The organism is uncultured Shimia sp. (assembly GCF_947498095.1).
In the GTDB taxonomy this organism is placed as follows: domain Bacteria; phylum Pseudomonadota; class Alphaproteobacteria; order Rhodobacterales; family Rhodobacteraceae; genus Shimia.
In genome coordinates, this window is record NZ_CANMJE010000017.1 from 1 (window position 1) to 52,464 (window position 52,464).

Below are 52,464 nucleotides of genomic sequence, written 5' to 3' on the forward strand. Positions count from 1 at the left end.
CTAGTTAGAGATTGGTTAGCCTTCCAACATCTGTTTTGCGAAATTCAATTGAGGTTACAGCACGGGCTATTCCTCAGTTCCGACAAAGGTCCTGCATTTCTCGCCTTCACTGCAAAGCATTTAGCGCCGACTATGTCTGCTGTGGGCTGATTGTGTTGAAAAACTCGAATATTTGGTTGCCCCATATTCCGTCAATTTCCATTCCGCCCTCAAAGTCGGTACCAATTGCCTATATTCGAAAGACGGTTGTCACGAGGGAAATCATCGCTGCCGATGAAATGGGCAAGCCTTGTGACCAGATCACGCGCGTCGCTGCGATGGCAATCATGAGAAACCCCTATGCTGGCATCGATCAACAGGACCTTTCGCAGCTTTTCGACGCCGGAGCCAAACTTGGTCAATCTTTGGCAGCAGAGCTTGTGAAAATGCTTGATGGGTCGCCCATATGCTACGGAAAGGCCGCGCTTGTCGGCTCTTCAGGCGCGATGGAGCATGGTGCGGCCGTGCTGCACCCTTCACTTGGTAAACCGGTGCGGGCAGCCATCGGCGGCGGCAAGGCGCTGATGCCGTCCAACCACAAGGTCGGGGCGTTGGGAAGCAGCATTGACCTGCCTTTGGGCCACAAGGATGAACCCTGGTCGTTTGACCACATCGACACGATAACCTTGTGGGTGCCCGATGCACCCCGAATGGACGAAATCGTTCTTTGTATCGGAATGTCGGATGGGACACGTGCCAATCCAAGGGTCGGGAAAGGCCCAAGTACTTCATAAGAATTTGGTTTCCAATGAAGCAGGCACAGCATTTAGCAGAAAGGAATCACCTGCCATTCTTAACGCTCGCACCCAGGGCCGTTAACGGAAAAATGCAAGTTGCGGTATAGATAAGCCCGCGGCGTTCCAGGTACTTACTAAGAATTCTGCATCCACGGACAATGGTGCTACGCAGCTCTCATCGTTCAGCATGGCGCCCCTAGTGGTCACTCGCTGACACCAAGGCATCGATGAATTTAGAGAATAACTCGCCTTGGGATCTGATCTGAAGTTTGGAGTACACGTTTCGGCGATGAATTCGAACAGTACCAGGTGAAATCTCCAGTATCCGGCCAACGGCATCGGCCGAATGGCCCTTGAGTGTAAACTCAACTACCTGGCGCTCTCTCGGGGTCAGGACACCTTGGCCGAAGTTTATAAAGGCCAATTCTATGCTTTGGTGTATGCTGGCGTCGGATTTGGCCTGAGCGTCGGCTCCGAAACTCACGGCGAGCTCGTCCCAATGCCGTTGACAAACCGCGCGCACCACTGGCCAAAAGTCACCTAGCTGCCTGAAATCTTTCGCTGAAAAGGCCTTTTCAGCCCGCATTAGAGACACAACAACCGTGGCATTCCCCGGCATTTCAATGAAGTATCCGATTTCCTCGGCAAGCCCCGTGCGAGCATAGTAACTGCGAAAATACTCGCCTTGGAAAAACCTGTCTGGTGCCAAGTCTTTGATCCGGTACAGCCCTGGATCGATCTTGTTTCCGCAAGCCAAATAGAAAGGGTCAAGAAGGTAGGGACCTTCCTGATAATCCTCGACGAAGACCTTACGTTTGCCTTTTGGAAAATCGTCAAACAGGTCCATTGGACGTGCGGCTCCGAGATAACCAAAAATCACGGTGTAATCAAAAGGGACAATCCCTTGGAGCGTCTCCGATAGAGTTAGGGCAAAATTTTCGGTCCCTATGGCATCAATCAATGCCCCTGTTGCATCGATTAGTTTCCGCACGGCAGCTCCCTACCCAGATTGATATACTAAAATCATGGTATATACAGTGGATTTAAATTTTCTTACAGTTTTTCTAATATAGATAGTAGTCACCAAATCGGAAAAAGATAGCGATAAATGGAGATTGAGGCATATACAGAGGCCACTTTTCCGGCGGATCGGAAAGTAGTCGCCGAGTTGCGCGGTGTGTCAAAAAGATTTGGCGATGTGCTTGCGGCAAGTGACTTAAACCTGTCGATCGGAGAAGGCGAGTTCCTTTCTTTTCTTGGGCCATCAGGCTGTGGCAAGACCACTGCATTACGAATGCTGGCCGGTTTTGAAACTCCCAGTGAGGGACAGGTTCTTCTCGATGGCGAAGTTGTCAACGATTTGGATGCGCACAACCGTCCGGTCAACATGGTATTCCAGCAGTATGCGCTGTTTCCGCATATGACCGTGGCCCAAAACATTGGGTACGGGCTGCGTCAGGTTCGTCCACGCATCCCCAAGCCCCAGATTGCAGAACGCGTCCAAAAGGCGCTGGAAGTGGTTCGGCTAGGTGGCTTCGAAGATCGCAAGATCTGGGAAATGTCGGGGGGGCAGCAACAGCGTGTTGCATTGGCCCGCGCCATTATCAATGAACCCAAACTGCTGTTGCTGGATGAACCCATGGCAGCGTTGGACCGTAAGCTGCGCAAGGAAATGCAGATCGAACTGCAAGACCTGCAACGTCAGTTGGGGATCACCTTTGTACTGGTCACGCACGATCAGGAAGAAGCCCTGTCGATGAGCGACCGCATCTGCATCATGCGCGATGGGCGGATTGTTCAAATCGGCAGCCCACAAGAGCTGTATGACCGTCCAAATTCGCGATATGTCGCTGATTTCGTGGGAACTTCCAACTTTTTCAATGGCACTCTGCAGGGCTCGACTGAGGGGATGTCTACGGTGCTTCTAGACAATGGGATGCAGGTGCAGGGGATGGCTGGCGACGGTTTTTCCGATCACCAGGATGTTTGCATCAGCGTACGTCCCGAACAGATGAAGCTGCGACATCAAGGGGATGGTGTTGAGGTTAAAGTTCACAACCGGATTTTCCTGGGTGAGCACACCGAATATCTGGTCAGCCACCAAACGCTTGGAGATTTTCTGGTGCTTGCTCCGCGTCAGGCAGACCTGACCGAGGGTGCCTTTGCCGTTGGAGAAACTGCCATGGTGTCTTGGGAGGCGACTGCGGCGCTCGTTCTCGACCGAAATTAACAAAGACCAATATAACAGGGAGGAAAGACAATGACTAAGAAAACCATCGACCATATCTCCAAAAAGGAGTTCATGGAAAAGCTTGAGAGCTACAGAAAGGGCTCGATCACTCGACGTCATTTCCTGAATGTGACTGGCCTTGGTGCCGCAGCGGCCGTGATGGGGGCTTCGGTGCCCGGTCTGCGCCCGCAGCCCGCATTTGCTGGCGATATTGGTGATCGCGTGGTTTTGGCCACTTGGCCGAACTATCACGATCCAGCCAACTTTGACGCCTTTACCGAGGCGACTGGTGCGCATGTACAGGTCAACGTGTTCGGCTCAAACGAAGAGATGCTGGCCAAGCTTCAGGCCGGTGCCACCGGTTGGGATGTTTATGTACCGACCAACTACACCTTCGAGGATTACGTCAAAGAGGACCTGATCGAACCCCTGGATACCTCGTTGTTGCCGAACTTTGACGCGTCGGCCTTTGATGCACGTTACGCCGAGGCGGGCTCGGTCAACGGCACGCTCTACGGCGTTCCCAAGAACTGGGGATCGACCGGCATGGCCGTGAACACCAAACACAACGGCGGAAATGCGATCTCGTCGTGGAGAGAGTTCTTTGACATCACCATGGACCAGTTCTCGGGTCGTACCATCGTGCATGACTATCAGCTGACCACCATTGGCAGCGCGCTGAACGCATTTGGGTACTCGTTCAACTCGGTTGACGAAAAAGAGCTCGCGGATGCCGAGAAACTGCTGATCGACGTGAAACCGCATCTTTTCGCGATCACATCGGATTATCAGCCGGGTATGCGCAATGGCGACGCATGGCTGACCATCTGCTGGTCTGGTGACGGCAAACAGCTCAATACCGATATGCCCGAGATCGCCTATGCTCTTGGCAAAGAGGGTGGCGAAATCTGGAGTGACTACTGGGCCATTCCGAAAAGCTCCGAGCGCAAGGCTGCGGCCTATGCTTTGATCAACTTCATGTTGGATCCGAGTGTGAACGCGAAAGAAGTGTTGGCGCATGGTTATCCGACGGCGGATTCCCGAACCTATGACCAACTGCCAGATGACCTGAAATCTGATCCGATCATCTTCCCAGCCCAAGAACTGCTTAGCCCACTCGAGTTTGGCGCGGCAGTGACACTGACTGATCCAAACCGTGCCGAACTGATGGCACGTTTCAAATCGGCCTGATCCGAACCAAGGTGAAAACAACATGACGCAACGCACACACAATTGGCTGTTATTGGCACCAGCAGGAACCTGGTTCCTGGTGATGCTTATTATTCCGCTGATTGTTGTTTTCATCTTTAGCTTTGGAGAGCGAGCACCGTCCGGAGGCGTTGTGCTCGCTTTCTCTTTCGAGCAATATGCCAATCTCCCGGCGCGGTGGGCCGCGTTCAAAAACACGATGACCCTAGCGCCTATTGGCACCTTGTCGGCGCTGCTTATTGCCTATCCTCTGGCCTATTTTCTGGCTGTGAAGGCGAACCCCAGGTGGAAAACCATCCTGCTGGTGCTGGTGATCGTGCCATTCTGGACCTCGATCCTGATCCGCAGCTATGCTTGGATTTTCCTGCTCGGCGGGCGTGGTATTCCTGCCCTTCTTGAATGGGTTGGTATTGAAGGCCTGCGCCTAATCAACACGCCGTTTGCGGTGCTGGTGGGGATTATCTACGGCTACTTGCCGCTGATGGTGTTTCCGATCTTTGTCAGCCTCGACAAGCTGGATAAACGGTTGCTCGAGGCCTCGTCGGATCTCGGCGCGAAGCCGTGGAAAACATTCCTGCAAGTAACGCTGCCTCTATCGATCCCCGGTATTGCAACCGGATGTATGCTCGTCTTTATCCTATTGATGGGCGAATACCTGATCCCCGCGCTCTTGGGTGGCGGCAAAGTGTTCTTTGTCGGTAATGCGCTGGTTGATCTGTTCCTGCAATCCCGAAACTGGGCCTATGGCTCGGCGGTGGCTGTTACCCTCGTGGTGGTCATGCTTATCACTGTCACGATTTACATGCGGCTGATCAGCCGCCTCGGCGCAAGCCGAGAAGACGTGTCGATAATGTGAGGTGGGCCGATGAGATTTTATGCAATCTGCGTTTACCTGTTTCTATACATCCCGATTGGCGTGATCGCGCTGTTCAGCTTCAATGCCGGGCGACATGCCAGTCAGCTTCAGGGGTTTTCGACCAAATGGTATGGAAAAGCGTTGTCAAATCCGTTCGTGATGGATGCGCTAGAGACCAGCCTGATCGTGGCCTTTTGTTCAGCGCTGTTTGCCAGTGTCTTTGGAACCATGGCGGCGGTGGCGCTGCAAGGCATTCGTGGCCCGGTAAGAGTAGCTTTTGATATGCTGATCTATGTCGCGGTGATGATCCCAGGTATTGTGATCGGTATTGCCACACTGATCGGGCTGGTGACGGTGTTTGACCAATTGAACCCGCTGATTGCAGCGATCTGGCCCGACGGCTTCAAACCGCCGAAACTGCGCATGGGCATTGGATCTCTGATTGCGGCCCACACGATGTTCCTGATGGCGCTGGTGGTGATTATCGTACGTGCCCGGCTTGCAGGCATGGACCGCGCGCTGACCGAGGCGTCTTCGGATCTCTATGCCACACCATTGGGCACGTTCCGGCAGGTGACCCTGCCGATGATCTTTCCGGCGATCTTGGCAGGCTTTCTGCTCAGTTTCACTTTCAGCTTTGATGACTTCATCATCGCGTTTTTTGTGGCCGGCTCTGAAACCACTTTGCCGATCTATGTGTTCTCATCCATCCGTCGCGGCGTGACGCCTGAAATCAACGCGATTGGGACAATGGTGATGGGCGTTTCTCTGCTCCTGCTGATTTCGGCACAGTTGTTACTTCAACGTGGAAGGCAGAAATCCAGATGAATTTTGTCGCAAAACCTCACGAGGCCAGAATGTTCCCAGTGCTCGAGGGCAAAGTTGTCCTGGTCACAGGCGCCGGATCAGGCATCGGTAGGGCAGGAGCCATGGCTATGGCCCGCCACGGTGCGCGCGTGGTTGTGACCGACCTAGATGCTGACAAGGCCGCCTCGGTCGTGGCGGAACTGGAAACCGAGGGTGTCAAAGCAACCGCGGCCAGTCTTGACGTTACGGATGATGAGGCGGTCTTTGCAGAAGTAAACCGGGTCGTGAAGACGTATGGACGCCTTGATGTGCTGCATTCGCACGCCGGATATCAAATTGAAGGCAGCCTTGAGGACGTGCCTGTCGATGGAATGGATATGTCCTGGCGGCTGAATGTTCGCTCGCATTTTGTCGCGGCACGGTCTGCGATTGGTCATATGCGCAATCAAGGTGGCGGCAGCATCATCATCACATCGTCAAATTCAGGTGTTCAATATGATCGCGAGATGATCGCCTATGCAACCACCAAGCACGCGGTTGTGGCGATGACACGCCAGATGGCGGCCGACTACGCCAAGCACAACGTGCGTTTCAACGCGCTTTGCCCAGGCTTTATCGACACGCCTTTCAATGCTGGGTTCGAAAAGCAGATGGGCGGCCGGGAAAAGCTTGAGGGATACGTGTCACAAACCATTCCAATGGGGCGATGGGGCACGACTGAAGAAATGGCCGATGCAATCCTGTTCCTTGCCTCTGACATGTCGACGTTCATGACCGGACACGCGCTGGTCATCGATGGTGGGGAATGCATCTGAAATCCAGTCCGGAGACACCACAATGACCAAGAGTTTGAAATCACCAAATGGCCGGCTGGCCGAAAAAATCGCTGTCATTACTGGCGGTGCCACGGGAATGGGGCGGGCCACCGCGCTGATGTTCGCCGAGGAAGGCGCCAAGGTCAGCATCTTTGATATCCAGGACGAAGAGGGTCAAAAGACAGTCGATATGATCCGCGAAAATGGCGGGGAAGCGGCTTTCTTTCATGCCGATGTGACCAAGGACGTCGAAATCAACGCAGCCTTTGATGCAGCCCTTGAAACATTTGGTCCCTACAATGTGCTGTTCAATCATGCAGGGACCATCATCGTCAAAGCGATGCATGAAACCAGCGAGGAAGAATATGACTGGTTGATGGATGTAAACGTAAAGTCCGCCTTTCTGACTTGTCGCCGTGCGGTTCAGGACATGAGTGCAAATGGCGGTGGATCAATCGTCATCACCTCGTCCATTGCGGCTGAACTGGGCTATGCGCTGGAATCTGTTTACTGCATGTCCAAAGGCGCAGTTCTGCAACTCGCTCGCACGATTTCAACCGAATATCGCGATGCTGGCATCCGTTGTAACGCGATCTGCCCGGGCTTTGTCGAAACTGCCCATGGCCTGAAAGAAATAGCGGAACTGGATGCGGCTGGGCAAGAGTGGGAAGACTCGGGGATGGCCGCTACACAAGGGCGTATCTGCTATCCTGAGGAAGTAGCCGCAGCGGTTGTTTTCCTCGCCTCTGATGAGGCAAGCTTCGTCAATGGCAACGCGACTTATGTCGACAACGGTTGGTTCGCCAAAGGATAAGTCCAACAGTTACTATACTGGCCTCTTTAAATGATGCTGAGATCCGGAAGGGAACGGATCGGCCACATGATTGTTTTCGAACGCGTCGCCGAAATGCAAGGGTTTGGTTGGTTATTCAGGTTGGGAGTAGAGCCTATTGATGCTCACCTGCCTATAGGGTTCCTCACTTCGCCGAGCATACCAGGCTCGTTTCGGCATAGGATGGCATGGCGGTGTCAGAGGAAACTCGGTTGTGAAGGGCAGGGTGCCGATCTAGCCTTCGCTCGTGACAAAACGCTCACCATTTCGCTACTTCAAAACCAGCACAGAAATCATTCGCCTAGCGGTGATGATGTATGTTCGATTTCCGCTGTCACTTCGGAATGTCGAAGACCTGCTGCATGAACGAGGCATCGCCGTGAGCCACGAAACCATCCGTTTCTGGTGGAACAGATTTGGTCCGTTGTTTGCTTCAGAAATCCGCAAACGACGGGTTCAGCAACTCCGCTCTTATTCAAATTGGCGATGGCACCTGGACGAAATTTTTGTGAAAATCAATGGCGTCCAGCATTACCTTTGGCGGGCGGTTGACCACGAAGGCGAGGTGCTGGAAAGCTACGTCACGAAACGACGAGACCGCGCCGCAGCCCTTAAATTCTTGAAGATAACGATGAAACGCTATGGTCAACCTGCGGCCATTGTTACCGATAAACTACGGTCTTATGGCACCGCGATGAAAGTCATTGGGAATGCTGCGAAGCAGGAAACCGGGCGTTGGAAAAACAATCGAGCTGAGAATTCTCATTTGCCATTTCGACGAAGGGAAAGGGCCATGCTGCGCTTCCGTCGATTGCGAAGTTTGCAAAAATTCGTATCCGTCCACGCCTCTATTCTTAACCTCTTCAATTCGGAACGCAGCCTCTACTCTCGAACAAATTTCAAGCTGAACCGTGCCGCTGCTCTCGCTGAGTGGCGCGGTCTTTGCGCGGAATAAAGGACAGCATCACGGACCTGGCTGAGACTAGTTCGAATCCGTCTGACAGCACCGCAACCCATGTAATGCGTTGTTATTGTTGGGTAATTTTATATATTTCCACCCCAAATTCCCGAGACTTGGCAGTCTCAGATTTCCCCTCAGACACAATTCTCAGGTCATTTTGGCCTCAATTTCCCGTTGGTCTCCGTTTGTAGATTTGCGCGGTGAGGTTTGGGCCTGAATTTCCCTGTTAACAGGGAATTTACAGGGAAATATTGCGATTTCGGCCGGTTTGACGAGATTCTATCCATATTTAATGCAGCAACTACAGGCGGTTAGAAGGTGAAGTCCCTACTCAACGGAACAGGGAATTTCAAAGCATGTAACAGGGAATTCATTTCGGGTATCAGGGAATTACTCAGGCGGATCAGGGATTAGGATTTTGAGCCAATTCCATAGAGCTCTTCCTGATCCGGCCAATGCCTGGGAATGGACCGTCTCACCAGGGTTTCCACCGTCAGGTCAACGGGTTGTGTTCCAGCCAAAATGGCGCGCTGAATACGTGGAGACAAAAAGGCCAGTGTGATGACGCGGGTGATGTAACTTTCAGAAACAGATGTGGTGGCCGCGATCTGCTTGATGGTGGTTCCGGTCTTCATCTGTTGGACCCAAATGTGGGCATTGTTGAGTGCGCGAATGAGAGGCTTGTTGGGGCGAGGTTGCAGGCCACCGGCAATGATCTTCATCTCGACGCCGCGACGTCGGCAGTGAAGCGGGGCCTCGATGTGCTGCAAGGACGGGTGCAGATCTGGTACGGGCGGGCCAAGTGCTTCGGACAAAGATGAAAGGTTGAGAGTGACCGAGAGAGTGCCTTTGCGGGCGATGTCAGAGGAAACTCGGTTGCGAAGGGCTGGGTGGCGATCTAGCGTTGAAACAAGACAAAACGTTCGCCTTTCCGCTATTTCAAAACGAGCCCCGAAATCATCCGCTTAGCGGTGATGCTCTACATCAGGTTTCCGCTCTCGCTTAGAAACGTGGAAGATCTGCTGCACGAGCGTGGCGTCGACGTGAGCCATGAAACCATCCGTTTTTGGTGGAACAGATTTGGCCCACTGTTTGCATCTGAAATTCGCCGAAAGCGTGTAAATCGGATGCGGTGCCACTCGAATTGGCGTTGGCATCTCGATGAGGTTTTCGTGAAGGTAAACGGTGAGCGACACTACCTTTGGCGGGCCGTGGATCACGAAGGCGAGGTGTTGGAAAGCTTTGTCACGAAGCGTCGAGATCGCACTGCGGCCCTTAAATTCTTGAAGAAAGCGATGAAACGATACGGCCAACCAGAAGTCGTCGTCACTGACAAACTACGCTCTTATGGCGCGGCGATGAAAGTCATTGGGAATGCCAACAGACAGGAAACGGGGCGCTGGAGAAACAATCGAGCCGAGAATTCTCACCTCCCTTTTCGACGACGAGAACGTGCCATGCACCGCTTTCGTCGTATGCGCAGTTTGCAGAAATTCGTTTCCGTCCATGCATCCGTTTTCAATCACTTTAAGCAGGAACGCGGCCTTTCCCAAAGAGACCATTTCAAGCAGAATCGAACCGCCGCTCTTGCCGAGTGGCGTGGTCTTTGCGTGGCATAAAGAGCAGCCTCACTGGCCTAGTAGAGACGAGTTCGAATTTGTCTGACACCACCTCTCAAACCTTACGCTGCATCACGCAGACACAGCAGCGCCCTAGCTAATCAGCGCAAGGAACACTCCATCCTCTGAGACACAATGGTGCCGGCTTTAGGTGATTAAGGGCTACACCGTTTTCAACGTTGAACAAGTAGAGGGAATACCTGAGCAGTACAACACATTAGCCGCGCGCGATGCCGGTTGCGAGAAAGAACGCCTTAGGGGGAAATACAGTGGCTGCCGATGTTGTATTGCGTTAAAGCGTGCTCCCCATGTAGCCAACGAAATAGACAATCTTCCATTGTTCGCAAATTTTTCGCAACGTAAAAACTGACTGCCATCCATAAGGTTCTTGCGTCCCGTCGCGAAGTGGCAGTTGCCCATCAAAGCGTTTATGTAACAAAACTGTTTCGTTTTCAAAAAAATCAATCCGGACGATGTTGGCACCCTGGAACATTGCTTGGCGCAATTTGTCCGGGTCGGCCTTAGCCAGCGTTTCTGCTGACATTTTCAACCAAGTGTCTCGATAGGATGACAGCGATGGAAACCCGATGGTCCATTTCTGCGGGTCAGAATCAAATGCAGCATCGATCGCCATGAACGTGTCAGCATCAAAGTCTTTCGCCACAGCATCCCAGTCAGATCTCAGAAACGCGTCGATGTCGTTTCGCATGTGAGCTTCCCACAATGCATGGCGTTCTGGATCCTCGTGGGAAAACGGGTTGTCGTCGTAAGACATCTACTTCTCCAAGAGAATAGGTGAGACGGGTTCAAGGTGATCTAAAGGGCCTTCAAAATGGCGTTGACGGCCTTTTGGGTGCCCGGGTCAGATTGCATTTTCCGAGACACATCCTTCAGGTGAACTTGCATCTTCTGATCATCCAAGAGTGACAGTATTTCCGCCCTAAGAGATTTGGCTGTCCAACTGGCACGATCAACACGCCGTCCAACGCCCGAGGCTTCGGCTCTCTGGGCATTATCGTGACCGTCCCAGCAATAGGGAATAATCAAAGATGGCACACCATGATAGAGCGCTTCGCAGAAGCTGTTGTTGCCACCGTGATGAATAAAGAGCGTGGATTCAGAAACAACAGACGGTTGCGGAAACCAGTTGCCCAGGTGAACATTATCCGGAATGTGGTCATAGGCTTCGTCAAAGCCACCGACATTTACTATAAAGCGCGCCGGAATTGTCGCGAAGACATCAATCATTCGCCTAATGAGGTCAGTGTCAATTGCGCCAAGCGATCCAAAACTCGTGTAAATCAACGGGCCTTCGGCGACCGGGAAGTTGGGCAGTTCAAAATGAGCTTCCTGGCGAACACAGCCTTCCAGAAACGTGAACTTATCATCCGGCAGGTTCACCGCACGATCATAACGAACCACGCTGGGCGCAAGCAGAAGGTTCAGGGTCGGGGATGGTTCAAGAAACACTCCGGGTGCAAGCGCAGGAAGCCCGCGCTTTTGCCGAAAATCGTTGTAGCGATCATGCGAAGCACGGGTGTTCTTTTCATAAGCTGCAATATAGTTGGACCATTCCTCGATGTTTTCCACCGCAAGCCCAGAGAGATAAGGCGGCACTTGTGGGTCGGGTATCTCAGTTTCAGCGCAAGAGACGATACGTACCCATGGACATCCTGCCTTTGCAATCGCTGGAAACATGATGACATTATCAAGAAGGATCGCATCGGGCTTGATCCGGTCCAGTAGTGCAATCAGATCATCCTCGACAGTGATGGCTGTGTCGACAATAGCCTCCCAGGTCGGGGCGACATATGCCGGCAATTGTTCAATTGGGTTCAAGTTAAAATGCGGCAGGTGTGTATTAATGAAACTCTGCCAATAGTCCTCGACCGCCTCTTCACTGCTTTTGAGCGACTGCGGCAGGTGGTATTCCTTGAAACCATATTCGGAAAAAACGCCCGTGAAACCCGGATGGCAAATGAAAACTGGGTTCGCGCCTTGCCGGCGCAGTTCCTGTGCAATCCCAACGCAATTGAGGCCGGCACCGAAACCAGCTTCGGGAAACAGGGCTATTGTTGGTTTGAGACTCACGCGCGTGGACCTCTCATGAGCGGTGGAATGCCGCGGTTTGCGGCTTCGGGCCGACGAATGCGAGAGCGGCGTAAATGTACAACCATTTGGTCAGCCGCCAGATCAAACTGGTTGCGCTCGAGGCTATCAAGAATTTCCAGATGCTCGATCATAGCCTGCCTCAGGCGGAAATTTGGCATCGAACTACCCCTTCGCGACGCTTTGCGCAATCGATGATGTGCAAGCAAGCTTCCCCGAACAAAACGATTTCCTGAACACTGGGCAATGAGATTGTGAAACTCTGTGTCGATCCTGCGAAATCCACCGACTGTGATGCGGTCTTCTTCAATATTCAGGAAATCATCGATCTGACCGCGCAGCAGGCTCGCGCGCTTAGCGTCCAGCAAGAAACCGGGGGCCAGAATGGCCTGAGGCTCCGCTGTTAGGCGGAAATCAAAACTCTCGTTAATTGACTTTGGCGAATCAATCATCGGCTGAAATGCCCAGGCTCGGCCGGGTAGTTGAGTAGCAATTCCGTCTTGGGACAGTATTTTTAGAGCAAGTAGTACTGTATTTCGAGTGGCGCCGTAGCGGCGAACAAGCGCGCTCACCGACTGGATTTCATCAATCCGCCGCTCTGCCCTGTCTGACAAGATTCGGCGAGCCAGTGAGTTCTCAGCGTCCTCCAATGCCTGGAGTGCTTTTGTTGCTTGGTCCGCCACGGCCACAGATAGAAAGAACCCCTCTTCTTGGCGCCACTCCAATATTTCGTTTTCTTCCAATATTTTAAAGGCTGAACGAATGGGGGTTCTGGACACGCCGCAGGCCTCGGAGAAGGTTTGTTCAGGCAGGTGATCTCCGCGTCGCATTCCGCGCTCCAGAGCGACGCTCAGCACTTGCTTGGCAAGCGCCAAGTGGCTTTGCCTGGTATTGCGTCGTGTTTCGCTCATTTCTTTGCGTCTCCAGGTTTGTCGGGCAGTGATTTTTCGGTCAGGCGAAAAAAGAACAGTGAATACAGTTTGACGTATTTTTTATAACATTAATACTGGATCCTAGAGCGACCGACAATAACTGCTCGTCAAAAATGTAAAACCGCCTGCGCCAACTGCAGGTGATGACCAACGGGAAACAAGGAGAACTGGAATGTTTCGACATCTCCCTAAGACGCCTACGGCAATCAGCCTTGGACTGGCATTAAGTGCAGGTGCACTGTCAGCGGAAGGGCTGGTGATATCCAATTGGGACGGCTACATGGCGCCTGACGCGGTTGATAGCTTCAATGCCGCAAGTGGCGGCAATGCAGAGCTTGTCCTGCATGGCACCAACGAAGAAATCATGGGCAAGCTGATCGCCTCAAAAGGCAAAGGATATGACGTTGTCTTCGTTTCTTCGCCCTTTGCCGAAGTACTGAACAATCTCGGGTTGGCCGAAACGATCGATCACGCCAAAATCCCGAATATTTCGAACCTATATGAGCAAGCCACCAAGCTTGAGCATGATCCAGGGAATACATTCTCGGTGCCCTATGCATGGGGCACAACGGGCCTTTGCTACCGCTCGGATCTCTTAGCTGAAGATCCTGACAGCTGGATGGACTTGTTGGCTCCGGACGCGAGCGTCAGCGGGAAAACCACAATGCTGGCCACCGATCGCTGGCTGTTGGCTGCTGGCTTCCTCGCAAAAGGTTATTCTGTCAATGAAACGGACGAAGCCAAGCTGGGCGAAGTACGCGACCTGCTGATCGACGCCAAGAAAACCCTGCTGGCCTATGACGATGCGACCTTCTACGCCAAGCTGGTTTCCGGCGAGGCCGAGCTGGTGCACGCCTGGGACGGTTGGTGCAACTACGGCATCGCGGAAAACGCCGAGATCAAATACACCATTCCTTCTGAGGGATCGGACTTGTGGGTCGACACGATGGTCATTCTGAAGGGGTCTGAGAACAAAGACGCCGCTTATGCCTTTGTGGATTTCATCCTGGACCCCCAAAACCATGGCTGGGCCGCCGAGAACATTCTCTACAAGGTCCCCAACGAGCCTGCGATGGCGGCACTCTCTGCGGATTTCATTGCATCGTTCCCGAACATGGGAATGGGGCCCGACCAGTTGCTTGGTTACGAACAGCTGCGTGATGTTGGCGAAGCACAGCGCGCCTATTCCCGCACCGTGTCCGAGATCAAGGCGGCGAACTAACCGCATTATTCTCCCCGAACTGGCCCGGCGCACCAATGGCGCCGGGCCCCTTTTTCCCAAACTTCGTAACACGGCGACCGGATAGGCTCCGCGTTTTCGACAGGATCACGTAATGAACGACCGCAAGCCGATCTATCTGATGTCGCCGGCCCTTGCCTGGTTGACCGCTTTCATGGTCATCCCTTGCCTGCTGATCCTGGCATTGGCGTTCTTTCGCCGTGGGATTTACGGCGGCGTCGAGTACACCTTTACGATGGAAAACCTCGCATTGGTTTTCGACCCTCTGTATGCCAGCATTTTCTTGAAATCAGCTTGGATTGCGGGCCTGTCAGGGGTGATCGCAGTTGTCGTTGGGTATGCCGCAGCCTTTGCTATCGCTGCTGCTCCTGCGCGCCGCCAACCAATGCTCTTGTTCTTTGCTGTCTTGCCGTTCTGGTCGAACTATCTGGTGCGCACTTATGCTTGGATCGTCCTTCTGAACCGCGAGGGGCTGATTGTTTCGGTCGTTCAGGCACTGGGCTACGACGGCGAACTACCCAAGCTACTATATACGGAAAGCGCGGTTGTTGTGGGGCTTGTCTACAATTACCTGCCCTTCGTCATCTTGGCTTGTTACGCGCCGCTCTCGCGGCTCAATCCCGAGATTGCAGAGGCTTCGCGTGATCTGGGCGGCTCAGGTTGGACAACTTTTCGCCGGGTGATCCTGCCGATGACCGTTCCAGGAATTGCCACCGGGTTTGTCTTTGTCTTCGTGCTGTCGATCGGCAACTTCGTGACGCCAGCACTTCTGGGAGGCGGCCAGTTTCAGATGATTGGTAACCTCATTTACGCGCAGTTCCTGACGGCGAATGACTGGCCCTTTGGCGCAGCTCTCTCAATGTTCCTGATCGCGATCATGATGGGGCTGCTAACACTCCAAACGTTTGCGACAGAGCGTGCCTCAGGTGCGCGCAGAGAGGAGAGCTGACATGCGTTCCCAAGCTAATCCTCGCCTGATGCTGATGATCCTTTCTGCGGTCTTTGCCTTTCTCTACATCCCGATCTCAGTGTTGTTTGCGCTGTCGTTCAACGAAGGTGGATTACCCACCGCATGGACTGGTTTTTCTGTGAAATGGTACGGTGAGCTGGTACGAAATGACGAAATTATCGGCGCGGCTTTCAACACGTTGATGGTTGCTATCGTCTCAACCTTCCTTGCGACGATTCTGGGAACTTTGCTGGCTGTCGGTGTCGAAATCCGTCGTCGCAAGGGCCGTTTTCTGGAAACAATTATCTTTGCGCCGATGATCATTCCCGACATCGTGCTGGCCATTGCCCTGCTCAGCTTCTTTTCGATGCTGAATGTCACCATGGGACTGCACACTGTGATCGTCAGCCATGTGGTGTTCAACCTCGCTTTTGTCTGCTCGGTTGTCCGGGCGCGCCTCAAGACTTTTGACTGGTCGATTGTCGAGGCCTCAACAGATCTTGGTGCTTCGACTCCAATCACCCTATGGCGTGTGGTCCTTCCAGTAATGTTGCCTGCAGTCATAGCCGGCGCGCTTCTCGCTTTCACCCTGTCGGTCGATGAATTCATCATCGCTTTCTTTACCGCCGGCGCAGGGCGTGACTCGATTACGTTGCCAATGCAGATCTTTGCCATGATCCGCTTTGGTATAACCCCCGAAATCAACGCGCTGGCAACCATCGTCATGACCGTCTCGGTCGTCGCGCTGGCGCTGTCTCAACGCCTCAACCGCGGAGGGCTTCCGGGACAATGACCCAGCCTTTGCTATCACTTCGCAATGTCGAAAAGTCCTTTGGCACAGTACGTGCCGTGGATGGCATCGATCTCGACATTCAGGAAAACGAGTTCTTTGCCCTTTTGGGGGCTTCGGGCAGTGGCAAGACGACCCTTCTACGGATGCTTGCCGGGTTCGAGATACCAACCGCGGGCGAAATCATGCTCGACGGCAAAGACATCTCAAACGTTCAGCCGAATCACCGGCCCGTGAACCTGATGTTTCAGTCCTATGCGCTGTTCCCGCATATGACGATTGCTCAGAACATCGCTTACGGCTTGGAAATGGAAAAACTTCCCAGACCCGAGATCAATCAGCGGGTCGAGGAAATGCTCGGGGTCATCCAGCTTTCGCATCTGGCAAAACGCAAACCCGACCAGCTATCCGGTGGCCAACGTCAAAGGGTTGCGCTGGGTCGTGCGCTTGTAAAGCGGCCACGCCTCTTGTTACTGGATGAGCCGCTCGGCGCTCTCGACAAGAAGCTGCGCGGCGAAATGCAGCTGGAGCTCAAACGCATTCAGGATGAGTTCCGCATCACCTTTATCGTCGTGACTCACGATCAAGAAGAAGCGTTGGTCATGGCGGATCGGATTGCCATTCTGCAAGACGGGCAATTGCTGCAGTGCGGTAGCCCGCATGAAATCTACGAACACCCGCAAAACCGCTTTGCCGCCGACTTTATCGGCGTCATGAACTTTTTGCCGGTCAGTAAATCCGGGGGGGCACTGGTTGCGCTGGATGGAAGTACGATCATGGCAGGTCAAAATGAAAACCTACCCAGCGGAGAGGCCGTAGCAGCGGTGCGTCCCGAACGCCTGCACCTTGGCGCGGCGGATGGAGACAACAGCCTGTCCGGCAAGGTCAGCGCGACGGCCTATCACGGTCTTGACCTGCAACTGCATCTGGAAACCCCCCTGTCACCGACACCCATAATGGTGCGTCTCACCGCTGACGCTGCCGAAGGGCGACCCCTTGCGATAGGGGACGATGTGACGGTTGGCTGGGCCGCAAAAGACACCCGCATATTCGCCGCTTGAGCGACCCTGCAACGAATGCCGGACAACCGGCGCAAATACCAACAGGAGATTGAAATGGAACAGAAAACTTTCGCTTTTTTCCCAGAGGCCGCTTTTGGCCCGGCACTGAATTCGGTTGGCATTGCCCAAGCGGTAGAACGTATGGGTCACAAGGCAGTGTTCCTATCGGATCCGGGCTTTGTCGATGTTTACAAAGGGTATGGTTTTGAAGCACACCCCGTAAACCTGTCGGAACCGATGCCAGCCGAGCAAATGGCCAAGTTCTGGGAAGATTTCATCAATGGCCACATCCCCAACTTTCGCAAGGCCCCGATCGACCAGATCGACAACTATGTAAAGGAATGCTGGGAAGCGATCGTAGACAGTGCGAAATGGGCGCAAAAGGACCTGCCGCAAATTCTAGCCGACATCAAACCAGACGTAATTTCTGTCGACAACGTGATCCTGTTCCCGGCGATCAAACAGCATGGTGTGCCCTGGGTCCGGATCATTTCATGCTCGGAGAATGAAATCGAGGACGATGCGATCCCACCGCATTTGTCGGGCATGTCCGAGAATGACACCGAAGGCCACGCTGCGTTCCGTGCGAAGTTCAACGAGGTGATCAAGCCGATCCACGATGATTTCAACGCCTTTCTGGCTGAGTGCAACGAAGACCCTTACCCGATTCCTCAGTTCTTTGAGGCCTCGCCGCATATGAACCTGCTGCTATACCCTGAGCAGGCGAAATACGATCGTCCAGTGCCTCTTGATCCGGCCAAGTTTCAGTATCTCGAGGGCTGTGTGCGTCAGGATGATCCATATGAGGTCCCGACCTTCAAGAAGAACAACGACGGGCCGCTGCTGTATGTGTCTTTCGGATCTCTTGGGGCAGGGGACACTGATCTTCTCAAACGCTTGATCGACCTGATCGGGAACAGTCGCTATCGGGCGTTGGTCAATGTGGGGGACTACAAGGACGAGTATTCCGATGTTCCTGATAACGTGATTCTCGACAGCTGGTTCCCTCAGCCTTCGGTGATCCCGCAGATGGATGCCGTTATCCACCACGGTGGCAACAACTCGTTCACTGAATGCCTGTACTTCGGCAAGCCCGCGATCATCATGTCCTATGTCTGGGACGGCCACGACAACGCGATGCGCGTACAGGAAACCGGTCATGGCTTCCGTTCAGACCGTTATGATTGGTCCGAAGAAGAAATGATCGAAAAGATCGAAGCCTGCCTGAACGATGAAGCCATGGCCACAAAACTGGCGGCCACATCGGCTCACATGCAGTCGCAAAACGGCCAGGAGAAAGCCGCCAAACTTCTGGTTCAACTGGCGGAGAACAACGCGTGACCAATCTGAACTCATCGGCGCCCCATATTCATGGGGCGACCACCTATGACGATCTTGCCGACTGGGGGCCTCAGCCCGACATGATTGATGGGCAATCGCATTCCACGGGGCGGCTTTTGCACAAGGGGCCGAACAATTCGCCCGAGACCGGCGTTTGGGTCTGTACCCGCGGCACCTGGCGTATTTCGGTGCCGCGTGACGAGTTTTGCCACTTTGTCGAGGGGCGCGTGATCTATCGCCGTGACGGCACGGACGAGGTGATCGAGGCCACTGCCGGAACCTGCGTTCTGTTTCCCGCCGGATGGGAAGGCACCGCCGAAATCACCGAGACACTTCGCAATATCTACATGCTTGTTTGAACTGGAACTGGGACTATGAAAGCACCCGTAATGCGCAAACCGCTCGAAGTCACCGATACGGTGGACTGGGGCTTAATCCCGACCATGATCGAGGGCGAAAGCCGCACCTCGGGTCAGGTTCTTCATAAAGGCCCAAACGGCGAAAGTGAGTGCGGTCTTTGGATTTGCACGCCTGGAAAATGGGAATGTCACGTCACCAAGGACGAGTTTTGTCACTTTCTTGAGGGGCGCTGCACTTATGTTCACGAAAGCGGTGACGTGATTGAAGTGACTCCCGATACAGCGGCCTTTTTTCCACAAGATTGGAAGGGTATCTGCACCGTCCATGAAACGGTCAAAAAGGTCTATATGATCCGATGAACCCCTCTTTGCCCCAAAACGCGTCCATGAATGCAAGGTGCCTTTCAGCACCGGCCAGAACCTTTATGTCCCGTCACGGGCTCGAGCGTTCTGTGTTGAAACAATTCGAAGCGGACGCCTCTCCGCGCCGGTATTATCGCGTTCAGGGCGAAGGAATTCTGCTGATGGAGGATCGACAGGATCAGGTGGGATTTGCAGCCTATCTTCGCCTGTCGCACCATCTGAATGTGCTGGGCTTGTCTGCACCACGTGTGTTTGGTGCAGATCCGTCGCATGGGCTGGCTCTTGTCGAGGATTTTGGTGATAGCACCTATGCAGCTTGTCTGGCTTCGGGCCATGACGAAGCCGCTCTTTATAAGCTGGCTGTTGAGGGTTTGTTGCATCTGCATCGCGACCCGAAGGGCCGCGAAGTGGATCAACCAAAGTATGATATGTCGGTGTATCTGGACGAACTCAGAATATTTACCGACTGGTTCGTCCCCGCGATTGCGCCGGAAATCGACAAACAGACCTTCACCCAAAGCTTTCTAGCCCTCTGGCGGGATGCTCTCACTCCTGTCGCCAATAGCTTCGACACACTGGTTCTGCGGGATTTCCACGTCGACAATCTGATGCTTTTGGAGGATCGAACAGGCGTTGCCCGATGCGGCTTGCTGGATTTTCAGGACGGTATTCTGGGGCCCTGCGAATACGATCTGGTGTCATTGCTGCAAGATGCAAGGCGGGATCTGGGTGCGGGTCTCGAAGGGCAGCTTCTGGACTATTACGTGGAAAATGCGCCCTCTCATATCGGTGCGGAAAATGACATTCGACACCGTTATGCCCTGCTGGGCGCACAGCGTCACGCGCGCATTCTTGGCGTGTTTGTGCGCCTGTTCCAACGGGACGCCAAGCCGCGCTATCTGAAATTCATCCCGCGTGTGCTGGCCCAGTTCCAGACTGCGCTTGTGGATGCCGACCTGACCGCGATCACATCTTTTCTTGATGCCGAGTTACCCGGTTGGGCTGACAAGGCGTTGATGCTCGACCGTGACCTTACAACCCTTCAAGGAGAGCCAGATGTCTGATGTTCTCGCGCCCTGCTACTATCTTGCCCCCGACTATCACCCCACCGAGGGCTCTGAGCAAATGGCGGTTGATCCAGCCACGCTCGAAAACATCGGACCCGTTGGTGCCCCTTCCGAGGCGCAGCTGGATCGCATTCTGGAGCGGGTGAACGCCGCCCAGAAAACATGGGCCAAAATGGACTGCAAAACGCGGGCTGGATTGCTGCACGGCATCGCGGACGCGATGGAGCGGGCAGACATGACCGATATTGCGATCACCATGACGCGCGAGATCGGGAAGCCCTACCCTGAAGCTATCGGTGAAATTGCCAATATCGCGCCGGTGTTTCGGTATTTCGCGGAAATGGCCCGCGATGATGCGGGGAAAATCGCGGGAACGATGCAGCCCGGATCGTTCCAGTACCAGACCTATGCGCCCTATGGCGTGTCGGTCCATATTGTACCCTATAACTTTCCGTTAATCCTTGGGTGCTGGACCATCGCGGCATCCCTGGCGGCGGGGAATGGCATTGTGCTCAAGGCGGCACCTGCCGGATCACTTTGCACTCTGGCTTTTATGAAATTCTTCGACGGTTTGCCCGCAGACCTGGTGGCTTGTGTGGCAGGCGGCCCGGAAGTGGGAAAACACCTGGTTTCCTGCGATAAAACCCATGCCATTGCCTTTACCGGCTCAGCTGAAGTCGGCCGTCTGGTGGCAATCGAGGCCGCGAGCCGGATGAAGCCATTTGTCATCGAAGGTGGCGGCAACGATCCAATGATCGTGACCAGCAATGCTGATATCGCCGTGGCTGCGGCGGGTGCTGTGACAGCGGTTTATTTGCAATCCGGCCAGGTTTGCACCTCGACCGAGCGGATTTATGTCGATGATGCAGTGCACGATGAATTCGTCGCGGCCTTTATTGAACGCACGCGCCAGTTGCGTGTCGGCAATGGTCTGGGCGTGGCCGAGATTGGCCCGCTCGTGTCAGAAGCGGCCCGCGCCAAAGTTCTGGACTGGATTGATCGCGCCAAGTCCAAAGATGCCACCATCGCGCTGGGGGGCGGTATTCCCGCTGCGCATCCAACGGGCTGGTTTCTGGAACCAACAGTTGTCACCGACGTGACCCCCGATATGGGAATCCTGAACGAAGAGATCTTCGGCCCAGTGGTGTCGATTGTCCGCACGTCCTCGTTTGAAGAGGCCCTGACCCTGGCCAATGACTCGGTCTATGGGCTAGGCGCGTGCATCTTCACCAATGATCTGGCCGAGGCCCATGAAGCGGTTGACCGGCTCGAAGCGGGCATGGTCTGGGTCAACAATCCTTTGGTCGACAATGATGCGCTGCCCTTTGGTGGCATAAAAAGTTCGGGCATGGGGCGTGCTTTGGGGCGCACGGGATTGGAAGCCTTTCGTCAGCCCAAAATGGTCATCCTTGATCCCGTCGCGAAAGAAGCTGACTGGTGGTATCCTTATCCAGACGATTGGTTTCTGAATGCTGGCGGCCGCAAGCACGTCTGATTGGCTAGCTCAGGAAATACTTTCATGAAAACAGAATCTTATACTGATGGCACATTCTGTGCCCCGGCACAGGGCGGCGCGTTCGCAGCCATTGATCCTGCTACCGAGCGCACGATCGTACTGAAACCATCCGAAATGTGTTCGATGATCCGTTTCGACCACCAAAATGACTGGGGCTGGTATCTGAACAAGGAAATTGGGCTATGACTGTGGGAAACAAGGTTGCTGCTGTTGTCCTGGCCGCGGGCAAGGGCACACGGATGGGATCCGAAAAGCACAAGGTTCTTCACGAACTGCAGGGCAAACCGCTTCTGGGGCATGTGCTGGACACACTCGCCTTGCTCGAGGTCACCGAGACTGTTGTGGTCGTCGGAGCCGGGCGCGAACAAATCACCACGGCGTTTCCTGATCTCACAACGACAATTCAGGAACAGCAACTGGGCACCGGCCACGCCGTACTCATGGCGGCCGATATGCTCGACGGCTTTGAGGGAGTGGTTCTGGTGCTCTACGGTGATGTTCCGCTGGTCTCGCATCAGACGATGCAAGCCTTGACCCGCAAAGTGGACGCGGACACCGCGCTGGCTGTACTGGGGTTCACCCCAGATGATCCGCGTGCCTATGGGCGGCTGGTCACTGATGCGGCCGGCACGCTCGAGCGGATTGTGGAATTTGCCGATGCGGACGAGACCGAGCAGGCCATCGGGTTCTGCAACTCGGGCATCATGGCGATACGTGCAGATGCGATGTTCAACCTTTTGCCACGGATCACTAACGACAACGCGAAGGGCGAATATTATCTGACGGATATCGTCGCGCTGGCCCGCGACGCCGGGCTGCGGGTCGCCACCGCTCAGGCTGATGAGTGGGAGGTGACTGGCGTTAATTCGCAGTTCGAACTTGCGGCTTTGGAGAAACTCCTCAAGGCCCGAGAGTATCAGGAAGCCTGACCATGCCCGAGCTATCACACCGATTTGAACAGACCCGGTTTTCGCCTTTCTGGGCTGAAACCGTTGCCGATAAACCTGTTTTGCCAGTCCTGTCGGAAAGCATCGACTGTGATCTGGCGATCATCGGAGCGGGGTTCACAGGGCTATGGTCGGCATTAAAGGCACGGGAACGCCATCCTGATGCCCGCATTGTTGTGCTCGAGGCGCGTCACCTTGCCGATGCCGCCAGCGGGCGCAATGGCGGGTTCTGTGCCCCGTCAATTTCGCATGGCGTGGGCAATGCACTCAACCGCTGGCCCGATGAGGCGGAGAAACTGGTGCGTCTGGGTCGTGAAAACCTCGACGCAATGGAAGCAGACATTGCGACCTATGGTATTGATGCCGAGTTCGAGCGCACCGGCAAGCTAAACGTCGCCCGTACAGCATGGGAAGCCGATGGTCTTGGCGTGATGCAGTCAGGGTATGCGAATTTCGGGATTGAGACTGCCATCCTGACACCGAGCGAACTGGCATCGCATCTCGAAAGCCCGCGTTATCCGACAGGGTTGTTTGAGGCCAATTATGCCTATGTGAATCCGGCTAAGTTGGTTCATGGTCTGGCGCAGGCCTGCCTGTCACGGGGCGTGGCCATCTTTCAAGACAGCAGGGTCACCGGTTTGCAGGACATGGGTGAGATCCTTTCCCTTGCCACCGACGGCGGCGAAGTCCTGGCGAGACAGGTGGTCATGGCCACCAATGCCGACGTGCCGCTGCTAAGTCATCTGCGCCGCGCGATTATTCCGGTCTATGACTATACCATCATGTCAGAGCCACTTACCGATACGCAACTACAAGAAATCGGCTGGCAGGGGCGCCACGGCATCGCGGATTCCGGCAACCAGTTTCACTATTCCCGCAAAACTGCCGACAACCGTATACTCTGGGGGGGCTATGACGCCATATATCACTATGGTTCGCGCCGCGATCCGGACTTGCTGCACCGAAATGAAACCTATGCCGGGCTTGAAGCAACTTTCCTCGACACGTTTCCGAGTCTGAAGGATGTGCGTTTCAGCCACGCGTGGGGAGGTATCATCGATACTTCTGCACGGCTGACCTTTTTCACTGGTACCGCCTATGGCGGACGGTTGACTTATGCGATGGGGTTCACGGGGCAAGGGGTGACGGCCTCGCGATTTGCAGCCCTTTCCATGCTGGACCACTTGAAGGACCTTCGCACTGAACGCACCGAATTGAGAATGACACAAAGCCAACCAGTTGCGTTCCCGCCGGAACCATTGCGCAGCTTGGGAATTCGTTGGGCCCAGGCCGATTTGGCGCGCGAAGATCGCACGGGCCATCGGTCTCTGATGCTGTGCGCGATGGACAAGATCGGGATCGGCTTCGGGTCCTGACCTCTTTTTTCACCATTCAACAGACAGGAGGTCCCAATGACAGCGTATCCCAAACATGTCATCGCCTTTGACGATGCTGCCACGACCCCGACCGAGACGCAGATTGACGACCCCGCTGCAGTCGACACGCCCTATACCAGCAAAAGCTGGCGGCATTTCACCAATCCTACCAAAGGCGCTATCGCCGGAGTTTGGGAGGCCGAGTCACATCTGGAACGCTGCCAATGCGATTATGATGAGCTGTGCCACATTCTGGAAGGTCGCGTTCGGTTAACCGATGCCGATGGCGTCTGCCAGGAATTCGGCCCCGGCGACAGCTTTGTCATCGCCGCTGGGTTTTCCGGAACCTGGGAAAACCTGACACCGGTGCGGAAGGTCTTTTTTGTCCTGTCCTGAACCGGCGTTGCCATGGGCAGGCGATGTCAGAAGAAACTCGGTTGTGAAGGGCAGGGCGGCGATTTAGCTTCTGTTCATGACAAAACGCTCTCCTTTTCGCTACTTCAAAACCAGCCCAGAAATCATCCGTCTTGCAGTGATGATGTATGTCAGGTTTCCTCTTTCCCTCAGGAATGTAGAGGACCTTCTGCACGAACGAGGCATCGAAGTGAGTCACGAAACTATCCGTTTTTGGTGGAACAGATTTGGCCCACTGTTCGCGTCAGAGATCCGCAGAAAACGGATTTGCCGGATGCGATGTTACTCGAACTGGCCTTGGCACCTCGAAGAGGTTTTTGTGAAGATCAACGGCGAACGACACTACCTTTGGCGTGCGGTGGATCACGAAGGTGAGGTGCTAGAAAGCTTCGTCACTAAGCGCCGGGATCGCACTGCGGCCCTTAAATTTATGAAGAAAACGATGAAGCGATATGGACAACCGGAAGTCATCGTGACCGACAAATTGCGTTCATATGGTGCTGCGATGAAGGTTATTGGCAACGCCTGGAAGCAAGAATCCGGGCGCTGGAAAAACAATCGCGCAGAGAACTCTCACCTCCCTTTTCGAAGGCGAGAGCGAGCCATGCACCGCCTTCGCTGTATGCGAAGTTTGCAGAAATTTGTTTCCTTTCATGCTTCCGTTTCCAACCATTTCAAAAAGGAGCGTAGCCTGTCCCAAAGAGATCATTTCAAGATGAACCGCACCGCTGCTCTTGCCGAGTGGCGCGGTCTTTGCGCGACTTAAAGGGCACCGATGCTGGCCTAGTAGAGACGAGTTCGAATTCGTCTGACAGCACAGTCGCTTGGGTAGTTGCTCTTGGACTTCGCTTGGCCCCTGAAGGCTTTGGAGCGCTGTTGGAAGCCCCTGTAATTGCGGCCGTCGCGGTGTCAATGGCCTACTTGCGGGTCTTCTCCTCGACAAAAGACTGGAGAACGCCCGCGCGACATCTCAATGGTTGATGTTTGCATTGGTCGTGTTTGCGTTTCTTCTCCGCGCGTTCGGCCCGTTTGGGACAATGCTGATGTAAGAGATATCGGGACTATGGTCGACACTGGGCTGCCAAGGCCAAACAGGCGCCCGAAGTTCTCTTTCATGAGATCCAGCAAAATGGCCGGTGTGTCCGCATGGCAGACCTTGGTGCAGAGCGCGGCGAATGTCTGGTTTGAGCCCAAATACGACTTTAGAAACCGGCGCGACATCCTTCGCAATGGGCGGACAGAGGTTGTTCGCTGCGTCTGACGCAAATGTCTATATGCGTTGATCTGGGTCCCAAGTTTCCTCCACCTCGCGGAGAGTCCTTGGGTTTCGGTTCTTTGTTGCAGTTAAGCTCGGACCAGAATACCGACCGTATCACCTGCTACTTTTGACTCACAATCGACAGATTTTTTAAGTGTCAGCTGCATATCTACCATCGACGACTTAGCGAGGGGCGCGCTGATTGTAGGCTTGTCGTCATTTTGGGGCTGATCAAATGTTTGTGGCGCTATCACATTCCAAACCAGAGACGGTGAGAATATTACATGCAAGAATTCTGGTCATTTTGCTAGATCACAATCCCGTCGGTGATCCTTTCGTCTAATAGTCAACTGCGGTATCACGAGACATGCCCCATTATGTTGGATCCCATTGCATTCCGACTTAGATGATTGGCGTTGGATACTTAGGAGATAGACATGAGTTTTTGTCGCCGAGCTCTGTTTGCAGTGCTCTTGAGCACAGCGCCGGCATTATTGGGCGCGCAATCGGCAGAGGAAGCTGACGCATCTCTGTTTCTCGAATTGAACAATGCTCAGAATGACGGGGATGCGTGCCGCCTGACGTTCCTGGTGAGAAATGAAACGGGGATCTCGATCGACCAAGCGGTCTTTGAAACTGTCATCTTCGATACTGCGGGAGGTGTCGTGAACCTTTCCCTGTTTGATTTTCGTGATCTTCCCGCGCAAAGGCCGCGGGTACGGCAGTTCCAGTTACCAAAAGTGACGTGTGAAGCCGTTGGAAGGATGCTGATCAATGGCGCAAATACATGCGTTGTGAACGGATCCGAAAACACCATATGTGATGAGGGCCTCTCACTTAGCAGCAGACTTTCGGTGGAGTTACTCGGATGAGCATATTGGATACGCTGCGCGGAATCCTCGATCTTGGCGGCCCGGTGATTTCGGTCTTGCTTGTCATGTCAGTGCTGGCATTGGGAGTTATTCTTTACAAAATCTGGCAGTTCTCGGCCTCGGGGGTCGGACGCCACCGCGCGCTTTCCGAAGCTCTGGCGGCTTGGGATTCAGGGGATCATGCAATGGCCATGGCGTCTCTGTCCAAAAGTAGCAGCTATCTCGCCCCTCTCTTGGACTTGGCCATGAAGGCGCCGAACGTACCGGGACTTGATGGGCGGCTCGATGCGGAAGCGGGTGTGGCGCTCGCGGGGCTTGAGCGAGGTTTTCGCTTTCTCGACACCGTGGCGCAACTCGCGCCCTTACTGGGGCTCTTCGGGACTGTCCTTGGCATGATTGAAGCCTTCCAAAGCTTGCAGGCCGCCGGATCTTCCGTGGATCCGTCTTTGCTGGCCGGTGGGATTTGGGTGGCGCTGCTGACCACAGCAGCCGGGCTCGCCGTCGCAATGCCAACCTCGATGTTTCTTGCCTGGTTTGAAAGCAGAACTGCACAAGAAAGAGTCTTTGCGGACAAAGCGCTTCAAACGGTTCTGGTGCCAAACCAAGCAGCGCTCAACAATGCGTAACAAGGCTCCATTCGTTCGTCGGGTCGTTTCCTTAACGCCGCTGATCGATGTTATCTTTTTGTTATTGCTGTTCTTTATGTTGACGTCGACCTTTTCGACTTTCGGTGAGATAGAACTTCACCAAACGGCTCGAGGGACAAGTGCATCGAGTGAGCCTACGGAAAGAGCCTTTGTTCAAATTGGTGCTGAGCGGCTGGTTCTCAATGGTACCGAGGTTTCTCTGGACGAACTGGTCGATCAGGTCGAAACCGGGCAGGTTTTGGTCAGCCTCGATGTTGAGACGTCGGCGCAGCGGATGGTTGACCTTTTGGTTCGCCTGCGGGGGCGTGACGGCCTGACTGTCACTTTTCTGGAGTGAGCGCATGATCCGTCCTGCCCTGCCGCGCAAAGCCCGAGACTCGACGATTGCAATGATCAACGTCGTCTTTCTAATGCTGATTTTCTTCCTGATCGCAGGCACCATTGCACCACCGATCAACCCTGATCTCGAACTCGTGGACACATCTGGCCTCGAGGGTCGCGAGCCACCAGATGCCCTTGTTCTTCTCAAAGACGGCACGCTCACTTTTCGCGGTGAAACAACAGATCCAGAGACGTATATTGCCACACATGGCACAGAGCCCGTGCGCATTGTCCCAGACCGTCATGTCGCCGGCACCCGCCTGATCGAGGTCACAGGCAAACTGCGCCGCCTCGGGGCCCCATCCGTCGTTTTGGTCACTGAGCGGGCATTAGAATGATCCGGACGTCTACGGCTATTGCAACCGTCGCAATTGCATTGTCGCTGTTGCTGCATTTTCTGGGTCTTACATTCGGTGTGGACGTTGAACCAGAGCGTTCAGGAGAAACCACGACTCAGAACGTAGTGAATGTAGGTGAGGCGTTTGAAGATGTCGCCGAAGCCGTTGTCGAACCTGTTTTGCCGGAACCCGCCCCCACCCCCGAACCTCCAGCCGAGACGCCGCCTGAGCCTGACTATGCCGACGTTCCGACGAGCCAAGCCCTTGTTGCATCAGAAGACCCACAGAACGTGTTTGCGCCCGACACCGGCCTGATCGAGGATGTGCCGAAGGATCTCATCGAACCTCTGGATCCCACTGGCGGAGGCTCCGCGCCGGAAGCTGTCGAGGCAACGGGAACAAAAGATGAGAGCACACCTCAAGCCCCCACAACGACACAAGTCGAGCCTGTCTCTGTTGAGGTTGCTGCCACACCGCTCGTCGCAGAAACGCTGACACCTGACGAGTCCCCCGTGGTCGAGCCATCGCCTCCTGCTGAGCCGGTTGTTGATCAGGCCGTTCCGCTTGAGCAAGTTGCAATTGCCCCAGATGGGGTGGCGACCATCGTTGAGCCCATTCAAGAAGATCCAGAAATCGAAAGCCCTTCCGAAGCCTCCGACCTTGCCGTTCTGTCATCGCTCCGCCCTAGACTTCGACCTCAGGCAACCTCGGATCGTGACCTCGGTCCGCTTGAATTTTTAGCAGACCCGCAGAACCTGCAGCCTGCTCCATCCGAAATCATTGAATCACCAATCACGCTCTATGCCCGCGATGGAGTTAATCTCTTTGCCGGGCAAAATGGAGGACAGAATAACGGTTCTGGCGGCGCTGTTATTTCGCGCGGGCCTGGAAATTCAGACGAAACCAACTATGTCGGCCGTGTTCTGGTCCACCTCAATCGTACTCCTGTCGCTCCTTTGAGTGCGAAAGGAACCGCGCGGGTCTTTTTCGAGATCAACCCTGATGGCTCAGTCGCCAGGGTCGATATCCTTGACAGTACCGGATCGGATGAGATTGAACGTGCGGCGAGGGATCAGGTACTAAGGGCAGCCCCTTTTCCACTGCCGCCACAAGGTAGAGTGCGCAGGCTAGGCTTTATGTACCGCAGTAACTAGTCTCGAAAGCTCTGCATTGGCCAAGGAGCATGGTTTCCGCTTCCCTGCGTTAGATCTGTACTGGGAGGGTGCCTGAGGAGCCTGAATGGCAGAAAAGACCGGCTTTTTCCCAATTCAGGCTCGGCTCAGCGAATGTCGGCCAATTCTAAACCTGCCATTCTCGCACCACGCAGAAAACGACAGGTGAGGCCCATTCCGTCGAATGCTGTGGCGGATGCGAACGGGGTGTTTGCATAATGTTGCGATCATCCAAGGGATCTGCTCCAATATCCCGTTTGGGGTCGTGGCTTTGCCGGAGTGGGAAAATGGAACAGCGCGAGTTCTTTGGAAACGACGGTCAGCAGGCGCTGCTCAAACGTAATTGCGCCCTGTCTGAATTGCTTCAGCACGACAAACGCTACAGCTACTATGGCCGAACTGTCGGTATCACCACCGCTCAGGATGGTGATCTGGATGTGCTTGCGACGCTCGCAAGACTCCAGGGCAATTCGAATTGCGGAACTGTTCCAGAGAACGAACGCAAGGAGTATGACGAGGGCCTGCGGGCAAGGGGTTGGTTCCTCTCGTATATCGAAAGTGGGAAGGCGCAGAGGACGCGCCCGCAGCCGCTCGGCGTGTGGTCACGGACATTCCGCTCGGAGATGACGTCTCCTTGCATTGTGTGTCCTCGGAAACGACCGTCAGCCTTTTGAGTTCAGCAGCGGACATGGCACTGGGATGTGGCGTACTGCCGACCTGCGGCGCTGCCTTGAGAGGAATGTTCCAACCTGTGGTGACCCTCATTGCCGTTGATCGGTTAGGCAAAGTCGTATCAATGGCTGCTGCGTCGACTTACATCCGTGTCGATCATGCGTCATTATCCGATCAGGCGTGGTGGGGAATGCTCGCCACCGACCCTTCAAGACGCGGGCAGAGTATGGCTTTGATACTTGGTGCCCGAGCAATTCTGGAGATGGAAGAGCGCTTTGGCAATCGGTCTTTCATGACCGGCGTGGAGGCCGGAAGCAGCCCGTCCGAAGATGTATGTTCGAAAATGGGGTTGGAGCCGCAAGGCATGACTCTCGTGGTATGCGCCGATCCCGAGGCCCTGATCAGCGGTCGCATGACAAAGTAGCTGGGGTATCCGTTAGTTGCTACATCGGTCTTTGCCGGTGCTGAATCTCGCGTCAGAAATGTACAGGTTGCACCCGTTCGTTGTGCGGCGCCGAATGAAGGGAAACTTCGCTTAGCCAACCATCGGGGCGGTAAGAGCATTCGCCGGCGCGGCGAATGGCAGTAATGAGCCCCAATAATGACTGATGCTGCAACATGCACAAACAGCCGCGAAGCACCGATTGTAGTTATTGGCGTTGGTAGGCAGCGACCCAAAGAAAACGTAGTCGTGAAGTATCCCGCTGTGGCACAGCTTTACCAGACCAACCATTCACTGTGAGCATGGATTTTGGCCTGAGCTCGACGTCCGGATAGCACAGGTCGGGATGCTCTATTGGGTCGTGGAGCGACAACTCCCAGTTGGTTGGATAGCAACTTAAACAGGAGCGATACCATATAGAGCTTTCTCGGCAGTGATGTCCGACAATGCCCTCACAGGGAATGCTGCGTCTTGAGTTTCGAAATAGCACGTCGACTCCTCGTGTTGCGTATGGGGCCAGTCGCTACCCCATACGACGCGAATGTCGTCCAGCATTTCCAGCAGGGCATTTGCATGAGGGGCGGTGTCAGAGGAAACTCGATTGTGAAGTGTAGGGCGGTTTCGTAGTTTTGCCCGATGATAAAACACTCTCCTTTTCGCCATTTCAAAACGAGCCCTGAGATTATCCGCCTTGCGGTGATGCTTTATGTCCGATTTCCGCTCTCGTTACGAAACGTTGAAGACCTGCTGCATAAACGCGGCATCGACGTGAGCCACGAAACTATCAGGTTTTGATGGAACAGATTTGGGCCACTGTTCGCGGCAAAGATCCGTAGAAAACGGGCCAGTCGGATGCGATGTTACTCGAACTGGCGTTGGCATCTCGACGAGGTTTTCGTGAAGATAAACGGTGAACGACACAACCTTTGGCGGGCCGTGGATCACGAAGGCGAGGTGTTGGAAAGCTGTGTCACGAAGCATCGGGATCGCACTGCGGCCCTAAAATCCTTGAAGAAAGCGATGAAACGATACGGCCAACCAGAAGTCGTCACCACTGAAAAATTACGCTCTTATGGCGCGGCGATGAAAGTCATTGGGAATTCCGATAGACAGGAAACGGGGCGCTGGAGAAACAATCGAGCCGAGAACTCTCACCTCCCTTTTCGACGACGAGAACGTACCATGCACCGCTTTCGTCGTATGCGAAGTTTGCAGAAATTTGTTTCTGTCCATGCTTCCGTTTTCAACCATTTCAATCAGGACCGCAGCCTTTCCCAAAGAGATCATTTCAAGATGAACCGCACCGCTGCTCTTGCTGAGTGGCGAGGGCTTTGTGGGGAATAAAGGACAGCCTCACTGGCCTAGTAGAGACGAAATCGAATTCGTCTGACACGACCGGAGAAAAAGCCGCTACCTGCCCAATTGCATCGTGCTTTCCGGTTCCCAATGCATAAGTCCGTCTTCGCCTTTTTTGCAACGCAATAGTCTTTCCTCTACGTCTCGCACGGTGTCTGTGACTGTATTGTTTCCGGTCAAGAGAACGTAAGCGTCGGCCGAATAGGCCAGCCCAGCATAATAGCAAAACCGCTGCTCAGCATTATCGGGAATTGGAGAGGCAATCAGTGCACCGGATTGGGCCTCAACAATTGTTGCGCTGATAATAAACGCGGCTGACAGAAAGGTGTGTTTCATTGGATTTCCTCTATTCAATAAAGATGGGCTTTGAAACCAGGCTTGGGCAACAGAAAAAAGGGATACCCCGGCATTGTAACAGCAAGTCTTCCGGTTGCTACTGCTCGGGCTGACTTTCGGAAAGACAAAGGAGGAAATTACCCATCTGATCCCAAAGGTTTTCTTCCTTGTCGCAACATTCTCCTCTGATTTTCTCGCATCATTTCTTGGGGAAAACGAAAGTTGCTGCAAATCTGAAACCCCAACCCTCCGGACCATTGGCCGCGCTATCGAAATAGTATCGCACGCCACCCTGTAGGGAAACTTTTTGCTTTCCGAAGGAAACAAGCTTGGAAACCATGAAATTCACAGGCAATGTCCATTGTTTCGTATTCCAATCATAGGTCGCTTCCGAGTTCACCGTGTAGGTCCAGTGGTTCGGAGTTCCGTAAGCAACAAACGGTTGGATGTAGGTTGAATTGAGGTTGTCACTTTCAAATGACCAAAGGTGGTTTCCTAATGCCCCGATGGTCCATGGCCCGGGCTGGACAAGATAAACCCCGGTTATCCCGCCACCCCATTCACCCAATCCAAAATCTGGATCGCTCGATGTTGGCAGGCTAAGAATGGGACCAACGCCCCAAGTGGATCCATTCGCAGTGTGCGCCGGGCTGAACCAAAAGCTCATCGATGTATCCCCTAGTCCCGAGTCGGAGCCAGGAGAACCAGCGACGTCTGATTGCCATTTGTAAGGGATGATTGTTCGCGTGATCAGATTCAACTCAGGTGTCAGTGAAAACGGTATCACCGGTTGAATGTTGAGAGTTAGCCTTTCACCGTCGGGAGTCCCGAAACCGGTGTCGTAGTTAAACTGCATTGGTACTGAGATCAGCGAGGCGAGTGGGTTGGATAGTTGCTTTGCCAGTTCCGCATCATCGGCCAATGCGTTCTGACATGTGAAGAAGAAGGGTAAAGAAAGTATCAGATTTCTAATTAGTGTCTTCATCCCCAACTCCATTTGCCCGACACCGAAAAAAATGGTCTCGAAACGCATTTTCCACTATCCATAGACTTATCTATGGAGGAACGTTTGTCAACGTCTCAGCAGACAGCCGTGTTTCAAAAATTTTCTAGTTAACAGCCGCTGAATGCACTGTGGGCCATGTAAAAGACATGTCAAATTGGGTGATTGCCTAGGGCTAGCCTCAGTTTGTTAGAATTGTCCACTCATCCCGGACAATATCTTCCCAACCTTCCTGTTTGGCTATTCCTGCGAGGGATTCCCCCATTAGTATAGTCACCATCATCCGGCCTCTGCTTGCGGCCTCTTTTTCAGAGAATCCGGCCTCCTCGAACATCCATTTTGCAAAGCTGAATCTGGATGCGATGACACGTGAAAAGGCGGACTCCACGTCGGGAGAGCGCCTGGACCAGACCTTGATCGCGGCATCCGTTCTTGCGGCGTCTTCGTGGATAACCTGAAGCATGAGGTTTAGAATTCTCTGTTTGGGCTCGCCATTAAAGGCCTGCGCATCGGTAATAATGTTGGCCGTCAACACTTTTTCCCAATAGTCGAGAACGCCTTGCAGCAAGTCCTGAATATCCTTGAAGTGCCAATAGAAGCTGCCGCTTGTCAGGTTGAGTTCGCGAGCGATTGAAACGACCTTGATTTTGTCCACCCCATCGCGGTTCAACACTTCGGTTGCGGCTAGCAGCCATTCTTTTCGGCTAGCTCTTTGCTTTTTTGGCTTTCCCATAGATGCCTCTATTGACTACGAAGAACAGTTTAGTACCATAGACATAACTATGGAGCGTCTCGACGAAACAACAAATCACATCGTCGCGAGTCGAAACGCTTAAAGGTTAAGCTTTCATTTGAGAATGAAAAAAAGGGGAAAAAGATGCAAAAACACGCACCAAAACTGGTAGAAAGTGTTGCCGCGATTGCGCTTGGGATAGCGTTTTCCGTGAGCGGATTTACAGCGTCCTTTGCTGAGGACCTGATGCCGACAGGTCGCTCAGCCGTGGAAATCAAAGATGGGGTCTATCCCGCCAGCTATTTTCCCAACACCGAGATATTGGGTGCCGAAGAAATGCGCATTACCGCGCTTGGGACAGGCATGCCCAATCAGACCAAGGCCGCCGTTTCGATCTCTTTTTACGTAGAACTGGGCAATGGCGACAAATTCCTTTTTGACGTTGGTACTGGATCGTCCGGAAACCTGTTTTCACTACGGCCCGATTTTTCCAAGATCGACAAGATGTTCTTTAGCCACCTGCACGTTGACCATGTCGGCGACTTTATGGGCATGCATGTAGGTGGATGGTTGTCTGGGCGCTACACGCCCCTGCGCATTTTTGGTCCATCGGGCGCGACGCCTGAACTGGGTACAAAGGCGTATGTAGAAAACATGAAGAAGGCCTATGCTTGGGATCTGCAGACTCGCAGTGGTGCATTGCCGGATGACGGCGCAAAGCTGGAAGTCACCGAGTTTGACTACATGCAGGAAAATGAAATCGTTTATCAGGAAAACGATGTCACGATCCGATCTTGGCCCGCTATTCACAGCCTTGATGGCTCTGTCAGCTATTCGCTTGAGTGGAAGGGCCTCAAATACGTGTTTGGTGGCGATACCTATCCGAACAACTGGTATGTAAAATATGCTGCTGGCGCAGATATAGCATCTCACGAAGCTTTCCTGCCACCAAAGGCGCTGTCCAACTACTTTGGTTGGGATATGGCGCAAGCCACATATGTGTCCACCCGGATCCACACCGAACCAAAGGCCTTTGGCAAAGTGATGTCGGCAGTGCAGCCTAGAATGGCCATGGGCTATCACTCGGTACTGTCTCCTGAGAACTATCAGGCCATTCTGGAAGGTGTGCGTGAAACCTATGATGGCCCCTTGGTTCTGGCACGCGATCTGGTGGTTGTTAATGTCACCAAAGACAGCATAGTCGTCCGCGACGCGAGTGTTGACGACTATGTTCTGCCACCCGATGTCGGCAAGGCCTACATCGATGCGGCACGCTCAGAAGACAAATCTCCTTCGGACAAAGTCAACGCCGGCAAGTGGAAGGGCTACACGCCGCCAGAAATGCCCGCCAAGAACTAAAAATGCGCTGACGGGCCGGCATGTCGCTGGCCCAAGCCGCCTAAATCTGTCGCGGGAGTAGATTTCGGTCATGACCGATGCGAACTGCAACAGAGCAACAGGCTTGATAGCTCCGGGCTTGATAAGCGCTGCAACTAGGCTTTTTGTCCACGGTCAGTTTCAGATATGACACTGGTCTGAACAATAGATGAGTTGGTTTTGATGGAGTTTTGGCGCCACGTCCTGTTGCCTTTGATTGGCTCGTTCCTGTTGGTCACCTATGCCTTTGCGGACTTGTCACCAATGACAGGGGCCGAAGTTGCGCCGAACATTGCGGAAATCAATGTGTCGGACTCCGGTGTTCAGGTTCTCCTTGAGATCTACGTGGACGACTTACCAGTTTTCGAAGACCTCTTGCCTGATGATTGGGTTCCCGGAGGCAGTCAAAACCGGGCAAGCCATGGTGAACGCATGCAGCGGTTTTCACGTCAAGGGCTAAGCATTCGGCCCGAGAACGGAGGCATTCTTCCTCTTGATGTGGTGCTGATCGAGCCCAGAGAGCGGATCAATCGCAACTCGCCACTTGCTGGCAAAACCGACGCCATCACAGGGTTCAGGTACCCGACGCCACCTGACGATCCGCGGGTGATCTATGCAGAGCTGTTTTACAGTTTTGAAGGGACAAGCCCCGAGCGGCTGATCATTGCCCCTCCGCAGGATGAAGACGGCAATGTGCGAGCCTCCATCGGTATGATCGTGTTTGACCGCAAGGTCGCTGTGACGGACTTTCGCCATCTGTCTACGCCTGCATACCTGACCCTTGACTGGCAAGACCCTTGGTACAGCCGTTTTGAAAACCCCAAGCTTCGTCGTCACCACCGCGATCCGGTCATGACATTCCTCTATGCCGAACCTTACGAAATCCGACATGAGGCCTTGTTGAGGGTGGGAGACGCAGCAAGGCTCGCGAACATCGATCTGGACGGGCCAGTTGTTAGTGATGCGGAACGGCAAAGCCTAAAACAAGCGCTGCCAAATGTGTTGCGCGACCTGTCTCCTATGACCGTAAATGGTGAGGCCGTGGTCCCTGACTTTGATCGAATGTCTTTTCTCAAGGCGAGCGCATCGGGGCTCACTTATCTGGAGCCGGGTGAAGACATTCTGACAGATGTTGCCATTGTGGGGCTTATTTATTCAGTTCCGACAGACAGTTTCGCCAAAGAAGCGACCGTAAAATGGTCTGTTTTTGATGAGGCGTATCCCACCGTTCCTGGAAATGCGATTGATACGGGCGGTCCGTTTTTTGCAAGCCTGACTCCGGAAAATCCGGTTCTGACGTGGACAAACTATTTCAAGAAATCGCCATATCCGGCGATTGAAGAAATAGTCGTGAGGCAAAAGGCGTCAGCTGTTCGATGGACGATCCTGCTTGTGATCGCTGCAATCGCTTTAGTATCTATCGCCTGTCTCCTTTTGGTCTTTCGTAGTACTTCGGGACGCCGCGCGGCTTTCGCTGTTCTGGCTATTGGGCTGGCCTGTGCCGCAGCCATTCCCCTGGCGCAACGTCAGGCGAGTATTGCGACCCTTCAACTGACCCAAGAGGCGATGACGAAGCTGTCCGATGACCTGCTGACGAATGTCTACCGGGCCTTTGACTTTCGGACTGAAGATCAGGTCTACGACCGCTTGGCCCTGACACTCGCCGGGGACGTCCTGGAAAAAGTGTATCTCGAACAGCGACGTGCCTTGCGGGTCAAAAAGGCTGGTGGCGCGCAGGCAAGAGTCGACCGATTGGAAGTCACAAGTGTTACTCAATTGCCGGAAGACGTTTCGGGAACGCTGCGCCTTGCTGTTGCGTGGCGTATCTCAGGGACTGTTGGGCATTGGGGGCACAATCATCGCCGCGCGAATGCCTACACAGCCGAAGTCACGCTACAGCCCGCGAATGGTGTCTGGAAAATTCAGGAGTTTGATGTGCTTTCCCAGGACCGACAATTATGAAGGTAGAGGTTCAAAATCTTCAGTTTTCCTATGGGGCAGGGGACTTTCGGATTTCCATTCCTGAGCTGACTGTTCCGACGGGTCAGTCGCTGGGGATTGTGGGGCCGTCAGGCTGCGGCAAGACGACCTTCCTGAATATTGTCTCCACGGTCACAAGGCTTAGACAAGGGCGCCTGACATTGGGCGACGTCAATCCGGCGGAGATGACAGATGCAAAGTGTCGAGAGTTTCGCGCCAAGAACATCGGGTACGTGTATCAGGATTTTGGATTGATCGATTATCTGAGTGGTCGCGAGAACCTGCTCTATCCGTTTTTTGTCACGGGTCGACGGGGCGATGCGGCGCTGAACAGTCGAATTGACCAGCTCACGGCCGAGTTTGGCATCACTCATGTACTGGGCCGTAAACCACAGAACATTTCGCAAGGAGAACGGCAGCGTCTTGCGATCTGTCGGGCAATACTGGGAATGCCGTCCCTCATCCTCGCGGATGAGCCAACAGGCAATCTGGACCCCGCTAACAAGTCCAGCATTCTGGATCACTTGTGCCGGCAATGCCAAACGACCGGGGCCACATTGATCGTCGTAACACATGATCGAAATCTGACGGATCGCTTTGATCAGGTCATCGATTTTTCAGACTTTGCGCAGGTGACCCGATGACCGGTCTTGCCCTTCTTGCGATCAGGAACCTGCAACACAACAAGGTCCGCAGCGCGGTGCTGATCTTTGTTTTGACAATTGTGACGTCCATTCCCGTTTTGGCAAATCTGGTGATTTCACAGGCTGAAAGAGACCTCATGGCGAGGGCGCAATCCACGCCTTTGGTTTACGGCGCCCAAGGTTCACCCATCGACCTCGTGCTCGGCAGTGCGTATTTCAGCGACCAGAGCACGACGACGGTGAAAATGGCCGACTATCTCGACCTGATTGACCTGTCGTACTTCGCGCTCGCCCCGATGCGACGCGCCGGAACCATCCGCGGGCTGCCCTTTGTGGGTGTGGATTACGAATATTTCATCGAGCGCGGCTTGCGTCCCTCAGAAGGTTTTCTTCCGCTTCGGGTGGGAGATGTCGTTCTGGGGCACGCCGTTGCGCAGAAAACAGGCCTGACTGTTGGAGGGGAACTGAGAACAGATGCAACGCAGGCGTTTGATCTGGCGGGCAGCTACCCTGTGACTTTACGTGTTTCCGGTATTCTGCCACGGACGAATAGCCCGGATGACGGTGTCGTATTTGCAGACCTGCGAACAGCCTGGATCGCAGAAGGGATCGGTCACGGCCATCAGGAGTTGACCACTTCCAGCGATCCCAATTTGCTGCTGAAACCTCAAAACGACGCGCTTGCCGCCAATTCAAGCCTTCCGACCTACACAGATCTAACCCAGGCAGATGGCGACGCATTCCACTATCATGGCGCGGATTCAGACCTGCCTTTGTCTGCTGTTCTGGTTTTTCCAAGGTCGCCCAAGGCCGAAGCGCTGCTCAAAGGGCGCGTCGCCGAACAGCAGGAAACCCGCCAGCTTGTCGATGTCGAGAACGTCATCCAGGATTTGCTGACGCGCGTATTCCAGATGAAATCCATCCTGCAGAACGTCGTTGCGACAATGGCCATCGCTACTATTGCAGCGCTGTTTCTTGTGGTGGTTCTATCTGTGCGAATGAGGCGTCGTGAATTTGAAATCGCCAATCAAATTGGTGCGCCCAAAAAGATCGCCGTCTATCTCGTCGCGATGGAGCTGGTGATATTGCTGTCTGTCGCGCTTGCCCTGACCCTCGCGATTTCCGGGGCGGTGTATATCTTTGACATCGACGCCCTGAGCCGAATTCTGGTGGAGGGATGAAAATGAGACCAGCTCTGTTTCTTTTCACGATTTTGGTTGGTCTTAGCGCGGCGCCATCTATCGCCGAGGACAGACGAACCGTTTTAACGGTAACACCTGCCCTAACCGTACTAGCGCAAGAGATTGCCACGGCGGATATGACCATTTCCTACCCTGGACCGGCAGATGAGAACGCCGCCGACTGGACGCCCGGTGCCGATGAATTGCGCCAATATCAGCAGGCGGATCTCATTTTGCTCGTTGGCGCCGGATACAGCCCATGGACCGCGACCGCTGCCCTTCCTCGCGCTCGGATGATTGATGCCTCGCAAGGTTTTGCGGACTTCTACATTGCGCGAGAAACCGATGTCGTGGCCCATCAACATGGCCCCGGAGGAGACGCAAACCACCATTCAGAATATGCCAATACGTTTTGGCTGAACCCAAAACTGGCGCAACAGCAGGCCCGGGAGATTTCCAGCGCGTTTAGTGCTCTTTGGCCAGAGAACGCGGAAGAGTTTCAGCAGAACCTGAGCGCCACGATTGAAACGCTCGAGGCACTGGACACCGCGTTGACCGCAGAATTTGCGACTCTTGATAACGTGCAGCTGTTCGCCTCGCACCCGGTCTATCAATACATGGATCAGGCATATGGGTTGCGCCTGCATTCTTTTCACTGGGAACCGGATCAGCATCCGGAAAGTGCCCAGTGGAAAGAGTTTGATGCCCTGCTGGATCCAAATCGCCGCACTGTGATGATATGGGAAGCGGAACCCACGCAAGAGACCCTAAAGGAACTTCAAATCCGGGACGTATCCATAATTGTCGTGTCACCCTCTTTTGCCTCGTTTTCATCAGACGCCTCTCTTCGCGAAAAACTGGGTTTTCCCAAGGGGATTGGACTGAGGCAATGAGGTTTCTGTTCATGGAGCATGCCTCAAAATGAGGTGGTGGAGCATCATATCCCTGATGTTCACCATAGTCGGCCTCGGTGCGTCCCAAGGATCTGCGGAACCTGTGGTCGCGAATATCGATAAGCTGATACCACTGACGGACCCTACCGATGACTGGCGGGTTCGAACGACACTAACTGGCCAAAAGATAACGATGTACGGCCAAGTCAGCCAGGCGTTCCTGGGCTATGACGACGGTCTGGTCAGGAATACTTTTGTGCCGGTCGACAATTCAAACGCCAGCACGCGCGTAGGATTCCTATGGCAGCTGTATCCGGTTTTCGGGCTGAATGCGGTTGCGCGGTTTGAGGGTGGCATAACCCCGCGTGCTTCGAACGCTATGAGCCAGTTGGATTCTTCCGGCAGTGGGTTCTCGTTTGATGGAACGCACGTGAGAAAACTCGAACTCATTCTGGATAGTGCGCGTTTTGGAACGCTGTCGTTTGGTCAGGGCAGTACCGCAACAGACAGCATCGCCGAGATCGATCTGTCGCAAACCAAAGTCACGGCCTATTCTGCGGTATCACAAACAGCAGGAGGGCAGTATCTGCGATTGGCAAACGGCAGCCTTTCGACCCTGGTGATTGGGAATGTTTTTGATAACTTCGACGGCGACAATGTCACGGGCTACAATTCTGATGGCAGCCGCAAGCTGCGGATCAGGTATGACAGCCCCAGCTTCAAAGGTTTTAAGTTCTCCGCTGCCGCCGGCAAAGATACGGTGACGAACAACCCAGCAACCCATTTGGATATGGCTCTTCGGTATGAAGGGAAGTTTGACAAGTTTCAGTTCAGTGGCGGGATTGGCTATTCGGATCATGAGGCTCGCAAAGTTACATCCGGTTCCTTGTCCGCATTGCATTACGATACAGGCGTCAACATCACGGTCGCCCTTGGATCTGAAAACGCATCGGGCGACTACACTTATGTTAAGCTTGGGTTGATCCGCGAGATTGTTGCCGCTGGAGATACCGCATTTTCGTTTGACTACTACGACGGAAAAGGCCTGGGCGTGGCGGGCTCCAGTTCGCGCTCATATGGGTTGGCAGTGTCACAGCAAATCAAAAAGAAGAACATCGAGATTTTCGGGCTCATCAGGCGCTACGAGTATGCTGACCCCACAAACCTCTACAAGCCTTCGGTGGCTGTATTGGCTGGAGTAAGGTGGAAGTTTTGATTCGAAGGGAAGGGCGCTGTCAGCAGAAACTGCGGTTGAAGAGAGAAAGTCTCTGTCCTAGCGTCCTGCCATTTCAAAACGATCCCCACTCAAGCAATTTAAGACGAGCCTGGAGATCATCCGCCTGGCGGTGATGTTGTACGTCCGGTTTCCTCTTTCGCTACGAAACGTGGAAGATTTGCTCCACGAACTCGGCTCCGATACAAGCCTTGAAGCTGTTCGTTATTGGTGACGTCGATTTGGTCGATGTTTGCCTCCGAGATAAAAATGGTGCACTGCTGAAATGAAATCTAGCAAGTGGCGATGGCACCAGGATGAGATGTTCGTTAAAACCAATGGCGAGCAAGACTATCATTGGCGAGCTGTAGATCACGAAGGGGAAGTGCTTGAGAGCTTCGTCACAAAGACAAGGGACAAGAAGGCCGCTTTGAAATTCCTATGAAAAGCAATGCGAAAGCACGACCGGCCAGATGAAGTAGTGACCGATTGATTGCGGTCATACGTTGCTGCAATGAAAGTCCTCGGCAACGCAGAGAAGCAAGTTTGTGGTTGTCGGTTGAACAAGCGCGGGGAAAATTCCCACCTGCCATTCCGACGATGAGAACGGGCCATGCTCCGTTTCCGACGAATGCGATGTTTGCAGAAATTCGCATCCGTCCACGCCTCGATCTAAAACTTGTTCAATTCGGAACGCAGCCTCTACGCCAGACCAAATTTCAAAATGATCCGCGCCGCCGCTCTTGCTGAAAGGTGCGGTCTATGCGCGGAATAAGGGGCACTCTCACTGTCCAACCAAAGACTAGTTCGAATTCGACTGCCAGCACCGCGGGAAGCCGACTTTCGCCGCACTCTGGTTCAATGTCCGATTTTGGCTATTTTTGCTTTTTTTTCTTCTGCCTTCGGCGTCGGCAGCCAAAGAAATAGATTCCGATTAGTTCCGCCGATTGTGATCCAGTCGTGCTGCAAGTGCGTACAATCAGTATCCAACCCCTAGTTAGCAATCATTTTACCTTGGAGACAACACATGTTCCGTCGCACTTTCCTTGCACTCGCGTCTGCTGCCGCGCTCTCAACCGCTTCATTTGCCTTAGCAGATGGCCATTCCAAAGACATCGTTGACACTGCGATTGGCGCAGGTTCGTTCACCACATTGGTCGCCGCGGTACAGGCTGCCGGTCTCGTGGAGACGTTGAAGGGCGAAGGTCCGTTCACAGTTTTCGCACCAACAGATGACGCGTTTGCCGCATTGCCTGAAGGCACTGTTGAAACCTTGCTGAAGCCCGAGAACAAAGACCAACTTGTTGCCATTCTGACCTATCACGTTGTCACCGGAAAAGTGATGACCGGCGATCTTTCCAATAATATGATGGCCACAACCGTTCAGGGTGGAGACGTCAAAGTCATGACCGAAGGTGGTGTAACCGTGAATGGCGCCAGCGTAACAGCCGCTGATATCGAAACCTCAAATGGCGTCATTCACGTTATCGATGCCGTGATGTTGCCAAAGTGATGACGGTCCGTGCGCAGATGTTGTTTTGAGCAAACGCCTGCGCGAGGAGACTTCAGTTGCCTCACCCGTTTGCGTGGGAGGGGCACCCAAATTAAGTGCTTTTGTACCCGATTGCAATAAAGACTGCAGCGAACGAAGTAACCGATTAATGGAGACTGTCAGAGGAAACTCGGTTGCGACGGGCAGAGCGGTTTCATAGCTTCGCTTGATGACAATACGCTCTCCATTTCGCTATTTCAAAACCAACCCTGTGATCATCCGATTGGCGGTGATGCTCTACGTTCGTTTCCCGTTGTCACTTCGGAATGTCGAAGATCTGCTGCATGAACGAGGCATTGATGTGAGCCACGAAACCGTCCGTTTTTGGTGGAACAGGTTTGGCCCAATGTTCGTCGCTGAAATCCGCAGGAAACGGTTCTGCCGAATGCGGTGTTGCTTGAACTGGCAATGGCACCTTGACGAGGTTTTCGTGAAAATCAATGGCGTCCAGCTCTACTTGTGGCGAGCTGTCGATCACGAAGGCGAGGTGCTTGAAAGCTTTGTCACGAAGGCCCGTGACAAGAAAGCCGCCTTGAAATTCCTAAAGAAATCAATGCGGCGATACGGTCGATCGCGCACAATCGTGAAAGACAGGCTGCGCTCCTACGGAGCAGCCATGAAAGTAATTGGCCATGCAGATCAGCAGGAAAGAGGCCGCTGGCTGAAAAATCGAGCTGAGAAATCACACCTCCCTTTTCGAAGGCGAGAGAGGGCCATGCACCGCGCTCGTCGCATAGGAAGTTTGCAGAAATTTGTTTCTGTTCACGCTTCTGTATTTAGCCATTTCAATTAGGAGCGCGGCCTTTCCCAAAGAGACCATTTCAAGCAGAGTCGAACCGCCGCTCTTGCCGAGTGGCGTGGTCTTTGCTCGGTATAATGGGCAGCCTCACTGGCCTAGTAGAGACGAGTTCGAATATGTCTAACAGCACCAAATAGATGGCTAATGGCAATCATTCAGTTGCCAAACCGAAGTCGGCACACCAGAGTTATCAATAACGAGATATGAACAGCTGGGTGTGATTGGTGGGCATGAAGCCAGATTCCTTTTTTCCTGAGACGATGGCCCGCGCAATTCGCGCGGTCGGGACAGCTGACTTCATACAGGAAGTTCTAAATCTGATGCGCACGGTCTGTCTGTTCCAAGGGGCTTTTGTCAACCGATTAAGTTTAAACGAGAGGCCTGAGCACGTTTATGACAACGTTCGCCAGGAGCGCCGGTCAGTCGTGATTGATCGCTGGTTGGACCGGGCCTGGTTGCTGGATCCTTTTGTCGTTAGCTTTATTGGAGGAAGTAACGGGCCGGTCATGGTTCTGCGGGATGTGGCCCCCGACCGATTTTCGAACTCGGACTATTATCGCATTTACTACAAATCTTTAAGGCTTAGAGATGAGCTATCTGTTTTTGTAAACTTGCCGAACGGAACGCTTTTCTTTTCGCTGGCACCTGCTGACGAGAACAAACGGTTTACCAGAAGGGAAGTGGACAAGCTGATCGAGCTGCATCCAATTGTCGCCTCACTTTGCGAACAGCATTTTCACCGCAGCCCAAGTGCGGGGCAGATTGACCGAGGTGGCAACGTCAGTTTTGTCTCGCTTATCAAAAAGGTCTGCCCGGACTTGACCCAAAGAGAAGTCGAGGTTGTTCAAAGCCTTATGCGCGGCCACTCCACACAGTCAGCGGCCCTTTTGCTGGATGTATCGCCTGCCACCATCAAGGTGCATCGGAAAAATATCTATCGAAAACTGGGTATCTCGTCCCAGTCGGGCTTGTTTTCTATGTTTTTGCAGACGGTGAACGACTAAGTCGTCCTACCCCTAAAGAGGTAGTATGACCCCAGCCCTTTGGAGGTATTCACAGGATTGGGGATAGCGCTCTAGTCTGATTACAATCAACAACACCTTGGGATGCCAGGTTCAGATTATGATCGACGTGAAACATGTGACAAAGCGCTTTGGTGAAGGCCAGACAGCCGTAACAGCACTTCGCGACATTTCTTTGACCATTCCCGAGGGCAGTTTTTTCACGCTTTTGGGGCCGTCGGGATGTGGCAAGACAACTTTGTTGCGTTTGATTGCCGGGTTTGAGCTGCCTACTGAGGGAGAGATCACCCTAGATGGTGACTCAATTGGCCACCTCGCGCCGAATAATCGCCCGGTCAACACGGTTTTTCAAAGCTATGCACTGTTCCCCCATATGAGCGTGGCGCGTAATGTGGGTTTCGGCCTCGAGATGCTGAAGCGCCCCAAGGCCGAAATCGAAGCCACAATTCATGAAATGCTAGAGCTTGTACAACTGGGTGAGTTCGCTTCGCGCAGAGTCGACCAGTTGTCCGGAGGACAACAGCAAAGAGTTGCCTTGGCGCGGGCGCTGGCACCACGTCCCAAGGTTCTGCTGCTGGATGAGCCGCTATCGGCGCTTGATCTCAAGCTGCGCAAAGGCATGCAAAGTGAACTGAAGCGGTTGCAGAACGAAACTGGGATCACCTTTGTTTTTGTCACCCATGATCAGAGCGAAGCGCTGGCTATGTCGGACCAGATTGCAGTGATGTCAGCGGGAGCGGTGCGCCAAGTTGGTACGCCAGAAGAGATTTACACTGCACCTCAAAGCCGCTTTGTAGCGGACTTTATCGGTGACACAAACATTGTGAGCGCGACGCTGCTGGGGTTTGAAGGGGACAAAGCCAGCATTCGTTTTGGCGAGGGCACACCACTCACGGTTCAAACTGCCAGTACCTCGCTCAAACCCGGCGCGGTTCACGTGGCCCTGCGCCCTGAAACCATTGATGTTGTCGATGAAGGGGCAGACCGTGCCTTGTTACGGGGCGCCGTTGTGGACAGCACTTATTTCGGCGCAGGTTCACAAATGCTGGTGCGTCTAGATGATGGCGTTGCCGTACTTGTTCAGGTCGCAACGCCTCGTGCCATCGGTGCGCGGGTCGGCCTCGAGTGTGACACCTCTATGCTGCATGTGCTGGAAGACTGATGAGCAGCGCAGTGCATATTCCCTCAACAGACGCGGCAACTTCGTTGCGCGCAGCTCAGGCCGCGCGGGCCCGGCAAGCGCGCCGAACGCGCCTGTTTCTGCTGGCGCCGGCTCTTGGGGTCATCGGAGTTTTTGGCCTGTTTCCCCTATCCATCGCGCTGGTTTACTCGTTCTTAGAGCCGGGAACCTATGGCGGGGTCGAATGGGTTTTTTCGTATGATGCCTATGTCCAGTTCCTGTTCGAACGCGATATCTTTGATGACACGCTGGCATTCAACAGCGCCTATCTGCAAATCTTTGGCCGTTCATTCGGGCTTGCTGTCACAACGATGATCGGCACCCTGATATTGGGTTTTCCGGTGGCTTACTTCATCGCCGCGCGCCCACCTGAGCAACGCAACTTCTGGCTTTTTGCAATCACCTTGCCATTCTGGACCAACCTGTTGATCCGCACCTATTCGATGCTGCTGATCGTACGCGACGAAGGCTTTGTGAACCTGATGCTCATGAAGATTGGCTTCATCGATAAACCACTGGAGATGCTCTACACCGATGGCGCTGTTCTGGCCGGGCTGATCTATAGCTACCTGCCCTTCATGATCCTGCCGATCTATGCCTCGCTTGAAAAGTTCGACTTTTCCCTGCTTGAGGCCGGGCATGATCTCTATGCCTCGCGCACACAGGTGTTTCGCCACATCATCGTGCCGATCACCCGTCCGGGTATCATTGCCGGATGCGTATTGGTGCTGATCCCGGCGTTGGGGGCATACATTACACCAGAATTGCTTGGCGGCGGAAAGAAGCTGATGATTGGCAACCTGATCGCGTTGCAATTCGGGTCGGGGCGGAACTGGCCCTTTGGCGCTGCGGCAGCCTTGATCCTGATGGCTGTCGTGCTGATCGCGCTGTTGATCAGCCTGCGGGCGGGTTCGTCGAAGGAAGGTGGTCATGACTAAGTTTTTGTCCCTCTTCCGCCGTTCAACTGGGTCACGCGAACTGCGCCGCCAACCGCTGTTCACCGGCATGTCTTGGTTGGTACTGGTGTTCCTTTACGCCCCGATTGCAGTGCTGGTTGTGTTCTCGTTCAACGATAATCGGTCCGTTGTACGCTGGACTGAGTTTTCATTGCGTTGGTACGCCGCAGCATTGGAAAATGACGACATTCGCCGCTCGGCCATGATCTCGATTCAGGTCGCGCTGACGGCCACTATTTTTTCTACCGTCATTGCAACGATGGCGGCACTGGCCACCACGCGTGGTGGGGTTTACCGCGGGCGTGCCGCTGCGATTGCGCTGATCAACCAACCCCTGATGATTCCAGAAATCGTCACGGCGATTGCGACGCTTGCGTTCTTTTCGATCCTGCGCCAGTTGACCGGTGTCACAGGAATTGGCTGGCTGATTTTGGCCCACACTGTGTTCTGTGTTCCCTTTGCTTACATGCCGATCCGCGCGCGTCTTTCGGACATGTCTGTCACCTACGAGGCCGCAGCCGCTGATCTCTATGCGTCGCCTTGGCAGGCATTCCGCCATGTGACCTTGCCGCTACTGATGCCCGGCGTCATGGCCGGGGCGATGCTGGCCTTTGTGGTCTCGCTGGACGACGTGATCATCACATTGCTGGTTGCGGGTCCGGGTGAAACAACCCTGCCGATCTACATTCTCGGCCAGATCCGCCGCGGTGTGACACCCGAGGTCAATGCGGTTTCAACCATACTGATTGGCCTCACTGTCGCCATGGTCACTCTGACCTTCTTTTTGCAACGCAAACAAAAATAACCAGAAGCCCGCATCAGCGCGGGACACCCAAACACTCAACGGAGGACTAAAATGAAACTCTCACTACTCAAAAGTGCCGCTGTCTCGGCCCTGGCGCTCAGCGCCGTCGCTGCTCATGCGGAAGGCAAACTCAATATCTACAACTGGGGCAACTACACAAATCCCGAGATGATTGAGAAGTTTGAAGCCCAGCATGGCATCGAAGTGACCCTGGATGGTTATGACAGTAATGAAACCATGCTCGCCAAGGTGAAAGAAGGTAACACTGGCTACGATGTCGTTGTGCCCGGTGACTACATGATCGCGATCATGGTCGGCGAAGGCCTTCTGGCCGAGATCAACGCCAGTGAAATGGACAATTTCAAGAACATGGACCCCAACTGGGTCGATGTTTACTGGGATCCGGGCCGCAAGTATTCGGTTCCTTACCAGTGGGGCACCACCAGCTTCACTGTCGACAGCGAGATCTATAGTGGCGACATCAACACGCTCGGCCTGATCTTTGACGCACCAGAAGAGCTTAAGGGGCGCATCAACATGCTCAACGACATGAATGATGTGATCAACGCAGGCCTGCGGTATCTCGGGTATCCGCGCTGCAACTCGAACCCGGACCAGATGAAAGAGTTGCTGACGCTCTTGACCGACGCAAAGGCAGATTGGCGCACGATGGACTATGCGGTGATCGAAAAGCTGACATCCAAGGATGTAGACCTGTCGCAAAGCTGGAATGGTGCTGCGATGCGCGCGCGTGCAGATCGTCCTTCTCTGAAGTATGCCTATCCGAAAGAAGGCTTCACAGGCTGGATGGACAATGTTGCCGTTTTGGCAGATGCGCCAAACATGGAGAACGCCAAGCTGTTCGTGAATTTCATGATGGATCCGGAAAACGCTGCGATGACATCTAACTTTGCGCGGTATGCAAACGGCGTTCTCGGGTCCGAAGCGTTCATGGATGCCGAAATGCTAAGTGCGCCTGAGATCGTGATGCCGGCAGATGCTCCGGTTCCGGATTTTGTCAAACCATGCGATCAGGACGTAGTTGATCTGTACAACAAGGTCTGGACGCGCCTGAAGCAATAAGGCCGGCACACCGCTCTTGTGGCGGTCCTTTAACGGACCGTCACTTTTTCTGAATTCTCCACCCTGACTGCGTCTTGCTTTGAGACGCCCTGCGGGAGCATGCAAAATGCACAACAGCAAGCCTGGCACCTGGCCCAAGACAGCGCGCGAGATCGGCATTATGCAGGGTTTCCCGCCCCCTCCGGAAAAATGCCCGTCACTGGACAACTGGGATTTGGCGCCATTTAACCGCTGGTCTTTTCAGAACATGCGCAGCCTGTTTCCAACTGTGGATGTGGCTGCGGGCAGCGGTGTCCGGGATCTGCCGAACGCCCCCGAAAACCTGCCCGATATTTCGTTCAGTTCGTTTGACAACCGCCACATGTCGATTTCAGACTGGCTCGCTGAAAGTTACACCGACGGTTTTCTGGTGCTCAAAGCGGGGCAGATTGTTGCTGAAACCTATGCCAATGACTTCACATCCTCCGTCGCGCATCTTGGGCAATCTGTGTCGAAATCGCTCGTCGGAACACTTGCCGGGATTTTACACCACGAGGGATTGCTTGATCTCGCTGCACCGCTTTCTGACATTGTTCCCGAGCTGTCGGCCTGCGGTTATGCGGCGTGTACGGTAGATCAGGCGCTAGATATGCAATCCGGTGTACGCTTTACCGAAGACTATGGTCTGCCGGGCAGCGATATGACACGGGTCGATGTTGCCTCGGGCTGGCGCCCGCTGCGCAAGGGCGAGATTAAGCCAACAATCCGCGACGTTATCCTGACGCTGCCCCAAGAGTGGCCGCATGGACAGAAATTCTCCTACCGCTCAATCGAAACCGATGTCATCGCCTGGGCACTGGAACGCGTTACCGATCAGGACCTGGCCACGCTTTTGTCCAGTCGGATCTGGCAAAAAATTGGCGCGCAACACCCCGGGTTCTTTACGGTCGATGATGCGGGCACCGCGCTGGCAGATGGCGGTTACAGTGCAACGTTGCGCGATTACAGTCGATTTGCGCTAATGGTCGCAAATGGTGGGCGTGTAGGCGATGAACAGGTTGTGCCGCAAGCCTGGATAGACGGAATTTGCGGCGGAGCAGATCCGTCAAAACATGGCGACCCTTATGACCTGTTGTCCCCAGGCGGCGCCTACCGCAGATTTTGGTGGGTCCATGCGCCAAACCGGGGCGTCTTAATGGCGCGCGGCGTTTTTGGGCAATTGGCCTTCATTGATACGAGTGCAGATGTCGTGGTGGTCAAATTGTCAAGCTGGCCTGACTATTTGATCCAATCCTATAGCCACGATGCTGTGCGCGCCTGCGAGGCAATCGTCCGCGCCATTCGTTGACGCCGCAGCCCACCCGCATCACCCACTGTGTTGTTGAGAAAAAACAGACCAGAACTCGCATAAGCTGATGCAAAAAAGCCAATTTGGGAACGCTATCCGTCGTTTATCTCAATCCGCCACCATCCCGGAGAGCTGTCGTTATAGGAATGTGACCGCGGAGTGAAAGCCTTGTCATCAGTCTTGTCAAAGGCACCCACTAACAGGGCAACAACTGGCCCGTCGGTGATGTCAGAGGAAACTCGGTTGTGAAGGGCAGGGTGCCGATCTAGCCTTCGTTCATGACAAAACGCTCACCATTTCTCTACTTCAAAACCAGCTCAGAAATTATTCGCCTGGCGGTGATGATGTATGTTCGATTTCCGCTGTCACTTCGCAATGTAGAGGACCTGCTGGATTTGCGGTTCATTGATGTAAGCCACGAAACTATCCGGTTCTGGTGGAACAGATTTGGCGCACTGTTCGCTGACGAAATTGGCAGGAAACGGGTCGGCCAGATGCAGTCTTACTCGAACTGGCGTTGGCACCTCGACGAGGTTTTTGAAAAAATATACGGCGTCCAGCATTATCTTTGGCGGGCGGTCGATCACGAAGGTGAGGTGCTGGACAGTTACGTCACGAAACGCCGGGACCGCAACGCAGCCCTTAAACTCTTAAAGAAAATGATGAAAAGTATGGGCCTCCGGAAGTCATCGTGACCGACAAACTACGATCTTAGGGCGCCGCGCTGAACGCTATCGGAAGTATTGCCAGACAAGAAACAGGGCGCTGGAAAAACAATCGATCCGAGAATTCACACCTACCTTTTCGAAGGCGAGAGCGAGCCATGCTCCGCTTTCGTCGTATGCGAAGTTTGCAGAAACTTGTTTACATTCACGCTTCCGTTTTCAACAACTTCAATCAAGGCCGCAGCCTCTCAAAACGAATCCACATAAAATTGAACCGAACCGCTGCTCTTGCCGAGTGGCGCGGTTTCTGCTCGACATAAAGGGCAGTGATGTTGACCTACAAGAGACGAGTTCGAATTGGTCTGACACCACCTTGTGGGTTACATCCAAGAAAAGGCGAAACTATCTCAACCAACAATCTCGAACTAAATGGGGTTGTTGAAGCAAGCAGGTTTAGTTATCGCAGAACGGCACGGTCAGTGGACTTTCTACCGGCGAGATGAAGAAACCATTCGAGCCTTCGTTGCCGCTTTCCAAAGCGAACTGATGACCCCGTAACCAAAAATTGGTCACAAACGAATGTGCTTTTCACAGAAGAAGTGAAATATCGAAATACATCGATGGAGATGGTTTTATGAGAACGTATGTCCCCGCAGCAAAAACCATACTGGCTCAGCCGCTCGACTTGCCCTGTGGCGCCCAACTCAAAAATCGACTGATCAAGGCGGCTATGTCGGACAGCCTAGGAGACGGAGAGGGAAATCCCACGCAAACTCAGATGAGGCTATACGAAAGATGGGCTGAAGGAGGGGCTGCATTGACCATCATAGGCGAAGTGCAGACCACCCCGGACTTTCCGGAGAAACCGGGCAACCTCGTACTTGCGCTCGGGGCGAACACTACGATGTTGCAAAAACTTGCAACGCGGGGATCGGTTAATAACGCGGATATCTGGCCTCAGCTCGGTCATGCAGGGGCTCTTTCACATGGGCCGATAAGTAAGCCTAAAGGGCCGTCATCTCTCAATGTCTCTGGTCTTCGTTGTGAGGGTATGGCGCTTGCAGAAATCGAAGAGTTGCCTGAAAATTACGCACGCGCCGCAGCCCTTGCTAGAAAAGTCGGATTCAAAGGCGTCCAAATTCATGCAGGGCACGGCTTCCTGTTCAGCCAATTTCTGTCGCCGTTGTTCAATCACAGGACGGATGCCTACGGAGGCTCTGTAGCGGGGCGTTTTCGGGTCATCGCAGAGACAATACACGCAGTGCGACACGCCGTCGGGGAAGCCTTCCCGATTGGAATCAGGATCAATGCTACGGACAAGTTGGTCGGCGGCTTGACCGAAGACGAGGCCCTTCAAGTCGTTCGATTACTCGATCGCACTTCCATTGACCTGATTGACGTGAGCGGTGGCACCTATTTCCCGGGCGCACCATCCAGCTCCGATAGTGCGGCCGGGTCGGGCCCCTACTTTCTTAGTTTTGCCAAACGCGCAAAGGCAATCACATCTATTCCGATCATGCTGACGGGCGGTTTCAAAACCCGCGAAGAGGCTGTGTCGGCTATAGATACTGGCACGGCGGATGCCGTCGGTCTTGCACGATCCATGGTTCTGGACCCTGCACTTCCAAACAATTGGTTAGGCGAACCACACAACGATCCGAAGTTTCCTAGATTTGATGCTACAGTGCCCGGTGGTGTCACTGCTTGGTACTCTATGCGACTTACAGCGCTTGGAGAGGATAACGAGACAAGCTTTAAGCAAAGCCTCCCTGCTGCATTAGAGGCATACGAAGCCCGGGACGCCGAACGCTGCACCAGATGGCAGGAAAAGTTCTCATAGGCAGAAAACAGACCTTGGCACACCTCACAGCGAATGACTGTTCTCCGCACAAAATGACGAATGCTGCGTCGCGGTCCAATGCCCGCATTGTCCGGCGGTTTCAACGGGTCGACGTAACACTTTAATCTTTTGGAAAGATGGAGTGTTGATCATGAAGTACCGGACGCG

At 53.8% G+C, this 52,464-nt stretch carries 52 protein-coding genes and 5 pseudogenes; 48 read left to right on the forward strand and 9 right to left on the reverse strand.

What is annotated here, in order from left to right; all coding sequences use genetic code 11:
* The first annotated feature begins 176 nt into the window (after nucleotides 1-176).
* On the forward strand, nucleotides 177-773 hold the full coding sequence (locus Q0932_RS18710) for an amino acid synthesis family protein (protein WP_299356466.1): 597 nt from the start codon (nucleotides 177-179) through the stop codon (nucleotides 771-773).
* A 199-nt stretch (nucleotides 774-972) separates the two neighbouring features.
* Here Q0932_RS18710 and Q0932_RS18715 read toward each other — a convergent pair whose 3' ends face one another.
* Nucleotides 973-1,767 (reverse strand): helix-turn-helix transcriptional regulator, encoded by a 795-nt coding sequence (locus Q0932_RS18715; protein WP_299356468.1) that lies wholly within the window; start codon nucleotides 1,765-1,767, stop codon nucleotides 973-975.
* 117 nt (nucleotides 1,768-1,884) lie between these two features.
* Between Q0932_RS18715 and Q0932_RS18720 the strand changes: the two genes are divergently transcribed.
* The 7 genes from Q0932_RS18720 (at nucleotide 1,885) to Q0932_RS18750 (ending at nucleotide 8,480) form a co-directional block, all read left to right on the forward strand.
* A complete protein-coding gene (locus Q0932_RS18720; protein WP_299356470.1) occupies nucleotides 1,885-3,006 on the forward strand; it encodes an ABC transporter ATP-binding protein in 1,122 nt (373 codons plus the stop codon).
* A gap of 30 nt (nucleotides 3,007-3,036) precedes the next feature.
* Complete coding sequence (locus Q0932_RS18725) at nucleotides 3,037-4,197, forward strand: spermidine/putrescine ABC transporter substrate-binding protein (protein WP_299356472.1); 1,161 nt, start codon at nucleotides 3,037-3,039, stop codon at nucleotides 4,195-4,197.
* A gap of 22 nt (nucleotides 4,198-4,219) precedes the next feature.
* Nucleotides 4,220-5,071, forward strand: a complete 852-nt coding sequence (locus Q0932_RS18730) for an ABC transporter permease (protein WP_299356474.1) — start codon at nucleotides 4,220-4,222, stop codon at nucleotides 5,069-5,071.
* Between the two features lie 9 nt (nucleotides 5,072-5,080).
* The gene (locus tag Q0932_RS18735) at nucleotides 5,081-5,899 is read left to right on the forward strand and encodes an ABC transporter permease (RefSeq protein WP_299356476.1); all 819 of its coding nucleotides are present in this window, start codon (nucleotides 5,081-5,083) and stop codon (nucleotides 5,897-5,899) included.
* Nucleotides 5,900-5,928: 29 nt separating this feature from the next.
* Nucleotides 5,929-6,693, forward strand: a complete 765-nt coding sequence (locus tag Q0932_RS18740; protein ID WP_299356478.1) for an SDR family oxidoreductase — start codon at nucleotides 5,929-5,931, stop codon at nucleotides 6,691-6,693.
* Nucleotides 6,694-6,715: 22 nt separating this feature from the next.
* Complete coding sequence (locus Q0932_RS18745) at nucleotides 6,716-7,507, forward strand: SDR family oxidoreductase (protein ID WP_299356480.1); 792 nt, start codon at nucleotides 6,716-6,718, stop codon at nucleotides 7,505-7,507.
* Nucleotides 7,508-7,772: 265 nt separating this feature from the next.
* Entirely contained in the window at nucleotides 7,773-8,480 is a 708-nt protein-coding gene (locus Q0932_RS18750) for an IS6 family transposase (protein ID WP_299356482.1), read from the forward strand.
* A 416-nt stretch (nucleotides 8,481-8,896) separates the two neighbouring features.
* Here Q0932_RS18750 and Q0932_RS18755 read toward each other — a convergent pair whose 3' ends face one another.
* Nucleotides 8,897-9,208 carry a hypothetical protein gene (locus tag Q0932_RS18755; RefSeq protein ID WP_299356484.1) on the reverse strand — a complete coding sequence of 104 codons (312 nt, stop codon included), beginning with the start codon at nucleotides 9,206-9,208 and terminating at the stop codon, nucleotides 8,897-8,899.
* 192 nt (nucleotides 9,209-9,400) lie between these two features.
* Between Q0932_RS18755 and Q0932_RS18760 the strand changes: the two are divergent.
* Nucleotides 9,401-10,105 (forward strand): annotated as a pseudogene (locus Q0932_RS18760) (IS6 family transposase); the annotation flags it as partial.
* Nucleotides 10,106-10,397: 292 nt separating this feature from the next.
* Here the strand turns inward: Q0932_RS18760 and Q0932_RS18765 are convergent.
* The 3 genes from Q0932_RS18765 to Q0932_RS18775 are packed head-to-tail and all read right to left on the reverse strand — an operon-like array spanning nucleotide 10,398 to nucleotide 13,125.
* Nucleotides 10,398-10,880, reverse strand: coding sequence for a hypothetical protein (locus tag Q0932_RS18765; protein WP_299356486.1), 483 nt, complete (start codon nucleotides 10,878-10,880; stop codon nucleotides 10,398-10,400).
* A 41-nt stretch (nucleotides 10,881-10,921) separates the two neighbouring features.
* The gene (locus Q0932_RS18770) at nucleotides 10,922-12,196 is read right to left on the reverse strand and encodes a glycosyltransferase (RefSeq protein ID WP_299356488.1); all 1,275 of its coding nucleotides are present in this window, start codon (nucleotides 12,194-12,196) and stop codon (nucleotides 10,922-10,924) included.
* A complete protein-coding gene (locus Q0932_RS18775; RefSeq protein WP_299356490.1) occupies nucleotides 12,193-13,125 on the reverse strand; it encodes a GntR family transcriptional regulator in 933 nt (310 codons plus the stop codon). The genes Q0932_RS18770 and Q0932_RS18775 overlap by 4 nt, the downstream gene beginning before the upstream one ends.
* A gap of 193 nt (nucleotides 13,126-13,318) precedes the next feature.
* Here Q0932_RS18775 and Q0932_RS18780 point away from each other — a divergent pair, with 193 nt between their 5' ends.
* The 21 genes from Q0932_RS18780 (at nucleotide 13,319) to Q0932_RS18880 (ending at nucleotide 30,333) form a co-directional block, all read left to right on the forward strand.
* Nucleotides 13,319-14,368 carry a spermidine/putrescine ABC transporter substrate-binding protein gene (locus tag Q0932_RS18780; RefSeq protein WP_299356492.1) on the forward strand — a complete coding sequence of 350 codons (1,050 nt, stop codon included), beginning with the start codon at nucleotides 13,319-13,321 and terminating at the stop codon, nucleotides 14,366-14,368.
* A 112-nt stretch (nucleotides 14,369-14,480) separates the two neighbouring features.
* Nucleotides 14,481-15,335 carry an ABC transporter permease gene (locus tag Q0932_RS18785; RefSeq protein WP_299356494.1) on the forward strand — a complete coding sequence of 285 codons (855 nt, stop codon included), beginning with the start codon at nucleotides 14,481-14,483 and terminating at the stop codon, nucleotides 15,333-15,335.
* Between the two features lies 1 nt (nucleotide 15,336).
* Nucleotides 15,337-16,128: an ABC transporter permease gene (locus Q0932_RS18790; RefSeq protein WP_299356496.1), complete on the forward strand. Its 792-nt coding sequence runs from the start codon at nucleotides 15,337-15,339 to the stop codon at nucleotides 16,126-16,128.
* Nucleotides 16,125-17,186 carry an ABC transporter ATP-binding protein gene (locus Q0932_RS18795; RefSeq protein WP_299356498.1) on the forward strand — a complete coding sequence of 354 codons (1,062 nt, stop codon included), beginning with the start codon at nucleotides 16,125-16,127 and terminating at the stop codon, nucleotides 17,184-17,186. The genes Q0932_RS18790 and Q0932_RS18795 overlap by 4 nt, the downstream gene beginning before the upstream one ends.
* 54 nt (nucleotides 17,187-17,240) lie before the next feature.
* Nucleotides 17,241-18,527, forward strand: coding sequence for a glycosyltransferase (locus tag Q0932_RS18800; RefSeq protein WP_299356500.1), 1,287 nt, complete (start codon nucleotides 17,241-17,243; stop codon nucleotides 18,525-18,527).
* Nucleotides 18,524-18,886: a cupin domain-containing protein gene (locus tag Q0932_RS18805; RefSeq protein ID WP_299356501.1), complete on the forward strand. Its 363-nt coding sequence runs from the start codon at nucleotides 18,524-18,526 to the stop codon at nucleotides 18,884-18,886. Before Q0932_RS18800 ends, Q0932_RS18805 begins: the two co-directional genes overlap by 4 nt.
* A 15-nt stretch (nucleotides 18,887-18,901) precedes the next feature.
* On the forward strand, nucleotides 18,902-19,246 hold the full coding sequence (locus Q0932_RS18810) for a cupin domain-containing protein (protein WP_299356503.1): 345 nt from the start codon (nucleotides 18,902-18,904) through the stop codon (nucleotides 19,244-19,246).
* Nucleotides 19,247-19,311: 65 nt separating this feature from the next.
* Nucleotides 19,312-20,313, forward strand: coding sequence for a phosphotransferase (locus Q0932_RS18815; protein WP_299356505.1), 1,002 nt, complete (start codon nucleotides 19,312-19,314; stop codon nucleotides 20,311-20,313).
* The gene (locus Q0932_RS18820) at nucleotides 20,306-21,811 is read left to right on the forward strand and encodes an aldehyde dehydrogenase family protein (protein ID WP_299356507.1); all 1,506 of its coding nucleotides are present in this window, start codon (nucleotides 20,306-20,308) and stop codon (nucleotides 21,809-21,811) included. The genes Q0932_RS18815 and Q0932_RS18820 overlap by 8 nt, the downstream gene beginning before the upstream one ends.
* A 24-nt stretch (nucleotides 21,812-21,835) precedes the next feature.
* Complete coding sequence (locus Q0932_RS18825; protein ID WP_299356509.1) at nucleotides 21,836-22,018, forward strand: hypothetical protein; 183 nt, start codon at nucleotides 21,836-21,838, stop codon at nucleotides 22,016-22,018.
* Nucleotides 22,015-22,761, forward strand: coding sequence for an NTP transferase domain-containing protein (locus Q0932_RS18830; protein ID WP_299356511.1), 747 nt, complete (start codon nucleotides 22,015-22,017; stop codon nucleotides 22,759-22,761). The genes Q0932_RS18825 and Q0932_RS18830 overlap by 4 nt, the downstream gene beginning before the upstream one ends.
* Nucleotides 22,762-22,763: 2 nt before the next feature.
* Nucleotides 22,764-24,155 (forward strand): FAD-dependent oxidoreductase, encoded by a 1,392-nt coding sequence (locus Q0932_RS18835; protein ID WP_299356513.1) that lies wholly within the window; start codon nucleotides 22,764-22,766, stop codon nucleotides 24,153-24,155.
* Between the two features lie 36 nt (nucleotides 24,156-24,191).
* Nucleotides 24,192-24,551 carry a cupin domain-containing protein gene (locus Q0932_RS18840; RefSeq protein WP_299356515.1) on the forward strand — a complete coding sequence of 120 codons (360 nt, stop codon included), beginning with the start codon at nucleotides 24,192-24,194 and terminating at the stop codon, nucleotides 24,549-24,551.
* A 76-nt stretch (nucleotides 24,552-24,627) separates the two neighbouring features.
* Nucleotides 24,628-25,335 (forward strand): IS6 family transposase, encoded by a 708-nt coding sequence (locus Q0932_RS18845; protein ID WP_299356517.1) that lies wholly within the window; start codon nucleotides 24,628-24,630, stop codon nucleotides 25,333-25,335.
* A 929-nt stretch (nucleotides 25,336-26,264) separates the two neighbouring features.
* The gene (locus Q0932_RS18850; RefSeq protein WP_299356519.1) at nucleotides 26,265-26,699 is read left to right on the forward strand and encodes a hypothetical protein; all 435 of its coding nucleotides are present in this window, start codon (nucleotides 26,265-26,267) and stop codon (nucleotides 26,697-26,699) included.
* Nucleotides 26,696-27,325: a MotA/TolQ/ExbB proton channel family protein gene (locus tag Q0932_RS18855; protein ID WP_299356521.1), complete on the forward strand. Its 630-nt coding sequence runs from the start codon at nucleotides 26,696-26,698 to the stop codon at nucleotides 27,323-27,325. Before Q0932_RS18850 ends, Q0932_RS18855 begins: the two co-directional genes overlap by 4 nt.
* The gene (locus tag Q0932_RS18860; RefSeq protein ID WP_299356523.1) at nucleotides 27,318-27,683 is read left to right on the forward strand and encodes a biopolymer transporter ExbD; all 366 of its coding nucleotides are present in this window, start codon (nucleotides 27,318-27,320) and stop codon (nucleotides 27,681-27,683) included. The genes Q0932_RS18855 and Q0932_RS18860 overlap by 8 nt, the downstream gene beginning before the upstream one ends.
* Before the next feature lie 4 nt (nucleotides 27,684-27,687).
* Complete coding sequence (locus Q0932_RS18865; RefSeq protein WP_299356525.1) at nucleotides 27,688-28,065, forward strand: biopolymer transporter ExbD; 378 nt, start codon at nucleotides 27,688-27,690, stop codon at nucleotides 28,063-28,065.
* Nucleotides 28,062-29,219, forward strand: coding sequence for a TonB family protein (locus tag Q0932_RS18870; protein ID WP_299356527.1), 1,158 nt, complete (start codon nucleotides 28,062-28,064; stop codon nucleotides 29,217-29,219). Before Q0932_RS18865 ends, Q0932_RS18870 begins: the two co-directional genes overlap by 4 nt.
* 305 nt (nucleotides 29,220-29,524) lie before the next feature.
* A complete protein-coding gene (locus Q0932_RS18875) occupies nucleotides 29,525-29,911 on the forward strand; it encodes a hypothetical protein (protein WP_299356529.1) in 387 nt (128 codons plus the stop codon).
* Between the two features lie 14 nt (nucleotides 29,912-29,925).
* Entirely contained in the window at nucleotides 29,926-30,333 is a 408-nt protein-coding gene (locus tag Q0932_RS18880) for a hypothetical protein (protein WP_299356531.1), read from the forward strand.
* 414 nt (nucleotides 30,334-30,747) lie between these two features.
* On the opposite strand, the gene Q0932_RS18885 is transcribed toward Q0932_RS18880, so the two are convergent.
* The gene (locus tag Q0932_RS18885) at nucleotides 30,748-31,014 is read right to left on the reverse strand and encodes an amidohydrolase family protein (protein WP_299356534.1); all 267 of its coding nucleotides are present in this window, start codon (nucleotides 31,012-31,014) and stop codon (nucleotides 30,748-30,750) included.
* Here Q0932_RS18885 and Q0932_RS18890 point away from each other — a divergent pair.
* Nucleotides 30,988-31,695, forward strand: a pseudogene (locus Q0932_RS18890) (IS6 family transposase). The gene Q0932_RS18885 and the pseudogene Q0932_RS18890 overlap by 27 nt on opposite strands.
* 66 nt (nucleotides 31,696-31,761) lie before the next feature.
* Here Q0932_RS18890 and Q0932_RS18895 read toward each other — a convergent pair.
* The 3 genes from Q0932_RS18895 to Q0932_RS18905 all read right to left on the reverse strand — a co-directional run bounded on the left by Q0932_RS18895 (nucleotide 31,762) and on the right by Q0932_RS18905 (nucleotide 33,779).
* Complete coding sequence (locus tag Q0932_RS18895) at nucleotides 31,762-32,043, reverse strand: hypothetical protein (protein ID WP_299356537.1); 282 nt, start codon at nucleotides 32,041-32,043, stop codon at nucleotides 31,762-31,764.
* A gap of 199 nt (nucleotides 32,044-32,242) precedes the next feature.
* Nucleotides 32,243-33,076, reverse strand: coding sequence for a transporter (locus Q0932_RS18900; RefSeq protein ID WP_299356540.1), 834 nt, complete (start codon nucleotides 33,074-33,076; stop codon nucleotides 32,243-32,245).
* Between the two features lie 151 nt (nucleotides 33,077-33,227).
* Nucleotides 33,228-33,779, reverse strand: coding sequence for a TetR/AcrR family transcriptional regulator (locus tag Q0932_RS18905; protein ID WP_299356542.1), 552 nt, complete (start codon nucleotides 33,777-33,779; stop codon nucleotides 33,228-33,230).
* Between the two features lie 144 nt (nucleotides 33,780-33,923).
* Between Q0932_RS18905 and gntH the strand changes: the two genes are divergently transcribed.
* The 17 genes and pseudogenes from gntH (at nucleotide 33,924) to Q0932_RS18990 (ending at nucleotide 52,296) form a co-directional block, all read left to right on the forward strand.
* The gene (gene gntH / locus Q0932_RS18910) at nucleotides 33,924-35,138 is read left to right on the forward strand and encodes a guanitoxin biosynthesis MBL fold metallo-hydrolase GntH (protein ID WP_299356544.1); all 1,215 of its coding nucleotides are present in this window, start codon (nucleotides 33,924-33,926) and stop codon (nucleotides 35,136-35,138) included.
* 201 nt (nucleotides 35,139-35,339) lie between these two features.
* Nucleotides 35,340-37,118: a hypothetical protein gene (locus tag Q0932_RS18915; RefSeq protein WP_299356546.1), complete on the forward strand. Its 1,779-nt coding sequence runs from the start codon at nucleotides 35,340-35,342 to the stop codon at nucleotides 37,116-37,118.
* Complete coding sequence (locus Q0932_RS18920; protein ID WP_299356548.1) at nucleotides 37,115-37,780, forward strand: ATP-binding cassette domain-containing protein; 666 nt, start codon at nucleotides 37,115-37,117, stop codon at nucleotides 37,778-37,780. Before Q0932_RS18915 ends, Q0932_RS18920 begins: the two co-directional genes overlap by 4 nt.
* Entirely contained in the window at nucleotides 37,777-38,961 is a 1,185-nt protein-coding gene (locus Q0932_RS18925) for a hypothetical protein (RefSeq protein ID WP_299356568.1), read from the forward strand. Before Q0932_RS18920 ends, Q0932_RS18925 begins: the two co-directional genes overlap by 4 nt.
* Nucleotides 38,962-38,963: 2 nt before the next feature.
* Nucleotides 38,964-39,854, forward strand: a complete 891-nt coding sequence (locus Q0932_RS18930) for a metal ABC transporter substrate-binding protein (protein WP_299356570.1) — start codon at nucleotides 38,964-38,966, stop codon at nucleotides 39,852-39,854.
* Nucleotides 39,855-39,957: 103 nt separating this feature from the next.
* Nucleotides 39,958-41,070, forward strand: a complete 1,113-nt coding sequence (locus Q0932_RS18935; RefSeq protein WP_299356572.1) for a porin — start codon at nucleotides 39,958-39,960, stop codon at nucleotides 41,068-41,070.
* Between the two features lie 70 nt (nucleotides 41,071-41,140).
* Nucleotides 41,141-41,842, forward strand: a pseudogene (locus tag Q0932_RS18940) (IS6 family transposase).
* 252 nt (nucleotides 41,843-42,094) lie between these two features.
* The gene (locus Q0932_RS18945; RefSeq protein ID WP_299356574.1) at nucleotides 42,095-42,580 is read left to right on the forward strand and encodes a fasciclin domain-containing protein; all 486 of its coding nucleotides are present in this window, start codon (nucleotides 42,095-42,097) and stop codon (nucleotides 42,578-42,580) included.
* Between the two features lie 208 nt (nucleotides 42,581-42,788).
* Nucleotides 42,789-43,496: pseudogene (locus tag Q0932_RS18950) on the forward strand (IS6 family transposase).
* 152 nt (nucleotides 43,497-43,648) lie between these two features.
* Entirely contained in the window at nucleotides 43,649-44,422 is a 774-nt protein-coding gene (locus Q0932_RS18955) for a helix-turn-helix transcriptional regulator (RefSeq protein WP_299356576.1), read from the forward strand.
* A gap of 118 nt (nucleotides 44,423-44,540) precedes the next feature.
* Nucleotides 44,541-45,602 carry an ABC transporter ATP-binding protein gene (locus tag Q0932_RS18960; protein WP_299356578.1) on the forward strand — a complete coding sequence of 354 codons (1,062 nt, stop codon included), beginning with the start codon at nucleotides 44,541-44,543 and terminating at the stop codon, nucleotides 45,600-45,602.
* Nucleotides 45,602-46,558, forward strand: coding sequence for an ABC transporter permease (locus Q0932_RS18965; protein ID WP_299356580.1), 957 nt, complete (start codon nucleotides 45,602-45,604; stop codon nucleotides 46,556-46,558). The genes Q0932_RS18960 and Q0932_RS18965 overlap by 1 nt, the downstream gene beginning before the upstream one ends.
* Entirely contained in the window at nucleotides 46,551-47,381 is an 831-nt protein-coding gene (locus tag Q0932_RS18970; RefSeq protein WP_299356583.1) for an ABC transporter permease, read from the forward strand. The genes Q0932_RS18965 and Q0932_RS18970 overlap by 8 nt, the downstream gene beginning before the upstream one ends.
* 51 nt (nucleotides 47,382-47,432) lie before the next feature.
* Complete coding sequence (locus tag Q0932_RS18975) at nucleotides 47,433-48,464, forward strand: extracellular solute-binding protein (protein ID WP_299356585.1); 1,032 nt, start codon at nucleotides 47,433-47,435, stop codon at nucleotides 48,462-48,464.
* Between the two features lie 106 nt (nucleotides 48,465-48,570).
* Nucleotides 48,571-49,791, forward strand: a complete 1,221-nt coding sequence (locus Q0932_RS18980) for a serine hydrolase (protein ID WP_299356588.1) — start codon at nucleotides 48,571-48,573, stop codon at nucleotides 49,789-49,791.
* 278 nt (nucleotides 49,792-50,069) lie between these two features.
* A pseudogene (locus tag Q0932_RS18985) lies at nucleotides 50,070-50,776 on the forward strand (IS6 family transposase).
* A 314-nt stretch (nucleotides 50,777-51,090) separates the two neighbouring features.
* Nucleotides 51,091-52,296: an oxidoreductase gene (locus tag Q0932_RS18990; RefSeq protein WP_299356590.1), complete on the forward strand. Its 1,206-nt coding sequence runs from the start codon at nucleotides 51,091-51,093 to the stop codon at nucleotides 52,294-52,296.
* Nucleotides 52,297-52,464: the final 168 nt, after the last annotated feature.

What these genes read in the sequence shown, in the direction of transcription:
- Q0932_RS18720 (WP_299356470.1), top strand. Translation starts at nt 1,885, where the DNA reads ATGGAGATTGAGGCATATACAGAGGCCACTTTTCCGGCGGATCGGAAA.
- Q0932_RS18725 (WP_299356472.1), top strand. Translation starts at nt 3,037, where the DNA reads ATGACTAAGAAAACCATCGACCATATCTCCAAAAAGGAGTTCATGGAA.
- Q0932_RS18730 (WP_299356474.1), top strand. Translation starts at nt 4,220, where the DNA reads ATGACGCAACGCACACACAATTGGCTGTTATTGGCACCAGCAGGAACC.
- Q0932_RS18735 (WP_299356476.1), top strand. Translation starts at nt 5,081, where the DNA reads ATGAGATTTTATGCAATCTGCGTTTACCTGTTTCTATACATCCCGATT.
- Q0932_RS18740 (WP_299356478.1), top strand. Translation starts at nt 5,929, where the DNA reads ATGTTCCCAGTGCTCGAGGGCAAAGTTGTCCTGGTCACAGGCGCCGGA.
- Q0932_RS18745 (WP_299356480.1), top strand. Translation starts at nt 6,716, where the DNA reads ATGACCAAGAGTTTGAAATCACCAAATGGCCGGCTGGCCGAAAAAATC.
- Q0932_RS18755 (WP_299356484.1), bottom strand. Translation starts at nt 9,208, where the DNA reads ATGAAGATCATTGCCGGTGGCCTGCAACCTCGCCCCAACAAGCCTCTC.
- Q0932_RS18765 (WP_299356486.1), bottom strand. Translation starts at nt 10,880, where the DNA reads ATGTCTTACGACGACAACCCGTTTTCCCACGAGGATCCAGAACGCCAT.
- Q0932_RS18775 (WP_299356490.1), bottom strand. Translation starts at nt 13,125, where the DNA reads ATGAGCGAAACACGACGCAATACCAGGCAAAGCCACTTGGCGCTTGCC.
- Q0932_RS18780 (WP_299356492.1), top strand. Translation starts at nt 13,319, where the DNA reads ATGTTTCGACATCTCCCTAAGACGCCTACGGCAATCAGCCTTGGACTG.
- Q0932_RS18785 (WP_299356494.1), top strand. Translation starts at nt 14,481, where the DNA reads ATGAACGACCGCAAGCCGATCTATCTGATGTCGCCGGCCCTTGCCTGG.
- Q0932_RS18790 (WP_299356496.1), top strand. Translation starts at nt 15,337, where the DNA reads ATGCGTTCCCAAGCTAATCCTCGCCTGATGCTGATGATCCTTTCTGCG.
- Q0932_RS18795 (WP_299356498.1), top strand. Translation starts at nt 16,125, where the DNA reads ATGACCCAGCCTTTGCTATCACTTCGCAATGTCGAAAAGTCCTTTGGC.
- Q0932_RS18800 (WP_299356500.1), top strand. Translation starts at nt 17,241, where the DNA reads ATGGAACAGAAAACTTTCGCTTTTTTCCCAGAGGCCGCTTTTGGCCCG.
- Q0932_RS18810 (WP_299356503.1), top strand. Translation starts at nt 18,902, where the DNA reads ATGAAAGCACCCGTAATGCGCAAACCGCTCGAAGTCACCGATACGGTG.
- Q0932_RS18815 (WP_299356505.1), top strand. Translation starts at nt 19,312, where the DNA reads ATGTCCCGTCACGGGCTCGAGCGTTCTGTGTTGAAACAATTCGAAGCG.
- Q0932_RS18820 (WP_299356507.1), top strand. Translation starts at nt 20,306, where the DNA reads ATGTCTGATGTTCTCGCGCCCTGCTACTATCTTGCCCCCGACTATCAC.
- Q0932_RS18825 (WP_299356509.1), top strand. Translation starts at nt 21,836, where the DNA reads ATGAAAACAGAATCTTATACTGATGGCACATTCTGTGCCCCGGCACAG.
- Q0932_RS18830 (WP_299356511.1), top strand. Translation starts at nt 22,015, where the DNA reads ATGACTGTGGGAAACAAGGTTGCTGCTGTTGTCCTGGCCGCGGGCAAG.
- Q0932_RS18835 (WP_299356513.1), top strand. Translation starts at nt 22,764, where the DNA reads ATGCCCGAGCTATCACACCGATTTGAACAGACCCGGTTTTCGCCTTTC.
- Q0932_RS18840 (WP_299356515.1), top strand. Translation starts at nt 24,192, where the DNA reads ATGACAGCGTATCCCAAACATGTCATCGCCTTTGACGATGCTGCCACG.
- Q0932_RS18845 (WP_299356517.1), top strand. Translation starts at nt 24,628, where the DNA reads ATGACAAAACGCTCTCCTTTTCGCTACTTCAAAACCAGCCCAGAAATC.
- Q0932_RS18850 (WP_299356519.1), top strand. Translation starts at nt 26,265, where the DNA reads ATGAGTTTTTGTCGCCGAGCTCTGTTTGCAGTGCTCTTGAGCACAGCG.
- Q0932_RS18855 (WP_299356521.1), top strand. Translation starts at nt 26,696, where the DNA reads ATGAGCATATTGGATACGCTGCGCGGAATCCTCGATCTTGGCGGCCCG.
- Q0932_RS18860 (WP_299356523.1), top strand. Translation starts at nt 27,318, where the DNA reads ATGCGTAACAAGGCTCCATTCGTTCGTCGGGTCGTTTCCTTAACGCCG.
- Q0932_RS18865 (WP_299356525.1), top strand. Translation starts at nt 27,688, where the DNA reads ATGATCCGTCCTGCCCTGCCGCGCAAAGCCCGAGACTCGACGATTGCA.
- Q0932_RS18870 (WP_299356527.1), top strand. Translation starts at nt 28,062, where the DNA reads ATGATCCGGACGTCTACGGCTATTGCAACCGTCGCAATTGCATTGTCG.
- Q0932_RS18875 (WP_299356529.1), top strand. Translation starts at nt 29,525, where the DNA reads ATGGAACAGCGCGAGTTCTTTGGAAACGACGGTCAGCAGGCGCTGCTC.
- Q0932_RS18880 (WP_299356531.1), top strand. Translation starts at nt 29,926, where the DNA reads ATGGCACTGGGATGTGGCGTACTGCCGACCTGCGGCGCTGCCTTGAGA.
- Q0932_RS18885 (WP_299356534.1), bottom strand. Translation starts at nt 31,014, where the DNA reads ATGGCGAAAAGGAGAGTGTTTTATCATCGGGCAAAACTACGAAACCGC.
- Q0932_RS18895 (WP_299356537.1), bottom strand. Translation starts at nt 32,043, where the DNA reads ATGAAACACACCTTTCTGTCAGCCGCGTTTATTATCAGCGCAACAATT.
- Q0932_RS18900 (WP_299356540.1), bottom strand. Translation starts at nt 33,076, where the DNA reads ATGCGTTTCGAGACCATTTTTTTCGGTGTCGGGCAAATGGAGTTGGGG.
- Q0932_RS18905 (WP_299356542.1), bottom strand. Translation starts at nt 33,779, where the DNA reads ATGGGAAAGCCAAAAAAGCAAAGAGCTAGCCGAAAAGAATGGCTGCTA.
- gntH (WP_299356544.1), top strand. Translation starts at nt 33,924, where the DNA reads ATGCAAAAACACGCACCAAAACTGGTAGAAAGTGTTGCCGCGATTGCG.
- Q0932_RS18915 (WP_299356546.1), top strand. Translation starts at nt 35,340, where the DNA reads ATGGAGTTTTGGCGCCACGTCCTGTTGCCTTTGATTGGCTCGTTCCTG.
- Q0932_RS18920 (WP_299356548.1), top strand. Translation starts at nt 37,115, where the DNA reads ATGAAGGTAGAGGTTCAAAATCTTCAGTTTTCCTATGGGGCAGGGGAC.
- Q0932_RS18925 (WP_299356568.1), top strand. Translation starts at nt 37,777, where the DNA reads ATGACCGGTCTTGCCCTTCTTGCGATCAGGAACCTGCAACACAACAAG.
- Q0932_RS18930 (WP_299356570.1), top strand. Translation starts at nt 38,964, where the DNA reads ATGAGACCAGCTCTGTTTCTTTTCACGATTTTGGTTGGTCTTAGCGCG.
- Q0932_RS18945 (WP_299356574.1), top strand. Translation starts at nt 42,095, where the DNA reads ATGTTCCGTCGCACTTTCCTTGCACTCGCGTCTGCTGCCGCGCTCTCA.
- Q0932_RS18955 (WP_299356576.1), top strand. Translation starts at nt 43,649, where the DNA reads ATGAAGCCAGATTCCTTTTTTCCTGAGACGATGGCCCGCGCAATTCGC.
- Q0932_RS18960 (WP_299356578.1), top strand. Translation starts at nt 44,541, where the DNA reads ATGATCGACGTGAAACATGTGACAAAGCGCTTTGGTGAAGGCCAGACA.
- Q0932_RS18965 (WP_299356580.1), top strand. Translation starts at nt 45,602, where the DNA reads ATGAGCAGCGCAGTGCATATTCCCTCAACAGACGCGGCAACTTCGTTG.
- Q0932_RS18970 (WP_299356583.1), top strand. Translation starts at nt 46,551, where the DNA reads ATGACTAAGTTTTTGTCCCTCTTCCGCCGTTCAACTGGGTCACGCGAA.
- Q0932_RS18975 (WP_299356585.1), top strand. Translation starts at nt 47,433, where the DNA reads ATGAAACTCTCACTACTCAAAAGTGCCGCTGTCTCGGCCCTGGCGCTC.
- Q0932_RS18980 (WP_299356588.1), top strand. Translation starts at nt 48,571, where the DNA reads ATGCACAACAGCAAGCCTGGCACCTGGCCCAAGACAGCGCGCGAGATC.
- Q0932_RS18990 (WP_299356590.1), top strand. Translation starts at nt 51,091, where the DNA reads ATGAGAACGTATGTCCCCGCAGCAAAAACCATACTGGCTCAGCCGCTC.